The organism is Mesorhizobium sp. P3_A9 (assembly GCF_056402975.1).
Map to the genome: position 1 here is coordinate 1 of NZ_JBFUGJ010000004.1, position 56,729 is coordinate 56,729.

The window sequence follows — 56,729 nt, forward strand, 5'->3', positions numbered from 1 at the left end:
TCCTTGATCAGACGCTGGCAGCGCTCGGCCATGAAGTCGAGCAACAGCCGCACCTTTGGGTCCTGCAGCTTCTTGTGCGGATAGACGGCGGCGAATTGCACCGGCGTCGGCGGCGTGTTGGCTAGGATCACCTGCAGCCGCCTGTCGCGGATGAACGGCTCGACCTCGAAACGCGGCTTGTTGATGATGCCGCGCCCGGACAACGCCCAGCCGGTCAGCACGTCGCCGTCGTCGGTGTCGTAGGGCCCGTGCACCTCGAATTTCTGCGGACCGGTGGGGGTCTGCAATGTCCAGACATATTCGCGCGCGCCGGAATAGCGCAGCATCAGGCAGTCATGCTTCTTGCCGATCAGTTCCTGCGGCTCTATCGGTTCGCCGCGCGCTTCCAGATATTTTGGCGCAGCCACCAACACGCGCTCACATTCCATGATGCCGCGCATCCTGAGACTGGAATCCTCGATGATGCCGAGCTTGAAGGCTACGTCGATGCCTTCCTTCATGATATCGATATTGTGGTCCGAGAGCCTCAGCCGCACCTCGATATCTGGATACTTGTCGTGGAAATCGGGAATGCCCGAGGCGACCAGCCGACGGCCGAGGCCAAGCGGTGCGGTCACTTTGATAGTGCCGCGCGGCTGGCCGGATAATGCCGAGACCGCGGCTTCCGCTTCGGTGATCGCCTCCAGCACCTGCTTGGCGCCCGAGTAGAAAACCGTGCCATGCTCGGTCGGCATCAACTGCCGCGTGGTGCGGTTGAACAGCCTGACGCCCAGATGTTTTTCCAGTTCCTTGATGCGGTTGGAGGCGACCGCCGGCGAAATGCGCATGTCGCGGCCCGCCGCCGACAGATTGCCGAGTTCGACGACGCGAACGAAGACGGCGATGTTGTCGAGATAGGCCATGCGGTTCCGTGGCTTTCCTGAGCTCGCCTTCGGGCGGCTCCCTTCCTGCTGCGTGTGACCACCCTAGTATTTTCCATTTTTTTTTGAAAGTCATCGTACACCTCGCCTCTTTCCGTTTGCGTGCGACACCGTAAAGTCGCGTCATCGGCAGGGACGACTTCAATGATGGATTTCGCGATTTTCTGGGAATGGCTGAGCTTCGCCGTGCGCTGGCTGCACGTCATCACCGGCATCGCCTGGATCGGCTCGTCGTTCTATTTCGTCGCGCTCGATCTCGGCTTGCGCCAGCGGCCGGGCATGCCTGTCGGCGCCTTCGGCGAGGAATGGCAGGTGCATGGCGGCGGCTTCTACCACATCCAGAAATATCTGGTGGCGCCGGCCGAGATGCCCGAACACCTGACCTGGTTCAAATGGGAATCCTACGCCACCTGGCTGTCCGGCTTCGCCATGCTGTGCGTCGTCTACTACGCCGGCGCCGATCTGTTCCTGATCGATCCCAACGTGCTGCCGATGTCGGTGCCGGTCGGAATCCTTTTGTCGATGGCCACGATTGGCGTCGGCTGGGTGGTCTACGATCTGCTCTGCCGCTCGCCGCTTGGCAAAAGCGACACCGGCCTGATGCTGGTGCTCTATGGCGTGCTGGTGTTCATCGCCTGGGGGCTGACACATCTGTTCACCGGCCGCGCCGCCTTCCTGCATCTGGGCGCCATCACCGCCACGATCATGTCGGCCAATGTCTTCATGGTCATCATCCCCAACCAGAAGATCGTCGTCGCCGACCTGATTGCCGGCCGCAAGCCTGACCCGAAATACGGCAAGATCGCCAAGCAGCGCTCGCTTCACAACAATTATCTGACGCTGCCGGTGCTGTTCCTGATGCTGTCGAACCACTACCCCCTGGCGTTCGCCACGCAGTTCAACTGGGTCATCGCCTCGCTGGTGTTCATCATCGGCGTGCTGATCCGGCACTATTTCAACACCGTGCACAAGCGTGCAGGCAACCCGCACTGGACGTGGCTGGGCGCCCTGGTCCTGTTCATCATCATCATCTGGCTGTCGACGGTGCCGAAGGTGCTGACCGGGGAGTCCAAGGCGTCCGCCTCGGCGGACATCTATATCGCCTCCGCCCATTTCCCGGCGGTGCGCGACACCGTGCTCGGCCGCTGCTCCATGTGCCACACGGCAGAACCGGTCTATGAGGGTATCTACCACGCACCCAAGGGGGTGATGTTGGATAGCGACGCGGCAATCGCCAACCACGCCCGCGAGATCTATCTGCAGGCCGGCCGCAGCCACGCCATGCCGCCCGCCAATGTCAGCCAAATCACCGACAAGGAGCGGGCGCTGCTGGTGGCCTGGTTCGAAGGCGCGGGGAAATAGCATGACCTCGACACTTCTGCGCGGCCGCACGCTGTCCTTCGTGCGTTGGCCGCAAACCATCGACGACCATTCGGCCTGGCGCTACGAGGAGGATGGCGGCCTGCTGATCAGCGATGGCAGGATCGTTGCATCGGGCGCTTATAGCGATGTCGAAAAACAGGCCGGTGAGGGGACAAAAAAGATCGATCACCGGCCGCACCTGCTGTTGCCGGGCTTTATCGATACCCATGTGCATTTCCCGCAGATGCAGATCATCGCTTCCTACGGTGCCGAACTGCTCGACTGGCTGAACACCTACACTTTTCCTGAAGAGACGAAGTTCGCCAACGCGCAGCATGGCCGCCGTATCGCCAGGCTGTTCCTCGACGAAATGGTGCGCCACGGCACGACGACGGTGGTCGCCTACTGCTCCGTGCACAAGGCCTCCGCCGAAGCCTTTTTCGCGGAGTCGCATGATCGCAACATGCTCAACATCGCCGGCAAGGTGATGATGGACCGCAATGCGCCTGAAGGCGTGCTCGACACGCCGCAATCCGGCTATGACGACACGAAGGCGCTGATCGCGGAGTGGCACGGCAAGGGCCGCCAGCACTACGCCATCACGCCGCGCTTCGCCATCACCTCGTCGCCGGAGCAGATGGAGATGGCCGGTGCGCTCTGCCGCGAATATCCCGACCTGCACATGCAGACGCATCTCTCGGAAAACCACGCCGAGATCGCCTTCACGCAACAGCTTTACCCCTGGTCGCGCGACTACACCGATGTCTACGAACATTACGGGCTGCTGGGCAAAAAGAGCCTGTTCGGCCATTGCATCCATTTGTCGGAACGCGAGGCGGACGCGCTTTCGGAGAGTGGCTCGGTGGCGGTGTTCTGCCCGACCTCGAACCTGTTCCTCGGTTCCGGCCTGTTCGACTATCAGCGCTTTCGCCGCCGCGACAAGCCGCTGCGTATCGCCGCCGCCACCGATGTCGGCGGTGGCACCAACTATTCCATGCTGCGCACCATGGACGAAGGCTACAAGGTGATCGCGCTGAACGGCGAGAAGCTGAACCCGTTCCAGTCCTTCTGGCAGATCACGCGCGGCAATGCCGAGGCGCTCTCGGTGGCCGACAAGATCGGCACGCTGGAGGAAGGCACCGACGCCGACATCGTCGTGCTCGACGCCAGGGCAACACCGGCGATGCGGCTCAGGATGGAAACGGCGCAGACGCTGGCGCAGGAATTGTTTCTGCTGCAGACGCTTGGCGACGACCGCGCCGTGCGCGAGGTCTATGTCGCGGGGCGGGCCGCCAAGAGCGACATGATCGCAGGGTAGACCCCCCTCACCCGGATTGCCAACCGAATTGCGAAGGGCAATTCGGGGCAATCCGACCTCTCCCCGAGGGGAGAGGAGGGAGCCGGCACGAGCGCCAGTCTCTTCTCCCCAGCGGGGAGAAGGTGGCCGCGAAGCGGCCGGATGAGGGGGCGGTCTCGACGGGAGCTTGACCCGGCAGTCCTTGTCGTACAAACGACGTGTGACGATTTTCGGAGAAAGAAAATGGCCGCTGCGGACGACATCGCCCTGATCCGGAAACAGGAAGAGACGCTGGTCTTTCTCGCCTTCGATGAGGCCGTCGCCTTCAAGATCGGTTCAGCCATTCGCGACCGCGCAATCGCCGAAAACCTCCCCATCATCGTCGATATCAGGCTGTGGGACCGGCCGCTGTTCTATGCGGCCTTTCCGGGGTCGAACGCCTCCAATCCCGACTGGGCGCGGCGCAAGATCAATGTCGTCAGGCGGTTCCTCAGAAGCACCTATGGCATGGTGCTGGAACAGCAGCGCCCCGACCGCACTTTCAAGGTCGGCGAGGGGCTCGACATCTCGGACTATGTGCTCGCTGGCGGCGGTTTTCCGGTGACTGTCAAAGGCGCCGGCGTGATTGGCGTGATCGCCGTTTCCGGCCTGCCGGAACGTGAGGATCACGGCGTCGTGGTCGATGCGCTCTGCGATCATCTGGGCATCGACAAGCGTAGGCTGGCGCTGTCGTCGGAAGCTGAATGACCGTGCTCGACCCCAAGGCTTTCCTCATCTCCATCTTCAACGCCGCCGTGGCCGCCGCCGATCCGGAGCTAACCATCCGGGATCATTTGCCGGCGAAGCCGAAGGGCCGCACCATCGTCATCGGTGCCGGCAAGGGCTCGGCGCAGATGGCGGCGGCCTTCGAGAAGGTCTGGGACGGTCCGATCGAAGGGCTGGTCGTCACCCGCTATGGCTATGGTGCCAAATGCGAGCGCATCGAGATCATCGAGGCGGCGCATCCGGTGCCGGATGCCGCTGGCCTCGAGGCCTCGCGGCGCCTGCTGGCAAAAGTCCAGGGCCTCACCGAGGATGATCTGGTCGTGGCGTTGATTTCCGGTGGCGGCTCGGCGCTGCTGCCGTCGCCCGCCAGTAGCCTGACGCTGGCCGACGAGATCGCCGTCAACGAGGCGCTGCTTGCCTCCGGCGCGCCGATCGCGGCGATGAACACCATCCGCAAGCATGTCTCGACCATCAAGGGCGGCCGGCTGGCCGCAGCCGCTTGGCCGGCCAAGGTGGTGTCGCTGGTTGTGTCAGACATTCCCGGCGACAATCCGGCCCTTGTCGCCTCCGGGCCGACGGTCCCCGATACCGGCAGCCGCGAAGACGCATTGGCCTCGATATCAGCCTATGGCATGAAGCTGCCGGCCTCGGTGATGGCGCACATCAATTCGCCGGCGGCCGATGCGCCAGATCCCGACGATCAGCGCTTTTCGCGCAATGAGGTGCACCTGATCGCCTCGGCTGGGGTATCGTTGGAAGCAGCAGCGGGAGAAGCCCGGCGACAGGGGATCGAAGCCATCATCCTCTCCGATGCCATTGAAGGCGAAGCGCGTGAAGTCGGCGGCGTCCACGCCGCAATCGCGCGCGAAGTGGCGACCCGCAATCGTCCATTTTCGAAGCCGGTGTTGATCCTGTCCGGCGGCGAAACCACGGTGACCTTGCGGGCAAAAGGCAAGGGCGGCCGCAATTCGGAATTCCTGCTCGCCTTCGCCATCGGCATCAATGGCGTGCAATGTATTCACGCCCTGGCCGCCGACACGGACGGCATCGACGGTTCGGAAAACAATGCCGGCGCTTTTGCCGATGGCTCGACAGTGTCGCGCATGCGCGCGTCGGGTGTCGACGCAAAGGCCATGCTGGCGGGGAACAATGCCTGGACGGCGTTTAATGCGGTTGGCGATCTTTTCGTGCCTGGTCCGACCGGAACAAATGTCAACGACCTCAGGGCGATCCTTATCCGCTAGGCAAACAACTTACGCTGCCATCAGCCGCTTCACCTCTCTCATATCCCTTAGAAACCGTTGGCGTTCGGCTTCCTTCTCCGCGGGCTCATGGATGCGCAGGATGAAGGAGGGGTGGATGGTGATGAAAACCCTCAAACCATCCTCGCGCTCGATCACCTGGCCGCGCATTTTCGTCACTGGGATCGCCTTGCCCAGCAGCGACAGTGCCGCCGTGGCGCCGAGTGCCACCGCAAGGTCCGGCTTGATCAGCGCGAACTCCCGATCGATCCACCAGCGGCAGGCCTGGACCTCGCCGGCATTGGGCTTGGAATGGATGCGGCGCTTGCCGCGCGGCTCGAACTTGAAGTGCTTGACCGCATTGGTGACGTAGACCTTTTGTCTGTCGACCTCAGCGTCGGCCAGTATGGCGTCAAACACCTTGCCCGCCGGGCCGACGAAAGGTTTGCCGGCGAGATCCTCCTGATCACCCGGCTGTTCGCCGACGAAAATCACCTTGGCATTGTGAGGGCCTTCGCCGAATACGGTCTGGGTCGCATCGCGCCAAAGCGGGCAGCGGCGACAGCCTTTTGCGGCCTCGCGCAATTCGGAAATCGTACCGGCGTCGTCGTCTTGCGGCGACTTGGCCGGCTGCTTCGGCCAATGCCTGGCCTGCACCTTGGCGTGGTGCGGCGCCGGCGTCGTTGGTATCTTCGCAATCATGTCCTTGGCGGCCTTGTCAGCTCCTGCGATCAGTTCTGGAATGAGCGAGGCCTCGGGAAGGTTCCGCCAGTATTTCTTCGGCATTTCCTTCTGCATGGCCTTCACCTTCAGCCGTGCCGGGTTGAAGATATTCTCGAAATAGGTGCGCCACAGCGCCTCGGTGTCGTCTTGATCAGGCGCATCGCCCTTGGCGGCACCCGGCCCGATCGCCAGTCTTTCGCCATCCCAGTCGGCGGAGGCGTGCGGCGTCAGGATCGTCCAGCGCATGCCGGTGAAGCGCCTGACAAAGAAATCCGCATTGCGCTCGACAATGAAATGATCGGGCTCGAACCAGGCGACATAACGCTCCTCGTCGCCGTCGCCGATCTTCCGGAAGCGCACGAAGGCATGCATCTTGTGGCTGTCGCGCCGCACCGCTTTTTCCATCGCCTCGAGCCGCCTGGTGTCGGGATCCGATGCGATCGCCAGCAGCTTGGGTTCGCCGCGCAGTCGCCACAGCAATCGGTAGAGAAAAGCAAAGCGAGTGGGATCTGACTGGCAGAAGGCGGTTTCAGCGTGCTCGATAAAGTCGCGCGGCACCACGAGTTGCGCCCCCGCAGGCACGGCTGGCAAATCGCTCGGCGGTTGGTCGGAGCCGGCCGCGACATGCCAGCTGATGTCCTCGGGCTTGATCTCGTTCAATGCCAGCCGCCGTGCCGCGTCGCGCCAGCCTGAAAAGTCGGTCTCGCTGTCGAGCCGAACACTGTATCGGGCAAGGTTGAGCTCGGCCGATAGCATGGTCAAAACAGCGACAGCTGTTCGCAGGAGCGTACGATCGTGTTGCGCAAGCCCTGCTTGTCGGTGAGCGCTCCCGGCGACCAGCCCTCGGCGATGATGAACGGCCTGAGCTTGGCGATCGACTGGCAAATCCGCCCGACATCTTCGAGCCGCAGCCGCCGGTGGCGGCGTGTCTCCAGGATTTTCGCCACCACCTTGGTGCCGAGACCGGGGACGCGCAGCAGCGCCTCGCGGTCGGCGCGGTTAATGTCGACGGGAAACTGTCCCCTGTTGCGCAGCGCCCAGGCCAACTTCGGGTCGATGGCGAGGTCGAGCATGCCATCGCTGCTGCCGGCCAGGATTTCCGGCTGCGAGAATCCATAGAACCGCATCAGCCAGTCGGCTTGATAAAGCCGATGCTCGCGCATCAGCGGCGGCTTCCGCAGCGGCAGGGACGACGAGGAATCCGGTATCGGGCTGAAGGCGGAATAATAGACGCGCCGCAGATGGTAGCTGCCATAAAGCCGGGCGCTGGTGTGCAATATGCCGTCGTCGGAGGTCTTGTCGGCGCCGACGATCATCTGCGTCGACTGACCACCGGGCGCGAAGCGTTCGCGCTTTTTGGTCCTTAGCGTCGGCTCGGCCTTTTCTTCCATCTTCTGACGTAGCCTGGCCATGGAAAGCCGGATCGTCTCCGGCTTCTTTTCTGGCGCCAGCTTCTTCACGCCCTCGTCAGTTGGCAGCTCGACGTTGATCGACAGCCGGTCGGCGTAGAGACCGGCCTGCTCGACCAATTCCGCCGAGCTTTCCGGAATGGTTTTGAGATGGATATAGCCGGAGAACTTTTCCTCCAGCCGCAGCCGTCGCGCCACCTCGACCATTTCGCCCATGGTCTCATCAGGCGAGCGGATAACCCCCGAGGACAGGAACAGGCCTTCGATGTAATTGCGCCGATAGAAATCCATGGTCAGCTTCACCACCTCGTCGATGCTGAAGCGGGCACGCCGCACATTCGAGGACGAGCGGTTGATGCAATAGCTGCAATCGTAGATGCAGAAATTGGTGAGCAGGATTTTCAACAGCGAAATGCAGCGGCCGTCCGGCGCATAGGAATGGCATATGCCCATGCCTTCGGTGGAGCCGATGCCGCCGGATTTCAGCGAATCCTTTTTCGCCGAGCCTGACGAGGCGCAGGAAGCGTCATACTTGGCGGCGTCGGACAGGATTGCCAGCTTTTCACGGACGGTGAGAGCGCTCATAAGTTCATGATATGTTCTGAACGGCTGCCGCGCTACCTCATTTGACATAGGCGACGAAAAAAGTGATCGCCGCCTATGTCAGGTCGTCAAACCTCGTGCAGGTAGAGATGATAATCCAGTTCGCTGACCGTGCGTGCCACGCGCAGATATTCGGACTGTTTGATCGCCACGAAGGTGCGGTGCAGGTCCTCGCCAAGCGCGCCTTTCAGGAAGCTGGAGGCCTTGGCCGCTTCGATGGCAGCGCGCCAATCCGCCGGCATCGTTGTGCGGGTGACCGCTCCCTCATAGCCATTGCCCGTGGTCTCAGGACCGGGGTCGAGCCCTTCGTCGAGGCCTTTGATGATGCCCGCCAGCACCGTCGCCGCGATCAGATAGGGATTGGCGTCGACGCCCGACGGCCGATGCTCGATGCGCCGGTTCTTGGCATCGCCCGCCGGCACGCGCAACGCCACAGAACGGTTGTTGACGCCCCAGGTCGGCGCCACCGGCGCATAGGATTGCGAGACGAAGCGCCGCCAGGAATTGGCGTGCGGCGCAAACACCAGCATCGATTCCGCCATCGTCTGGATCAGGCCGCCAAGCCCTTGCAATAGGGGCAGCGACCAGCTCTCGCCACCGGCTTCGGCAAAGACGTTGCGGCCGGCCTTGTCCTGCAGCGAGACGTGGAAATGCATGCCCGAGCCAGCATATTTCTCGATCGGCTTGGCCATGAAGCAGGCGGTCACGCCATGGCGGCGCGCCTGTGCCCGCACCAGCCGCTTCAACATGACGAGGTCGTCTGCCGCCCGCATCACATCCTTGCGGTAGTTCAGCGTCAATTCGTACTGGCCCGGCGCATATTCGGAAATCACCGTCTCGGCCGGAATGCCTTGCGCCTTGGCCGCGGCGTAGATGTCGGAGAACAGCGGTTCCATGCCGTGCAGATGGTCGACGGAATAGACTTCCGTCTTGCCCGAAACCCGGCCATCGAGTACGGCGCGCGCCGGCTGCACCTTGCCATCGGCATCACGTTCATTGGCAAGCAGAAAAAATTCCAGCTCGAAGGCACCGGCCGGGTAAAGCCCCTTGGCCGCCAATATGTCGACCTGCCGGGCCAGCGCCAGCCGCGGATCCGACGACATGGGCTGGCCATCGAGATGATACATCGCCATCAGCACCTGGCCGCGTGCCGGGTTGGTGCCGTAGAGCGGCACCAGCGTGCCGGGGATCGGCCATGCCCTGAGATCGCCGTCGCCGGTGGTCCAGATCAGCCCGGTCTCGTGCACATCCTCGCCGGTGATGTCGAGGCCGAGGATCGAGATCGGCATATGCCGGCCGCCCTCGAAAATGCTTTTCAGCTCATGCCGGCGCACGATCTTGCCGCGGCCGACGCCATTGGCATCGGTCAGCACGATATCGAAGGCTTCGATCTCGGGATGGGCGTCGAGAAAGGCTTGCGCTTCGGTGGGCGAGGACCCCGAAGGTGAGGTCACGATGGCATTGTCCATGGCCGCTTGTCTCATGCCGCAAGCTTTGCCGCAACCGCAGCGAAGGCGCTGATCAGGCGGTTGACCTGGGCACCTGACGTCGCCGGCGAGATCAGCATCATATTGTGGAAGGGCGCGATCAGCACGCCGCGATTGACCAGCGCGACATGGATGGCGGCCTCCAGTTCCGGCGCATGCGCCGTCTCCGCCTCGGCGCCGTTGCGCAACGGGCCGGGTGCACAGATGAACTCGACGCGGGCGCCGACACGGGCGACATGCCAGGGCAGATTATAGCGCTCGATCACGCCGGTCAGTCCGGCATCCAGACGCTGCGCCAGATGGTCCATTCGGTCATAGTTCTCCGGCGTCATCACCTCTTCCAGCGTGGCGCGCATCGTCGCGAACTGCAGCGGGTTGGCCGACAGCGTCGTGCCCATGCCGGAATAGCCGGGCTCCTTGGTCCTGTTGTAGTCGGCGTAGCGCGAGGCGAGCTCATCGCTCATGCCCCAGACACTTGCCGGCACGCCACCGGCAATCGGCTTGCCCAGCACGAAGAGGTCCGGGTCGAGCCCGTATTTCCGGGTGTAACCGCCTGGCCCGGTCGAGATCGTGTGTGTCTCGTCGATCAGGAGCAGCGTGCCGGCTGCGCGGGTCAGCCGGCGCAGCGCGTCATGGAAGCCCGGATCGGCCAGCACCATGCAGGAATTGGTCAGCACCGGCTCGGCGATGACGCAGGCCACATCCCTGTCCTTGAGCGCTGCTTCCAGTGCGGCAACATCGTTGAACTCGATCACCTTGGCCGTGCGGGTCAGGTCGCGGAATTCGCCCGCCAGTCCCGGCCGGTTGACTGGCTTGCCGTCGATCAGCCGCACCATCGTCTCGTCGACCGAGCCGTGGTAGCAGCCGTTGAAGACGAGAATTTTTTCCCGCCCTGTGACGGCGCGGGCGATGCGCAACGCAAAGCGATTGGCGTCGGTCGCCGTCGTCGCGATCTGCCAGAACGGCAGGCCGAAGCGTTGTTGCAGCAACGGCCCGATGGCAAGCGCGTCTTCCGAGGGCAGCATATAGGTCAGGCCGCGTCCGGCCTGGCGGCGGATGGCGCGCGCCACCGGCGGCGGCGAATGGCCGAACATCGAGCCGGTGTCGCCGAGGCAGAAATCGTCGAGCCGGTTGCCGTCGATGTCGGTGATCGCAGCACCCCTGGCGCTGTCGACCAGGATTGGAAACGGCGTCGGCCAGTCGTTCATCCAGTGCATCGGCACGCCACCGAAGAAGCCGGGCAGACCGTTGCCGACCTTGGCTTGCGATTTAGGCCGTGCTGCGCGGAAGGCCGCCCCTTCGGTCTCGCGCAATTGCGCGATGCGGTCACGGCTGATGCCGCCGATGGTCTTTGAACTGTGGCTGCTGTGCATGGAAACCCCTCTCGTAGGTACCTCTTAGCCAATCCATGTCCGCAACCGCAATTGGCCGCGCGTCGGCCCTGCATTGGCTCAGCCCTTGGCAGCAGCGCTTGACCGGGCTGGCGAAGTCAGCGCCAATATGAGCGGGAATTTGAGGTGGGGGAACAAAAATGCGCATGATCATCTCTGCGGCAATGCTGCTGTCGACGGCCAGCACGGCCTTCGCCTCAGGCGGCATCTGGTGCAACGTCGACGATACGGCGGTGACATTCGACGTCGGCGCCGGCGTCACCAGAGGCATGGGCGGCCCGACCTTCAACTTTCGCGGCGATCTCGAAATCAAGGCGAGGCCGGTTGGCGATGGATTGCGCAAGACGGTGTTCGAGGATTCCAACCTGACCCAATACTGGCTGGACGACAAGGATCTGCGGCTGAACATCTACCGCGAATACGAGGCGGCAAGCACCTTCAATTCGGTCGAACTGACGATCCTGACCAAGGCCAGCGATGAAGGCGTCTATGATGGGCAGTACACGCTTGCCGTCTATGACAATGCCGCCGACACGGAAAAGGACGGTAAGCCGGCGGAGTTGACGGGCAAGGTGTCGTGCGGGGCTGAGTAGTCCGCTATTTCCAGGCTACGCCGTGATGTCGATGACGCCGCAGTCCCCGGCGGCGCTGCCGAAGGCGACGCGACGTTCTTCCTTGTCCCACATCATCGAGGTGATGGCGCCCTTGCCCGGCCTGCGCAACAGCACTTCCTTGGCGTCGGAAAAGCGCACAGCCATCACCATGCCGTCATCATAGCCGACGGCGACGACATCCTGGCTTGGGTGGCAGGCGACCGCCGTCACCATGGCGTTGCCGCGTGTGCCGAGTTCCAGCGGCGCCTTGCCCATCGGGCCGTCCTTGCCCGAGAACGGCCAGAGGATCGCCGCCGGCGCGCCGGAACTCGCCAGCCACTTGCCCTTCACGCTCCATGACAGGCTTTTGACCTTGCCGGGATAGCCGGTCATGCGCATGTGCTTGCCGTCCGCCAGTTTCCAGCCATGCAGCGCGTTTTCCTGCATGGTGGTGACGAGGAAGGCGCCCTCCGGCGAGAAGGTGATGCCGGTATGGGCGCCGGCCCATTCGAGCTCCACCGGCTTGCCATCGGCGGCCGGGAAATGCAGCGTCGCGCCATTGTAGCGGGCGACGCCAAAGCGCATGCCCTTGGGCGAAAACGCCAGCCCCTCGACCGAGCGCGGATGGACAAATTCCCTTGTCTTGCCATCGGCGAAACGCACGAAGGCGGTCTTGCCGGTCGCATAGGCGATGGCGCCTTGCGGCCCGGCGGCGACGCTGGTGATCCATTTCTTGCCGGCGCTTGCCAGTTCGGCGACTTCGCCGCCGGTTTTCACGGCAAACACCTTGCCGTCCTCGCCGCCGGTGATCAGGCGGTCGTTGGCTGCATCATGGAAAGCCGCGAGCAGCCCGTCATTGGCCTGCACCGTCTTGTGGCCATTGTCGAGCCGGTGGATGGCACCGTCGGCCAGCGCGAAATGCGGCACGTTGCCGAGGAAGACGGCGGCGACGCAATGGCCTTCGAGATCAAGCGGGGCGACGGTTGGCATGGGCTAGTTCAATTTCCTGCTTTTGGCGAACAGAGGTGAGTAGGTTTCCAGATAGGCTTCATGCATGACGACATAGAACTTCGTCCAAAAGTCCGAGATGTCGATGAAGTTGACGATGCGCTGATCGTCATCACCATCGAGGGAACCCCAGGAAACCACGATGTTCTCGCCGGACCTGGCCAGTGCGGGAGCAATGTCACCAAGACGAAAGAAGCGTCCTCTTTCTCTCGAAAAAAGTTGGATAACGTAAGGATAGTATTCTATCTCGGTCGCGAAATTGGCGCACAAGTCCGACCTACGCACTCGCTTTGTCATTGATTTGCCGGGCATCCGGCATGCAGTTCAGCCCAAGAGGGGATGGAGCTATCGGCCTTCGAGCCGACAGCCCCTTTTCCACACTACCTTGCTTGGCGTCAAGCCGCCTGGCAGGCGTCAAAACTCTTCTTCAGCCGCTCGGCATCGAGTTCGCGGCCGATGAACACCAGCCGGCTCTCATGTTTCTCGCCGTCCTTCCAGGCGCGCTGATGGTCGCCTTCGATGATCATGTGCACGCCCTGGATGACATAGCGCTCATCATCGCCCTTCAAGGCAATAATGCCTTTCAGCCGCAGGATGTTGGGGCCTTCCATCTGGGTGATCTTCTCGATCCACGGGAAGAACTTCTTCGGATCCATCTCGCCACCGCGCAGCGACACCGACTGCACCGTCACATCATGGATGTCGGAAGGATGCGCGTGATGGTGATGATCATGCCCGTCATGATCATGGTGGTCGTGGCCATCATGGTCGTGATGATCGTGGTCATGATGATCATGATCGTCATGCGCCTCGAGGAAATGCGGGTCGTTTTCCAGCGCCCGCGACAGGTCGAAGGCGCCGCGGTCGAGCACTTCCGACAGGGCAACACCGGCGCGCGTCGTGCGGTGGATCCTGGCCGCTGGGTTGATGGCGCGGATCGTCGCCTCGACCTTGGCCAGCTCTTCGGGGGTGACCAGATCGGTCTTGTTGAGCACGACGACGTCGGCAAAAGCGATCTGGTCCTCGGCTTCCTTGGAATCCTTGAGCCTGAGCGGCAGGTGCTTGGCGTCGACCAGCGCCACCACCGCATCGAGCCTGGTCTTTGAGCGCACGTCGTCATCCATGAAGAAGGTCTGCGCCACCGGCACCGGATCGGCGAGACCGGTGGTCTCGACCACGATGGCATCGAAACGGCCGGGCCGGCGCATCAGGCCCTCGACGACGCGGATCAGGTCGCCGCGCACCGTGCAGCAGACGCAGCCATTGTTCATCTCGTAGATTTCCTCGTCGGATTCCACGATCAGGTCGTTGTCGATGCCGATTTCGCCGAATTCATTGACGATGACCGCGTAACGCTTGCCGTGGTTTTCCGACAGGATGCGGTTGAGCAGCGTCGTCTTGCCGGCGCCGAGATAGCCGGTGAGAACGGTTACGGGGATCTGCGTCTGTGCGTCGCTCATGGCTTGCCTCGAAATGTCTGGGCCTTGAAAAACTCGGCCGCGAAAAGGGATTGTCGGCTCCATATAGGATGTGTGCCGGGCTTTTGCACGGGGCAAACCAATGGTCCAAAGCGGCCGGCTGGGTTTGTTCCGTGGTCATGGCGGCGGAAAGGATCGTCGGCCCGGCGATGGGACGACAGAACAGGGCACCTTGCCAGACGCTGCCCGTCGGCGCATTGCATCCGCATGGCGGTTCCTGTGAATCCGGCGCCGTCGAAACTCGTTTGTCATCTAACTGAAATAAACATCTGGCATTAGCCACGGCGGACACCGCAATGCTTGCCGGCAAAGCTGTTTGGAGCGCCGGAATCTTTTCGATCGTCGATTGCCAACCGGCCGGCTGCGTCTATGCTGTACGCACCGGTACGGCCGAAGAGGGATGACCATGGCCAAGGCGGACAAGACTGCAACAATGAGCCGGCTGCATTCGGCGGCAAGGCTGGCAAGAACCGCGCTGGCGGCCCGGCTTCTGGCGCACGGCTTCTATGCCGGCCAGGACCAGATCATGCTGGCGCTCGACCGCGAGGACGGCCAGACGCCGGGCAATCTTGCCGGCCGCCTCGGCGTGCGCCCGCCGACCATCACCAAGACCATCAACCGGCTGCAGGCGCAGGGTTTTCTGGAAAAGCGCGCCTCCGAGTCCGATGCCCGCCAGGCGCACATCTTCCTCACCGAGACCGGCCGCGAAACCATCCGCGCCATCGAGAAATCGGTGAAGAAGACCGAAAAGCAGGCGCTGAAGGGCCTCGACAAGAAGGACCAGAAGGCGCTGTTCAAGCTGCTCGCCCGCATCGAAGCCAACCTCTCCAATGAGGAACTGGTGTTGATGGACGACGACGCCGAGTCGGACGACTGATCGTAACGATCAGGCCGCTGCCGGGGCCGAGTCCCTAATCAGCGACGACCAGCGTCCCGGCGTCATGCCGAACGCCTTCTTGAATTGCCTGTTGAAGTGGCTCTGGTCGGTGAAGCCGGCCTCGACCGCGATCTGCGCCAGCGGTTCGCCGGCGGTGATCATCCGCCGCGCACGCTGAAGCCGGCGCATCACCAGGAAACGATGCGGGCTGGTCGAGAACGCAGCGCGGAAATGCCGTGACAGCGCGTAGCGGTCGAGCCCGGTGATGGCTTCCAGCTCGCCGGAGCGCACGGCGCGCATTGCGTTCTCCGTGAGATAGTCACGCGCCAGCGCGGCCGCCCGCCACGCCGTTCTGGCCATAGGCTTCGCCGGCTGGCCGGCATGCCGCGCCAGGCTTTGCATCAGTTGCGCCAGGAAGTCGTCGACGAACAGCTCGTCGAGTTCCTGCTCCAATGGTCCCAGCGCTGAAAGCAGCGTTGTGCAGAAAGTGTCATCCCTCACCACGGCATCCCTGACGAAGGGCAGCGATGCGCCGCCCAGGCAGTCCAGCATCAGCGACGGCTCGAGATAGAGCATCCTGTAGCGCAACCCGTCCTCGGTGCCGGCGCCGCCATCATGCAATTCGTCGGGATGCAGCACGATGATCTGGCCGGGCAGGCTTAGCCGCGTCGCGCCGCGGTAGCGAAAGGTCTGCACGCCTTGCAGCGTCACCCCGATCGCGTAGGTGTCATGGCGATGCAGATCGAAGGCGCTGCCGTGGAACCGCGCCTCGATCCGCTCCATCCCCACAGGGTCGGGAGCCGAGATGATGCAGTTTTCCGCTGCATCGGCGCACAAACGTCCAAGACCCTCGAAGGCCTGGCTGCCTACATCGTGCGACATCGTCTCCTTCAGCCCCGACATCGGGGCACAACCTCGAATGGTCCATTTTCTCATGTTCGATACGAAATTTGCAATCGTTCTGCGGGAAGACTTGCCCGTCTGGCAGAAACTCAACGTCACCGCTTTCCTGACCAGCGGCATCGTCGCGCAGTTTCCCGACATCATTGGCGAGCCCTATCGTGACCGCTCCGGCAATCTTTACAATCCGCTGTCGATCCAGCCGGTCATCGTGCTCTCGGCCGACCAGGCGACGCTCGCCACGATCCACCGGCGCGCGCTGGAGCGCGGCGTGACAACCTCGCTCTATGTCGAGGAGATGTTCTCGACCGGCTTCGACGCCGCCAACCGCGCCGTCTTCGCCGAGTTCGCGCCTGAAGACGCCAAGGTGGTCGGCATCGCGCTCCGTGCCGAGAAGAAGCTCGTCGACAAAATCACCAAGGGCGCCCGCATGCATGCATAGGGATCAATCGGCAGGCTGCCGCCGGTCGAGGCGGGCGGCGTACAGCGCCGCCAACAAGGCGAGTACCGCCGGTATCAGCATCATGACGAACAGCGCAGGGATCGAAACTGCCAGGAACAGGCCGGCGATGGACGCGATGAGTGCCCCGCCGCCGATCCGCATTGCGGCGGTCAGTCCCGCGGCGGTGCCAACCAGATCCGATCGTACCGACAAGGCGCCGCTGTTGGCGGCAGGCATGGTCAATCCATTACCGATGCCGATGAACAGGCAAGGTCCAAAGAAGGCCAGGACGTGAGTGATGCCAAAGCTTGACAGGACCAGACCGGCCAGCAGGCCGGCGCAGGTCAGGAGGCGCGCAAAAACAAGCATGGCAGCCAGCGAGGTCTTCGAGGCGTAACGCCCGGCCAGATAGCTGCCGAGAATGAAGCCGGTAGGGACCAATCCCATGTAAAGCCCGAGCTTGGCGCTTGACCCGCCGAGCGCGTTACCGACGGCCAATGGGGCTCCGCCCAGAAAGACATAAAGCACGCCCATCGAGGAGGCCATGCACAGTGTGTAGGCCCAAAACCGCGCCGAACTCAGGAGCAGCCTGTAGGAGGCAAGGTAATTCCTGTGCGATCTCGACAATGGAGTTCTTCTGATCTCGCGCGCGGATAGGGCGTAGGCGGCCATACCGAGGATCGCGAAGACAACGAAGCTTGACCGCCATCCGAACAGTTCGTCCAGTGACCCGCCAAACAGAGGACCGACCATGGGCGCGAGTGCCCAGCCCATGGCGAGATAACCAAATTTGCTGGCGGTTTCGCGTTCATCCGATGTCTCCTTGATGATGACCAGAGCGACGGAATAGCAGGGGCCGATGCACGCCTGCATCGCGCGAAACAGAAGGAAAATGCCGATATTGGGAGCCAGAGCGCAGCCAATGGACGCGATGACGAAGATCGAGAGAGATATCAAGACGACCGGCCGGCGCCCAAATCGGTCCGATATTGCGCCTCCGATGGCCTCGATGACGGCGGTGATGATCGCAAAGCCGGCGACCGACAGATTGACCAATGCGAAATCAGCCCGGAACGTTGCGGCAATGTTCGGCAGCGACGGCAAGATCATGTTCACCGGCAATACGGCAAGAGCCGAAAGCAGGATAAGGGTAATCAGTCGGGGTGGAGCAGCGGGTTCGGAGACTGTCGCTCTCCCGGATATGTCTGTGCCCGGGCTTCGGATGGGGTTATCGCTTGCCATGATCTCGCTCGCCTTGTCGGTGGGATTGAAGTCTGACGAGGCGGCCCAAATTCCGGGCATAAAAAAAGGCCCCGTCAGGAGCCTGCTTACTGCGCATGGGTGCTTCCGCCGGATGGTTACACCATCCTGCCCATGCGCTCCCTTACGACGATCAAAGCCATTGCGATGTTCATGACATCAGAGCTAGGCGGAAAGCCGGATGTCGTCAAGGCAGCAAGCTTTCGACGTTGATCGGCAACAGAGACCATGCATGTAGCCTGTCCTCACGCTTGGCCCGAGCGAGGGCAGCGGTTTGGGCCGCGAGACGAGGGCGGCTAAGCCTGCCGACGCGTCTTGTTGTGCCAGGCGCTTTTGGCTTGCCGGCAAGCGACAATTCCCGCAAAGGTGGGCTTCAGCCCAGCTTTCCCCCGGCCTGCAAGTGAATGCTTCCCAAAAATATCCAGAAAGCGCGACGCCGCCGGTGGCGATCCTGTGCATGCTGACCACCTATGTCTTCTTCACCTTCCTCGACACCTCAAGCAAATATCTCGTCCTAGCCGGCGTTTCCGCGCTGATCGTCGCCTGGGTGCGCTTTGCCGTGCATGTCGTGCTGGTCGGCACGCTGCTGCGCGGTTGGCGCCAACCGATGCGATTTCGCCCGGTTAACCTGCCGGCACATGTGCTGCGCGGTGTGTTCCTGTTTGGCTCGACCATGTGCAACATCATGGCGCTGCGCTCCCTGCAGCTGGCCGAGACGACATCGATCTATTTCTTCGGGCCGATGGTGATCACCGCACTTGCCGGCCCGCTGCTCGGCGAATGGGCCGGCTGGCGGCGCTGGCTGGCCATCCTGGCTGCTTTCGCCGGGGTTCTGATCATCACAAGGCCAGGCGTCGGCGTTTTCGGCATCGGCCATCTCTTCGCGCTCGGCTCGATGCTGTCGAACAGCTTCTACGTCATCATGACGCGCCGCATGTCGGCGACCGAGACCTCGGAAAGCTTGATCCTGTTCTCGGCGCTGGCGCCGGCGGTGCTGCTTTTGCCGATGCTGCCGTTTTCCTTCTCGTTGCCGCATGATGGTTGGCACTGGTTCGTGCTGCTTATGCTTGGCGTCTTCGGCGGTGTCGGGCATTGGCTGCTGGTGCAGGCCTATCGGCTGGCGACGACCACGGCATTGGCACCCTATCCCTATTCGCAGATGGTGTGGATGATCATTTCCGGCTGGATCGTCTTCAACCAGTTCCCCGACCGCTGGACGCTGGTCGGTGCCGCCATCATCGTTGCCAGCGGCCTCTATATCGTCCACCGCGAGCACCGGCTTCGGCTGCGGAGCCGCGCGGCATCCGATGTCGAGGCCGAGGCGCTGGCAAAAAAACTTTGATTTGCCCCCGATCGGTGGCATAACGCCGCCTTTAAACAGTTTAGGTCGGAATTCAGGTCGTTCGGGGAGCGCAAGGCGCTGGCACAAAAAATCAAGCTTTCGACGATCGCCGATGCACTCGGCGTGTCCACGGCCACCGTGTCACTGGCGCTGCGCGACAGCCCGCTGGTTGCCGGCTCGACGCGCGACCGCATCAAGGAACATGCGCGCGCCATCGGCTATATTTACAACCGCCGCGCCGCCAGCCTGCGTACCTCGCGTTCGGGCATTGTCGGTGTCGTCGTGCACGACATCATGAACCCGTTCTTCGCCGAGATCCTGCGCTCGATCGAAAGCGAACTCGACCGCAGCCGGCAGACCTTCATCCTGTCCAATCACTACGACCAGCTCGAGAAACAGCGCACCTTCATCGATACGCTGCTGCAGCTCGGCGCCGACGGTGTCATCATGTCGCCGGCCATCGGCACGCCGGCTTCCGACATCCTGATGGCCGAGGAGAACGGCCTGCCAGCGGTGCTGATCGCGCGCACCGTCGAGGGCGCCGACGTGCCGGTGTTTCGCGGCGACGACTCCTACGGAACAGGCCTCGCCACCAACCATCTCATCTCGCTTGGTCACAAGCGCATCGCCATGATCGGCGGCACCGACCAGACCTCGACCGGCCGCGACCGCTACCAGGGCTATGTCAACGCCATGGAAGCGGCCGGGCTCGAAGTCAGGCCGTCCTGGCGCATTGCCGGCCCGCGCACCAAGCAGGCGGGCTTCGAGGCCGCCGGGCAGTTCCTGGCGCTGAAGGACAAGCCGACCGCCGCCTGCTGCTGGAACGATCTTGTGGCTATCGGCCTGATGAATGGCATTGCCCGTGCCGGCCTGGTACCGGGCATCGACATCTCCGTCACCGGCTATGACGATCTCGAGGAGGCGGCGATCGCCACGCCGGCGCTGACCACCGTCTGGAACGGCCAGCGCGAGGTCGGCCGCCGCGCCGCCAGCGCGCTGCTCGACAAGCTCAACGGGCAGACGGTGCGGCCCTCGCAGGAACTGATCAAGCCGGAACTGCATGTCCGCCAGTCGACCGGCAAGCCGGTGGAGCGTGCATGACCAAGGCCGAACAACTGCAAGCCGTTGCCATTCTGGTGCCGGCGGACTTCAGCGACCATGCCGTCAGGCGTATCGACCGTACCTTCAACCAGGTCAGGATCGAACGCGCCGATCCGGCGCTGGTCACCGACGAGATGCGCCGCGCGGTGCGCGGCATTGCCTCTTTTGCCGGCATCAGCGCCGCGATGATGGATGCCTTGCCCAATCTCGAACTCATCGCCTCCTTCGGCGTCGGCTATGACTCGGTCGATGTCGGCCATGCCGCGGCGAAGAACATCATGGTCACCAACACGCCCGACGTGCTGACCGAGGAGGTCGCCGACACCGCGATCGGGCTGCTGATCAACACGATCCGTGACCTGCCGCGCGCGGAAAACTGGCTGCGCGATGGCAGCTGGGTGCGCATGGGCAACTATCCGCTGAGCCGGCTGACCTTGCGTGCGCGCCGTGTCGGCATTTTCGGCATGGGTCGCATCGGGCAGGCCATTGCCCGGCGGCTTGAGGCGTTTGGCCTGCCGGTCGCCTACCACAACCGGCGCCGTGTCGAAGGCCTTTCCTACCAGTACCACCCGACGCTGAAGGGCCTTGCTGAAGCGGTCGACACGCTGATTTCGGTAGCGCCGGGCGGGGCTTCGACGCAGAAGGCGGTCAATGCCGAGATTCTGTCGGCACTCGGCGCCAACGGCGTTTTCGTCAACATCGGCCGCGGCAGCACGGTCGATGAGGCCGCTCTTGCGGCAGCCCTTGCCGACGGCACCATCGCCGCCGCCGGGCTCGATGTCTTCGCCGACGAACCGAATGTGCCCAAGGCGCTGCTCGATGCGCCCAACACCTCGCTGTTGCCGCATGTCGGCTCGGCATCGGAGCACACGCGCCGCGCCATGGCCGATCTCTGCGTCGACAATCTGGTGTCATGGTTCACCGAGCGCCGACCGCTGACACCGGTGCCGGAGACAGCGCATGTGAAGGTCAGGACTTAGCAAGATTGGCCGAATAGGCCGCGAAACGTGGCCGATCTGCAACCATAGGTCGGAAATCGGGCGCTTCTGACACCTCTGTATCCTGATACGCGCTTGCTACGCGGCTGAAGCAAGGTAGTTTGCCGACAGTCAACGAGCGGGGCGCTACGTGAAGTTGGCTGAAGCAAGGTAGTTTGCCGACAGTCAACGAGCGGGGCGCTACGTGAAGTTTCTTCTTCTAGCATCGACAATGCTGGTCGTCGTTTCAGGCAGCGCTTTCGCTGCCGATTCGCTCGTCTCGGCTCCCGTTGCCTATGACTGGACAGGCGCCTATGTCGGCGCCCAGATCGGGTATGGCTGGGGAGATGTCGACAGCCATGATTCAGAGATAGGAAGCGGCGCTTCCGATTGGTCCGATTCGTGGAAATCCAACGGCGTGCTCGGTGGTATTCACCTCGGCTACAATCAGGCCTTCGATTCGTATGTTCTCGGCGTTGAAGGCGATATCGAGGGGTCGGGAGCGAGCGGTTCAGTGGATTCGGCGTTTGCTGGCACCATCAAGACCAAAATCGACGTTCAGGGTTCGCTGAGGGCTCGCCTTGGCTACGCAACCGGACCGGCCTTGCTCTACGCTACGGGTGGCCTGGCCGTAGCCCATTTCCACACCAATTACGATGACGGGGTAACAACCGACAATACATCCAACACCAAGGCGGGTTGGACCGTGGGCGCCGGCGTCGAATATGCCCTCTCGCCAAAATGGACGACCCGCGTTGAGTATCGCTACAGTGATTTCGGCACCTTCACCGATAATCCGGCGACCGACAGCGGCTACAATTATCCGACCGATGTAAAGACCCAGGCTGTCCGCGTCGGCTTCAGCTACAAGTTTTGATGTGAAGTAGTCGCGGCGGCTCATCGGGCACCGGAGCCATGTTGCTCCGTTCCCTGATTGCGGAATGCACGCCCTGTTCGTGGTGCCGATGGCAGTTTGCCATACTTATTAACGCCAGCTTAACCCTTTGAAATCATTCTTCATCCTGTCCGCGTGCATGGATGAAGAATGATGAGAGTGCTTTCCGCGTTAATCGCTGCCGCAGCCCTGGTTGGTGGCGTTCAGCTGTTTCATGACGGCAATGGCGAAAGCGTTGCCAAAGAGGCCACGCCGTCCAACGCTTACAGGCTGGTCGCCAATGGCGATGAGGCGGCCTGCGCGGTGAGCCGCGGGGCCGAAATTTCGGATGGCTTGTCCCGGCTTAACGTTGCTCCGGCATGCCGTCGTCTGCTGCCCGGCATAGAACGGGCAAAGTTTTGGCGCGAACAAAATGACGGCACGGTTGCCTTCAGCGCCAACGGCACCGATCCGATTGTCACCTTCAGCGTTGCCGACGGAGATGGCTACGAGTCCTACGCCCCGGCCACGCCCTTGCTGTCACTGGCGAGCGATCGGAAGGCTGGCGACTGACTATTCCGCGGCGGCCCGCGCACCGGCCTTCGCGACGGCATGAAGGCGCACCGCATCGCCGAAGGCGCGGAAAATCTTGGCCGAGTTGCTGTCCGATTTGACCCAGTATTCCGGGTGCCACTGGACGCCGACTGCGAAGGCGCGGGCGCCTTTGACCGAAACCGCTTCGACCGTGCCGTCCGTGGCGACAGCTTCGATCTCAAGCTTCGATCCCAGCCGGTCGATCGCCTGGCGATGCAAGGAATTGACCTTGATATCGCCGGCGCCGAACACGCCGGCCAGGCAGCTGCCTTGCTTGATCGAAATCGTCTGGTGGATGGCGAAGCGTTCGTCCTGTTTGTCGCTCACCGGCGCGCGGTGGTCGAGCGAACCTTCGCGCTCCTGGATCTCGGTGCCCAGCGTGCCGCCGAGCGCGACGTTCAATTCCTGGATGCCACGGCAAATGGCGAGCAGCGGCACGCCGCGCTCGATCGCCCGGCGGATCAGCGGCAGCGTGGTGGCATCACGCGCCGGGTCGTAGGGACCGTTGGCTTCGCTGGCATCGCCACCATAAAGCGAGGGGTGCACGTTGGATTTCGAGCCGGTGACCATGACGCCGTCGACAGAAGACAAAAGTTCGTCGAAGTCGAGCCTGTCGCCGAACGATGGCACCAGCAGTGGGAACACGCCGGCGCCGGTAATCGCTGCTTCCAGATATTGCTGCGGGGCGGCATGCCAGGTGTAGTTGTCGAACTGACGGACGTCGGTCGATATGGCGACGAGCGGTTGGTGCATTTTGGCTCTGTTTTCCATCGGGCAAGGGATGTCCTGCCTTCAAAATAGGCGATCTCCGGGCATTTTTCCATGCCAAGTTTCAGCGTGTCGCATGGGCCACGAAACCGCCTGTTAGACTATAGTTGCAGGGTCGCATGGCTTGGTTACCAAATCAGGCCGCCGTGCTGGACTAGACCTCTTGCCCGTGTATTGTTTCGGCCAACCGATGCGGGAGCCGAGGATTCCTGAAAATCGGTCTGTTGATCCAAAAGGGAGGAACTGCATGGATCGTCGTTCATTCATTCGCAAGGCCGGCGTAACCGGCGTCGGTGCCGCCGCCGCGGCGGCCACGCTTGCGGCACCAGCAATAGCCCAGTCAAATCCCAAGCTGACATGGCGGCTGGCGTCGTCCTTCCCGAAATCGCTCGACACCATCTATGGCGGCGCCGAGGTGTTCTCCAAGATGCTGTCGGAAGCCACCGACGGCAATTTCCAGATTCAGGTCTTTGCCGCCGGCGAGCTTGTCCCCGGCCTGCAGGCCGCCGACGCCACCACGGCCGGCACGGTCGAGGCCTGCCATACGGTGGCATATTATTACTGGGGCAAGGACCCGACATGGGCGCTCGGCGCGGCGGTTCCCTTTTCGCTCAACGCACGCGGCATGAATGCCTGGCACTACCATGGCGGCGGCATTGATCTGTTCAACGAGTTCCTCGCCACGCAAGGCTTGTTCGGCCTGCCGGGCGGCAACACCGGCGTGCAGATGGGCGGCTGGTTCCGCAAGGAGATCAACACGGTCGCCGACCTCTCGGGCCTCAAGATGCGCATCGGCGGCTTTGCCGGCAAGGTGGTGCAGAAGCTCGGCGTCGTGCCGCAGCAGATCGCCGGCGGCGACATCTATCCGGCGCTGGAAAAAGGCACGATCGACGCCGCCGAATGGGTCGGCCCCTATGACGACGAGAAGCTCGGCTTCTATAAGGTCGCGCCCTATTACTACTATCCAGGCTGGTGGGAGGGCGGTCCGACCGTCCATTTGATGTTCAACAAGGCGAAATACGACGAGCTTTCGCCGGCTTACAAATCGCTGTTGCGCACTGCCGCGCAAGCCACCGACGCCGACATGCTGCAGAAATACGATTATGTGAACCCCGCGGCGGTAAAGCGGCTGGTGGCCGGTGGCGCCAAACTGCGTCCGTTCAGCCAGGAGATCATGGCCGCCTGCTTCGAAAAGGCCAACGAGGTCTATGCCGAAATGGAGGCCTCTAATGCGCCGTTCAAGAAGATCTGGGAATCCATCAAGGGCTTCCGCAAGGAGCACTATCTCTGGGCACAGGTGGCCGAGTACAATTACGACACCTTCATGATGGTCCAGCAGCGCAACGGCAAGCTGTAAACCGTCCCGTCGCATTCATTGAGGAGACCCCGGGCGTACTCGTCCGGGGTCTCTCGTTTTCAGGTCGGCGAGGAGCCGACCTCGACCAGAATTCCGCCAGGCGCAATGCAATAGAAGGTCGTTGAGTTGAAGCCGCCGCGTGTCAGCTCCTCGACCTTGCCCGGCGCGACGCCTGCCTCAGTCAGTTCGGCCTGCTTGGCGTGCACAAGCTCTGGTTTGTCGAAGAAGAAGCCGACGTGAAAGCCGTCCGGGTAAGCGGCGGGTTCTCCCTTGCCTGGCATCATCAGGTTGAGGGCAAATCCATCGGCTCCGCGCAGGATCGCGAAGGCTTGCCTGCCGCGCATGGCGACGAGTTCGAAGCCGAAATGGCTGGTGAAGAAGCCGGCAAGAGCCGCGACTTCTGATGTGATGAGGTTGAGGTGGTTCAGTTTCATGGTCTTGGTCCTGTCACGGTTGAAACGCGGACAGGCTTAGCTGCAGACCGAGAACCGGCGGGACTGGCATCAGGAAATCCGGACATGACCCAACCGGCCCGCGGGCTTTCGCCTCGCTTGCCGGCCGCGGGTTCTCCCGCACGTTCATGCGGCGAACAGGCCTCCGCCAAGCATGATCCCCAGAAGTGGCGCCCGGTTTTCACGGGCAAACGGCTTCCGTTTGTCCAGAGATCATGCTCGAAAAGATAGGAATGGAAGAGACCGGACTACCGAACCGGCCATGTCTTTTTCGGCGCCGGCTGAATAGCCGATAGGCGGCGTGACGGCAAGCGGTCCCCAGCGCGGCTGGCTTTGACTCAAGCCCGGCCTGGCATCACCAGCACCTTGACCTCGCCGGGCGCCGGCGGATTGGCGATCACATCAGCCGCATCTTCGAGCGGCACCTGCCTGGAGATCAGCCGGTCGATCTCGATCGTGCCCGACGCGATAAGCTCGGCGGCGCGGCGATGCGTGTAGGGATTGAGGAAAGAGCCAACCACCTTCAATTCCCTGAACAGCAGGTCGAAGGGCTCGAATTCCGCCTTCACGCCTTGTGGCGTCACGCCGACGATGACGACCGTGCCGCCGGCCCTTGCCAGCCGCATCGACTGCTCGACGGTCTCGCGCACGCCGGCGCATTCGAACACCACGTCGGCGCCGCCCGGCATCAAGCCAGCTGGTCCGGCGACGGCATCGATGACATCGCCGGCGGTGGGGTCGACCGTCGCTGTCGCGCCAAGCTCCTCCGCAAGCGCGCGCCGCGAAGCCTGTCTGGTCGACAGGATGATGGTCGTGGCGCCGGCCAGCCGCGCCAGCTGTACGGTAAGCAGGCCGATCACGCCGCCGCCCAGCACGACCACCGAACTGCCAGGTCTGATCTCGGCCAGATCCACGCCATGCAGGCAGCAGCCAAGCGGCTCGCAGAATGCGCCATGCGTCGGCGGCAGATCGGCGGGCAGGATGAAAGCCTGTTTCTGCGGCAGTACGACATAGTCGGCAAAGCCGCCGTCGCGATGGATGCCGATTGCATTGAGATTGCGGCAGAGATTGACCCGGCCGGCATGGCAATGCGGGCAGCGCCCGCAGGCGATGTTGGGATCGCCGGTGACACGCTCGCCGACGGCAAAGCCGGAGACGGCGTTGCCGATCGCCTCGATGATGCCCGAAAACTCATGCCCGGGCGTCACTGGTGGCCTGCACGGGAACTCGCCATGGAAAAGGTGGCGGTCGGTGCCGCAGACGCCGCAGGCCTCGACACGGACCAGAATATCGTCCGGGCCGGGGACAGGTTTGTCGACCTCGCGCAGCGCAATGCTGCCCACCGCCTCCAGCCGCACTGCTTTCATGGCGTGGTCCCCATCAGTTGAAGCTCGGCGGCTGCGAGAGGTCTGGCGTCGGTGTCGCCGGCTTGGCTGGCGGCGCATCGCCGAAACTCGGCGGTTGCGACAGGTCCGGCGTGCCGGGCGCGGCCGGTGCGCCATTGGCAGGAGCCGTGCCACCAGCCGGTGGCGTGCCGAGCGGCGACAGGCCAGGCACTTCCGGCACCTTGTAGTCGATCGTGCCCGGATCGATCGCGGTGCCCTTGTAGCGCATCACCATTTGCGGGAAGGCGATGGTCAGTCCGATCATCACCACCTGGATCAGGACGAAGGGCACCGCGCCCCAATAGATCTGCCCGGTCGTCACCGGCGCGATCTGCTTGCCGGTCAGGCGGTCGAGATAGGGCACGCGGGCGGCCACCGAACGCAGGTAGAACAGGGCGAAGCCGAAGGGCGGGTGCATGAAGCTGGTCTGCATGTTGACGCCGAGCAGCACGCCGAACCAGATCAAATCGATGCCGAGCTTGTCGGCTGCCGGCGCCAGCAGCGGCACGATGATGAAGGCCAGTTCGAAGAAATCGAGGAAGAAGGCCAGGAAGAAGACGAGGATGTTGACGCCGATCAGGAAGCCGACTTCGCCGCCAGGCAGCGAGGTCAGCAAATGCTCGACCCAGATCTGGCCGTTGACGCCGTAGAAGGTGAGCGAGAACACGCGCGCGCCGATCAGGATGAACAGCACGAAGGACGACAGCCGCGTCGTCGAGGCCAGCGCCTGTTTGATCACGTCCAGCGACAGCCGGCCCTTTGCCGCGGCCATTGCCAGTGCGCCGACCGCGCCCATGGCGCCGCCTTCCGTTGGCGTGGCGATGCCGAGGAAGATGGTGCCCAGCACCAGGAAGATCAGCGCCAGCGGCGGGATCAGCACGATGACGACCTGCTGCGCCAGCCGTGACATCATGTTGATGTTCAGCCTTCTGTCGGCAATGGCGACGACGTAGATCAGGATCACGCCGACGCAGGCGCCAAGAATGTCGGCATTGTCGCCATGCGCCGGTGCCAGGTAGCGGTACGCGCCATAGGAGATGGCCATCGACACCGCCAGCGCCACCAGCAGCGAAATCACGCCATGGCCGAGCGTGCGCGCTTCGAGCGGCAGCGCCGGCACCATTTTCGGCCGGAAGATCGAGACGATGAGAATGTAAAGCGCATAGAGACCGGTCAGGACCAGGCCCGGGATCAACGCGCCGGCATACATGTCGCCGACCGAGCGGCCGAGCTGGTCGGCGAGCACGATCAGCACCAGCGAGGGTGGGATGATCTGGGCAAGCGTACCGGAGGCGGCGATGACGCCGGATGCCAGCCGGCGGTCATAGCCGTAGCGCAGCATGATCGGCAGTGAGATCAGCCCCATGGCGATCACGGACGCCGCCACCACACCTGTGGTCGCGGCCAACAATGCGCCGACGAAGATAACCGCATAGGCGAGGCCGCCACGGATAGGCCCGAACAGCTGGCCGATCGTGTCGAGCAGGTCCTCGGCCATGCCCGATCGTTCGAGCACGATGCCCATGAAGGTGAAGAATGGGATGGCCAGCAGCGTGTCGTTTGACATCACCCGGCTGCCGTAGAAATTGTCCGGAAGCGCGTAGAGCAGCGGCCAGGCGAGGTTGATCGCGCCGCCCGAATAGGGCGTCAAAAGCACGCCGATAAAGAAGAACATCAATCCGTTCGCGGCCAGCGAGAAGGCGACGGGATAGCCGATCAGCATGAACAGGATCAGCGAGGCGAACATGATCGGCGCCATGTTCTGGGCGATGAATTCCATCACGAGCGCACCTCGTCGGCGAGCGCCTTGGCTTCGAGCTCGGCCTGTTCGTGCACGGAGATGAAGGGGTTGGGGTCGTCCATGTCGCCGCGCATGATGGCGATCTTCTTGATGATTTCGGAAATGCCCTGCAGCGCCAGCAGGAAAAAGCCAACCAGCAGGATGGCCTTGGCCGGCCAGACGATCAGCCCGCCGGAATTGTTGGACATCTCGCCGCTGCGAATCGACAGCGACACATAGGGGACGAAATAGATGACCATCAGCGTCACGAACGGCATCAGGAAGAGGATATGGCCGAGAAGGTCGATCCAGTGCTGCACGCGGCGTGAAAACATACCGTAGACGATGTCGATGCGGATATGCTCGTTCTGCTTCAGCGTATAGGCGGCGGCCAGCATGAAGGCGGCGCCGAACAGATACCATTGCAGCTCCAGCCACGCATTCGACGAGATGTCGAAGATCTTGCGGATGACGGCGTTGCCGGCGCTCACCAGGATCGCCAGCAGGATCAGCCAGGACACCGATTTGCCAATGAATTCGTTGAGGCGGTCGATACCCCGCGATAGAGCGAGCGGCCCTTCCATGCAGTCCTCCCTTGTATAGCAAGCGTGCCGGCACCCCCCGTCGTCACGCCGCGTGGCCCAACGGTATGCCGCGCGTGGCTGGACGGGTCAACATCGATGGAGGCAGCAAAACGGGATCGGATGAAGAGTCGGGCCGGACAAGGGCGGTCTGCCCTCGCGTCATGCAACCAAAGTCTGATGACTCAGACGATCTTGCTGGTGTCGCGGCCGGCGCCGATCAAGATCAGCATGGCCACCAGCAACAGATACATCCAGGCGTCGCGCCATTCGACCGGGAAATAGCCGGCCCACAGTGATTCGGCCATGCCGAAGGCGGCGGCACCCAGGGCTGCCCGTGGCGGCGAGAGATAGCCGCCGACCGCCGTCACGAACAGGATCTTCAGACCGTAGACGAGGCCGGAACCAAAGCTGACATTGCCATAGTAAAGGCTTGCCATGACGCCGGCCAGGGCGGCGCAGAAGCCACCGAGCAGCACGGCATGCCGGAACACGCGGCGCACATCGACGCCGCACAGGGCCGCGGCGCGTGGGTCGTCGGAGACAGCGCGCCAGGATCGGCCGAAGTTCGAGCGGGCAAACCCCCGGGTGGCGAGTGCGACTGCCGCCAGCACCACCACGCAGTCGAGCACCTGGATCAGTGTCAGCGTCGCTTTGAAGCCGGCGCCTTCAGCGAAGACGATGGGCTGGGCAAGCATTGGCGGCAGCCACAGATCATGGGTATCGGCCGCGATGCGGCTTGATTCCGACAGGACGATCAGGATGCCCAGCGTCGTCACCACGATGGCATTAGGCGTGCGGTCGGCCAACGGTTCGAAGACGCTGCGCGACAGGACATGGCTGATCAGCGCGGCATAGAGCAATGCCGCGACGACGCCGAACAGCACCGACGCCAACAGCGTCAGCCACAGCACTTGGTAGCCGAAGGCGACGCTCAGGATCATGACCTGGCCGCAGAAGGCGAACAGCGCGCCATAGGCGAGGTTGGTGCGGTGCAGGATGCCGTTGGTCAGCACGTAGCCGAAGGCGAGCAGCGCATAAAGCGCGCCCGAATGCAGCCCGTTCAGCACCTGCTGGAAAAAGTAGAGCATGCAAAACCCCAGGAGCAGGTCGATCAAAACAGCGCGGCGGCTTTGGGACAACGACATGCGCAAGACAAGGCTGCGGTGACCGCGCCGATTGTGAAGGTTTGCATTCCAGAATCTAACTTGTCAAATGCGATTTATCGGTTAGATTTCTGACATGACGGTATCCTGGACCCCACACCGCTTCACCGGCGGTATGCTTGCGCTCGACACGGCCAACACCGTCGTGCTGCGCGGCGATCCGGAGAAAACATTCGACCGCTTCGACGATCCGGCCGAGATTGCCCGCTTCGCCGATGCGGCCACCGGCTTTCGCGCCGCCGAGCTTGGCGACAGGCGGCTTACGGTATCCTCGCCCACGGCAATCGCGCCCGTCGTGCTGTCGATCCGCGAGACGACCGACTGGCTGTTTCGCGGCGCGGTGTCGAAAGGCGCGGTCGCCACCGCTGACCTGCCCGAGTTCCTGCGCGCCTGTGCCGAGGGCCTGGCCGGCAGCCGGACCGAGATCCGCGCGCCGGGAAGGCCGTTCGGCGATCCCTCGGCGCCGATCGCCTTCGAGGCGGCGCTGGCGGTATCAGCCCTTTCACTGTTGCGCGACGACACCGTCGCGAGGCTCAGGATCTGTCCCAACTGCACCTGGCTGTTCGTCGACAGGAGCCGCAATTCCAGCCGCCTTTGGTGCGACATGGCGGTGTGCGGCAACCGTCAGAAGGCAAGTCGTCACTATCGCCGCCGCCGCCTGGCGGCCAATGAGGTCAAAGATGCTTAAAAGGTTTTCCCGTTCGATCGTTGTCGGCGCCGCATTGATTGCTGCTGCTGCGCTCGGCGCCTGCCGCGACACCGGCAAGGAAAGCGAAGGCAAGCTGTTCGAAATCTCCGGCAAGATATTCATCTTCAACTACCGTCTCGCCAGGGCAACCTATGTCGTGACATTGCGGCCCCTGCAGCCGATGGGGGAGGGCCAGGTCGCGGTCGCCAGCTTCCAGGATCCCGCCGGCGGCGCGCCGCTGGTGGTCGAGCAGAAGGTCTGGCCGAAGCTCGACAAGGTGACCCTGGAAAGCCCGGCGCTGACCTGCGTCGTCAAGAACAAGCCTTATGCCATCGCCATCAGCATCAAGGGCTCCGACGGTTCGGTCCTGCAGAAGATCGACACCACATTGATGTCGACGGAGGATCAGTCGGTGCTGCCCGACCGGCCGCTGGTCATCGACCAGCTCTACACGGCCAATCCCGACCTGGTCGGCCATCCCGACGGCAAGCTGCCGGGTGAGCCGAAGCCGGATTGCTCGAAAGCCATCTAGGCGCAGCGGCAACGGCTGAAATTTTCGTGCGTCGGGCAACGTCCGCAGGTCGGTTTCGTACCGGTTCGGGATGGCGGCGGACTGTTCGTTTCGCGTTGCCTGGCACCTGCGATTTTGTTTGACCTGCCTTGCAAGGGGAGAAAGGATGCGTCATCCGACTCCGACGTTGGCTGCCTGCCCCCGCGCGGCCTCCGCAGAGGAAATGCCTGATGACGCTGCATGATGTCGCGCTCGACGACAAGTTCGACCTCGGAAAGGAGCGCATCTTCCTGTCCGGCGCGCAGGCGGTCATCCGCATGCTCCTGATGCAGCGCGAGCGCGACCGCCGTGCTGGTCTGAACACGGCCGGCTTCGTCTCCGGCTATCGCGGCTCGCCGCTCGGCGGCCTCGACATGCAGCTGTGGAAGGCGAAGAAGCAGCTTGCCGGGGCCGACATCGTCTTCCAGCCGGGCCTCAACGAGGAGCTTGCCGCCACCGCCTGCTGGGGATCGCAGCAGACGGAATTGCTGGGCGAGGGTACCCATGACGGTGTCTTTTCGGTCTGGTACGGCAAGGGACCGGGCGTCGATCGTTCAGGCGACGTGTTCCGCCACGCCAATCTCGCCGGCTCGTCGAAGCATGGCGGCGTCCTTGCGCTCATGGGCGACGACCATATGGCCGAATCCTCGACCAATGCGCATGCCACCGAATTCCTGTTCGTCGACACCATGGTGCCGATCCTCAACCCGGCCGGTGTCCAGGAGATCATCGACTACGGCCTGTACGGCTTTGCCATGTCGCGTTTCGCCGGCACCTGGGCGGCGATCAAATGCGTCAAGGACAACATCGAATCGACGGCCTCGGTCGATGCCGCGCTCGAACGGCTCAACATTGTCGTGCCGGAATTCGACATGCCGCCGGGCGGCCTCAACATCCGCCACGAGATCGACATGCTCGGCCAGGAGGAGCGGCTGCACGAGTACAAGCGTGCCGCAGCCTCTGCCTTCATCCATGCCAACGGGCTGAACCACATCGTCTATTCCGGCGGTCGCAACCCGAAGCTCGGCATCATTACGCTGGGCAAGAGCTACCTCGATGTACGCCAGGCGCTGGAGGATATCGGTATCGACGAGGCGGCAGCCAACCGCATCGGCGTGCGGCTGTTCAAGGTCGGTTGCCCGTGGCCGCTCGACCTGCATCACATCGCCGACTTTGCCCGCGGCCTCGACACCATCGTCGTCGTCGAGGAGAAGCGCTCGCTGATCGAGGTGCAGCTGCGCGAAAGCCTCTACGGCACCGCCATGCAGCCGGTCATCGTCGGCAAGAAGGACGAGCGCGGCGACTGGCTATTCCCGGCCAAGGGCGCGCTCGACCCCAACGAGATCGCCATTGCCCTTGGCGAAAGGATCGTCAAAACCATCGGCCCGTCGGAGGATATCTCGGCGCGGGTGGGCAAGCTGCGCCAGTTTCAGGCGATGCTGGCGGATGCCACCGACATCGGTTCGCGCACGCCCTTCTTCTGTTCGGGTTGCCCGCACAATTCCTCGACCAAGGTGCCGGATGGCTCGATCGCCGCCGCTGGCATCGGCTGCCATTTCATGGCGCTTTGGATGGACCGCAACACGCTGGGCTTCACCGCCATGGGCGGCGAAGGCGCGCAATGGGTCGGCCAGGCGCCGTTCTCGAAGCGCGGTCACATCTTCCAGAATCTCGGTGACGGCACCTACAACCATTCCGGCACGCTGGCGATCCGCTTCGCCCTGTCGAGCGATGCCAACATCACCTACAAGATCCTTTACAACGACGCCGTGGCGATGACCGGCGGCCAGCCGCATGAGGGCGGCCTGACGGTGGACATGATCGCCAGGCAGGTGCGGGCCGAGGGCGTCGACCGCATCGCCATCGTCACCGACGAACCGGACAAATATGCTGGGAAGGCCGAATTCCCGTCCGGCGCCACCATCCACCACCGCGATGACCTCGATCTCGTCCAGCGCGAGCTGCGCGACGTCAAGGGCGTCTCGATCCTGCTCTACGACCAGACCTGTGCCGCCGAAAAGCGCCGGCGCCGCAAGCGCGGCACTTTTCCTGATCCCGACAAGCGCGTCTTCATCAACGAACTGGTCTGCGAAGGCTGCGGCGATTGCGGCGTGCAGTCGAACTGCGTCTCCATCCAGCCGGTCGAGACCGAATTCGGCCGCAAGCGCAAGATCGATCAGTCGAGCTGCAACAAGGATTTCTCCTGCGTCAACGGCTTCTGCCCGTCCTTCGTCACCGTGCACGGCGCCAAGATCCGCAAGGCTGAAGGCCTGGCCGGCAAGACCGATCCGCTCGATGGCGTGCCGACGCCTGCCGAATTCCCGCTCGGCGAGCAGGGCTGGGCGGCGATCATCGACGGCGTCGGCGGCACCGGCGTCGTCACCGTCGGTGCCGTGCTTGGCATGGCGGCCCATCTCGAGGACAAGGGCTGCGGCATGATCGACATGGCCGGCCTCGCCCAGAAGGGCGGCTCGGTGTTCACCCATGTCCGCATTGCCCGCACGCCGGACGATATCCACGCCATCCGCGTTTCGGCGGGGAAGGCCGATCTCGTGCTTGGCTGCGACCTCGTCGTGTCGGGTGCCAAGAAGGTGCTGACGGCAGTGCGCGAGGGCCACACCATCTTCCTCGCCAACACCGCCGAGATCATGCCTGGGGAGTTTGCCCGGTCGGCGGATTTCTCCTTGCCGATCGAACGCCTGAAGAAGGCGATCCGCACCGCCGCCGGCGACGACAAGGCGCATTTCTTCGACGCCACCCGCACCGCTACATCACTGTTCGGCAATTCGCTCGGCGCCAATATGTTCATGCTCGGCTTTGCCTTCCAGCATGGCGGGTTGCCGCTGTCGGCAGAAGCCGTTGAAAAGGCTATCGAATTGAACGGCGAAGCGGTGGCGATGAACATCGCCGCCTTCCGTTGGGGCCGCCGTGCGGCGCACGAACCGGATTTCGTGCGCGGCCTCGTCGCCCAGCCGGGCAAGGCGGGACAAACCGCCCCGGTCGCGCAGACGCTGGACGAGATCATTGCCCGCCGTGTCGCCTTCCTGACCGCCTATCAGAACGCCGCCTACGGCAAGCGCTATGCCGACAGGCTGGCGCTGCTGCGCACTGCCGAAGCCAAGGCCGTGCCCGGCTCGACCGCCGTGACCGAGGCGGCGGCCAGGAACCTGTTCAAGCTGATGGCGATCAAGGACGAATACGAGGTGGCGCGGCTCTATACCGACGGCTCCTTCGTCGCCGAGCTGGGCAAGCAGTTCCAAAGCTACGAGAAACTCGAATTTCATCTCGCGCCGCCGATCATGGGACGTCGCGGAAATGACGGAAGCCCTCGGAAATCGAGCTTCGGGCCCTGGATGATGAAGGGTTTTCGCCTGCTGGCGGCACTGAAGGGCCTGCGCGGCACCGTTTTCGACCTGTTCGGCTATGCCGCCGAACGACGCATGGAACGGCAGCTTTTGGCACAATATGAGGCGGATCTCGAGCTCGTCGCCAAGTCGCTGGCGCCTGATAGAGCTGATGCGGCGGTCGCTCTCGTCTCGGTCCCCGCGCTCATCCGTGGTTATGGCCATGTCCGGCAGGCCAGTGCTGAAAAGGCCGCGGGCGAGCGCTCCCGGTTGCTCCAGCGCCTCGCAAACGCACCGGTAGGGCCCGCACTTCAGGCCGCCGAGTGAAGGCCTTGTTTACCTGAAGCTCGATTTCCCGGCCGATCCTGCCTTTGCGCGCCTTCGGCAACCGAGCCGAAACCACTGTTCTAAGCCTTTCTTAAGGCGGATGTGGGATGACGAGGCCTAGCGTTGGGCCGACGACATGGGCAGAACAAAGACCGAAAACATCCCGGCGGATGTTTACATCCAGTTTGTGCGGTCGTTGTTCGACAACGCCCACATGCTGGTGATTGGCGGCGTCTGCTACTGGATCCTCGGATTCATGATCTACTTCCGCACGCACAATCCATTGTTCCTGGCTTTCTCTTTTACTCTGCTGTCCATCAGCCTTTTCCGCTACTTCGGCATTCGTGACTTCCGAAAGGCGGGCGGTGTAATAGCCAATGTTCAAGAGGCGCAACGGTGGGAGCGCAACTACATCCTCAAGGGCAGCCTGCAAGGCCTCGGGTTGGGCGCGCTGTGCTTCATATCGATCTATGTCTATCCCGATCCCTTTGCCGAACTGGCCGCGACGTCGCTGGCCATCGCAACCTTGGTGACGGTTGTCGGCCGGAACTACGGGTCTCCGATCATGGTGCGGATTTTTTCCGTGACCTTCATTGGTCCGGCGGCACTTGCACTCTTGCTGCGCATGGATGTCCCTTCGGTGGTCCTGGGCTTGATGATCATCCCGTTGACGTTCATCACGATCAACAGCGCCGACCACGTCCGCAACGTGCTTTTCTCGGCGGTCATCGGCCACAAGGAAGCGAGGAAGCTGGCGCACAGGTTCGATCGCGCCCTCAACACCATGTCGCACGGCCTTGTCATGCTCGGCCCCAACGGCCGCGTGGCGGTCGCCAATGCCGAAGCCGCCCATCTGATGTCGCTCAAGTCCGGGGATGCCCTGCTCGGGCGGTCTATTCACGGTCTTTTGATGCGCGGTGTCGCCGGTGGCATGCTGGCACCGAAGGATTGCCGCTACATCGAGGCCCAGCTGACGCGTGCCCTGCGCGAGGGTCGCGACCGCAAGGTTCTGGTGTCACTCGCCAATGGCCAGCACTACGAATTCTCGGCCCGCGAAGGCAGCCAGGAACTGGGCGTCATCACCTTCGAAGACGTGACGGCGCGTGTCGAGGCGGAAGACAAGATCCGCTTCATGGCGCGCTACGACAATCTCACCGGCCTGCCCAATCGCGCCTATTTCCATGAACTCATCGGCGAGGCGATGGCGTCCGGAGACCGCGACCGTCTCTGCGGTCTGGCCGTGCTCGACCTCGATGATTTCAAGAGTGTCAACGACACGCTCGGGCATCCGATCGGCGACGGGTTGATCTACGCGGTTGCCGAGCGGCTCGCCGCCGTTGCCGGGCAAGGCATCACCGTCAGCCGTTTCGGCGGCGACGAATTCATGGTCTTCTTCGACCGCATCGAGGATGAGAGCCATCTGACCACGCAGATCGACGGGATCTTTGCGGCACTGCAGGGCGAGGTGGACGTCGCCGGCCACGGGCTGCGCATCCAGGCCAGCGGCGGCGCGGTATTGGCACGGGTGGGGGACAGCGATGTCGACGCCATGATCGTCAAGGCGGATCTGGCGCTTTACAAGGCCAAGGAGCTTGGCAAGAACGGCTGGCGGCTGTTCGAGGCGGCAATGGACGCTGCGTTCCGCAACCGCCAGCTGATGAAGGCGGATCTGCGCAGCGCGGTGGAAAGCAAGAGCCTGCGGGTCGTTTATCAGCCGATCGTGTCGATGAGCACCATGCGCATCGCCAGCTGCGAGGCGCTGTGCCGTTGGGATCATCCCGACCTCGGACCGATTTCGCCCGGCATCTTCATTCCGCTCGCCGAGGAAATGGGCATCATTTCCGAGATCAGCAGCTTCGTGTTGCAGGCAGCCTGCACCGAATGCGCCAAATGGCCGGATCAGACCAGTGTCTCGGTCAACCTCTCAGCCAAGGATTTCCGCAACCGCGACGTCATCCAGAAGGTTCGCGATGCACTGGCCAGTTCCGGTCTCGCCGCCGCTCGGCTGGAGATCGAGGTCACTGAAACCGCGTTGCTCGACGATAAGTCGCTGACGCGGCAGTACATCGAGGAGTTGAAGCAGATTGGCGTTCGCATCGCGCTGGACGATTTCGGCACCGGTTATTCGAGCCTGAGCTACCTGCACAAGCTGCCGCTCGACAAGATCAAGATCGACCGCTCGTTCCTGATAGATGTCACCCAGAACCCGCGTTCGTTGGAACTGCTCAAGGGCATCGTCAACCTGTCGCGGCCACTGGGACTGTCAGTGACCGTCGAAGGCGTCGAGACCTTTGAGCAGCTCAAGATCCTGGCCTTGCAGGTCAAACCCGATCTCGTGCAAGGCTTCCTGTTCGGTGCCGCGCTCAGTGCATCGGGTATCGAAACGATGTCGAATGTCACCTGGCCCTTCGCCGCTGACCTGCGTCCCTCCGGCAAGCGGACAGCCCAATTGGTGCCGTGATTTCAAGCACTGCCAGGCGCGGGCTCCAAGATGACCCTCAGCCCACGTTGGCCCAGCTCACGCGCCTTTTTGTCGATTGAGGTGCCATGTGCCGGAGGCCATTACCCCCATCCTTCTCCGACGCTTTGTTCATTAGGGTATTCTAAGATAATCGTTCAGCCGTTAAGGTTAACATAAGGTAAATCAACAACATCTAAATTTCAGCTTGTGTCTCATTTTGACTCGAATAGCCTATGGATAGGCGGAATTTCGAGGACAGATAATGGAAGCTGCAAGGCCTGCAAGGGATGCGTCTGGCGTGGTCAGGGCAGCCGGGGATTCGGTGCTGAACCGATCGATGATGCAATTGCTGGAGCATGTCGATTATCGCCTTATCACCGGAGGCGAGGATTTGGAGGCGATTTACCGGCTTCGCTACAAATCCTATCTGCGCTCAGGCATGTGCGGCCCAATCGCCAGCGGGATGTTCGAGGATCGCTGGGACAATCTGCCCAATTCCTACCGGTTCGGTGTCTATTTCTACGGCGAATTGGTCAGCACGATCCGCTTCCACTACATTTCCAGAGAGCACCCGAATTCGCCCTCCGTCGATGCCTATCCGGAAATATTGCTCGAGCGACTTGCCCGCGGAGAAACCTTTATCGACGGAACCCGGTTTGCAACCGATCCCGACAGCGCGCCGGCACCCGGAGTGCTGCCGTTCCTGACACTCAGGCTTGCCATGGTGGCCTCGCTCTATTTTGGCCAGAACTCGGTGCTAACGCCGGTCAAGGTCGAGCATTCCAATTTTTATTCACGTTATTTCAATGCCGTACAGCGGACCGAGGCCAAGGAATTTCCGGGCGTTCTTACCCGGATCGCCCTGTTCGAAATCCCTGCCGGCGAAAATATGCACCAGACACTCGAACGGTTCCCATTCTTCAGGTCGACGCCGACGGAACAGCGGCTGATGTTCGCCAATCCGGCCATCAACCGACTGACACCCTTGTCCATCGTGCCGACAGCGAAATATTATCGCGCCGCTGCCTGAGGCTCGATTTTTGCAAAGCACCCGGAGCCTTACGGCCAGATCCGCGTTCTGGTGATTGCGGCGCGTCGCCGCTTCATACCAACTGATCTGCCAAAAGGACCCCGACATGCACATTTCCCAGCTCGCGCTGACGCCGCTTATCTCGCTGATCGCCGGCGTGCTGATCCTCGTCATGCCACGACTGCTGAACTACATCGTCGCGCTCTATCTGATCGTCGTTGGTCTGCTCGGGCTTTTCCCGCATCTCGCCGGCTGAAGCCGGCGCATTAACTGTCAGCCGGCGAAGAAGCGCAGCGCCGCGGCGACGATCGCCTCCGGCGCGTCTTCCTGCATCAGATGGCCGGAGCCCGGAACGAGCGTCAGGCCGCAATTCGGCAGCATGGCCGCGAGCTTTTGGCCGCTTTGCGGCGGTATCCAGCGATCTTCCTCCCCCCACAGCAGCGCGACTGGGCAGCGGAATTCGCCGTAGAGCGGTTCGACCTCGTCGGTGAAACGTTGATCCATCTGGGCGATCTGCCGATAGAAAGCCGGCTGGCCAACGGGTCCAGTCCATGGCGTGATATAGGGTTCCAGATCGCTGTCCGACAAAGATCGGGCCGCGGCGCCCGAGACATACGCTTTCAGGATTGCGACCTGTATGTAGTCCGGCATGCCGGCGAAGGCGGCCTCATGCTGACGGACATGCTGGACAAAGGGCGAACCCCACGGCCGCACCGCCACAGGGTCGATCAGCAGCAGCCTGTCATAGTCGCAGCCGTCGATGAGATGCGCGCGCAACGCCGTGGCGCCGCCGAAATCATGGGCAATGATCTTGGGTCGGTCGAGTTTCCAGAAGGCCAGCATCGCCGTCAGCGCCTTGTTCTGGATGCCCAGCGAAACGTCCTGGCCTTCCCGTTTGCCGGATCGCCCATACCCGGGAAGATCGTAGAAATACAGCATATGGTCGCGCGCCAGTTCCGGTGCGACGCGATGCCAGACATGCGAGGAGAACGGCGTACCGTGCACGAGCACGATCGGCGGGCCTGAGCCGGCGGTTCCCCATGCGATGGTCGTGCCGTTCCAGTCAAATGTCTGTGTGGGTATGATCATGGCGCTTCACCAACCGGCTGTTCGTCCGGCGACGATAATCCCCCGCGATGTCGTCCAGAACCGCCAAATTCTCACAGCAGCTTCAACGGAACTCACGCAGGACCCCCTGTGATCGCACCGCCAACAGGCTGGAGGTCGACCGGCAGTTTCAATTTTCCCTTGAGGCAGTTGTCGGCCCCAATGCGGCAATAGCGCCATTGCTCTCGGCCCGGCTTTTCGGTATGTGCCTGAAAGATGTCTTCGAAGGGGTATTCCTATGGCTGATCACTCGCCGACCGGTCCTGTCGAACTGGGCGCGAAGATGGACTATGCGGAGCATGACCGCACCTATTCGGGCTTTCTCGCGCTGGCCAAATACGGGTCGCTTTTCTGCGGCGCGCTGCTCATCGCGATGGCGTTTGGCTTCTTTGCGGCTGGTTTCTTCTCGGCGCTTATCCTGTTCGTCCTGATACTGGCCGTCGGCGCCTTCATTCTGCGATAGACCTTCCAAAACCCTGTTGCCATTGACGTCGCCGGATATTCCGGCCGACACTTTGCGCAAACAGGTTCCAGCCGAAAGGATCATGCGGTGGGACAGACGGTTTTCATCCCTCGTGAGCTTGATGCGAACGAGCCGCGCGTCGCGGCCTCGCCCGATACGGTCAAGCGGCTGGCGGGGCTGGGCCTCGACGTGATTGTCGAAACCGGCGCCGGCACAAGGTCGCGCATTCCCGACGAAGAGTTTGCCAAGGCAGGTGCTGCCATCGGCAAGGCTTCCGATGTCGCCAAGGCCGATGTCGTGCTGAAGGTCCGCCGGCCGACGGACGCCGAGCTGAAGAGCTACAAATCCGGCGCGGCGGTGATCGCCATCATGGATCCCTACGGCAATGATGCCGCAGTAGCGGCTCTGGCCAAGGCCGGGGTCACCGCGTTCTCGATGGAATTCATGCCGCGCATCACCCGCGCTCAATCGATGGACGTGCTGTCCAGCCAGGCAAACCTTGCCGGCTATCAGGCGGTGATCGACGGCGCTTCGGAATATGATCGCGCGCTGCCGATGATGATGACGGCGGCGGGCACGGTGCCGGCGGCGAAGGTTTTCATCATGGGTGTCGGCGTCGCCGGCCTGCAGGCGATCGCCACGGCACGCCGGCTCGGCGCGGTCGTCACAGCCACCGACGTGCGCCCCGCCGCCAAGGAACAGGTCGCCTCGCTCGGCGCAAAGTTCCTGGCCGTCGAGGACGACGAGTTCAAGGCCGCCGAAACCGCCGGCGGCTACGCCAAGGAAATGTCGAAGGAATACCAGGCAAAGCAGGCCGCACTGACCGCCGAGCACATCGCCAAGCAGGACATCGTCATCACCACGGCGCTGATTCCCGGCCGGCCAGCGCCGAAGCTGGTGTCGGCGGCGATGGTCGCCTCTATGAAGCCGGGTTCGGTGCTCATCGATCTGGCAGTAGAGCGTGGCGGCAATGTCGAGGGCGCTGAAGCCGGCAAGGTCGTCACCACGGCCAACAATGTGAAGATCGTCGGCCACCTCAACGTGCCTGGCCGTGTCGCCGCATCCGCCTCGCTGCTCTATGCCAGGAACCTGTTCGCTTTCCTCGAGACGCTGGTCGACAAGACCACCAAGACGCTTGCCATCAACCGCGAGGACGATCTGGTCAAGGCGACGATGCTGACCGATGGCGGCAAGGTCGTTCATCCCGCTTTCGCCAAGGCCGACCAGCAGCCGCATGTCGAACCGGCTGCGATCCCGGCCACGACGATGGTTGCCGATGCCTCTACTGCACCCAAGAAAGCTGCGACCAAGAAAACAGCCGCATCCAAGTCGCCCGCGTCCAAGTCGAAAGGCACAGCGTGATGGATCAGACCCTGCAGAAAGCCCTCGACCAACTCGACCAGGCAAGTGCTGCCGTCAGGCTTGCGGTGCAGAACCTGGCCAACGCCCCAGGCGGCGCCGATGCTGCGGGTGGTGCCGCGCACGCACTCTCCGGCGGCGCCATCGATCCCTTTATCTTCCAATTCGCCATCTTCGTGCTGGCGATCTTCGTCGGCTACTACGTCGTCTGGTCGGTGACCCCGGCTCTGCACACGCCGCTGATGGCGGTCACCAACGCCATCTCCTCGGTCATCGTCGTCGGTGCGCTGCTCGCTGTCGGCATCGCCGCTTCCGGTGTCGCCGCAGGCTTCGGCTTCGTCGCGCTGATGCTGGTTTCCGTCAACATCTTCGGCGGCTTCCTGGTCACCCAGCGCATGCTGGCCATGTACAAGAAGAAGGACAAGTAGAGCGCCATGAACGCCAACTTCGCGTCCTTCCTCTATCTGGTTTCCGGCGTCCTGTTCATCATGGCGCTGCGCGGCCTGTCGCATCCGACGACCAGCCGCCAGGGCAATATGTACGGCATGATCGGCATGGGCATCGCCATCGCCACCACGCTGGCGCTGGCGATCCCGTCGGTCCCGTCGGCCGGCCGCTACGGCCTGATCGTGCTTGGCCTCGCCATTGGCGGTAGCGTCGGCGCCGTCACCGCGCGCCGCATCGCCATGACCTCGATGCCGCAGCTGGTCGCCGCCTTCCACAGCCTCGTCGGCCTTGCCGCCGTCATGGTGGCGGCAGCGGCCATCTACGCGCCGGAAAGCTTCGGCATTGGCACGGCGGGCGACATCCATGCCCAGGCGCTGATCGAGATGAGCCTTGGCGTTGCCATCGGCGCCATCACCTTCACCGGCTCGGTCATCGCCTTCTTGAAGCTCGACGGCCGCATGTCGGGCAAGCCGATCATGATCGGCGGCCGCCACTTCATCAACGCAGCCCTTGGTATAGCCCTCATCGTGCTGATCGTTCTGCTGGTCACCACCGAGGCCAAGCTGGTGTTCTGGCTGATCGTCGCCGCCTCGCTGGCGCTCGGCATCCTGCTGATCATCCCGATCGGCGGCGCCGACATGCCGGTCGTCGTCTCCATGCTCAACTCCTACTCCGGTTGGGCAGCGGCTGCCCTCGGCTTCACGCTTGGCAATCTGGCTCTGATCATCACCGGCGCGCTGGTCGGCTCGTCCGGCGCGATCCTGTCCTACATCATGTGCAAGGGCATGAACCGAAGCTTCATCTCGGTCATCCTCGGCGGCTTCGGTGGAGAGACCGCTGCTGCGGCCGATGACGGCATCGAGCGCACGGTCAAGCAGGGTTCGGCCGATGACGCCGCCTATCTGATGATGAACGCGCAGAAGGTCATCATCGTGCCCGGCTACGGCATGGCGGTTGCGCAGGCGCAGCACGCGCTGCGTGAAATGGCCGACAAGCTCAAGGCCAATGGCGTCGATGTGAAGTACGCGATCCATCCTGTCGCCGGCCGCATGCCTGGCCACATGAACGTGCTGCTGGCCGAAGCCAACGTGCCCTATGACGAAGTGTTCGAGCTCGAGGACATCAACTCCGAATTCGCGCAGGCCGACGTCGCCTATGTCATCGGCGCCAACGATGTCACCAACCCTTCGGCCCGTGACGACAAGTCCTCGCCGATCTACGGCATGCCGATCCTCGACGTCGACAAGGCCCGTACCTGCCTGTTCGTCAAGCGCTCGCTCGGCTCCGGCTATGCCGGCATCGACAACACGCTGTTCTACAAGGACGGCACCATGATGCTGCTCGGCGACGCCAAGAAGATGACCGAGGAAATCGTCAAGGCCATGGATCACTGATCCGGCCGAAGGGCGGAAGTATCACCATCCAAATGAAAGAGCCCGGCTTCGAAGCCGGGCTCTTTCATTTCTGGGGCGATGCCGGTTCAGCGGGTGCTCAGGAAAACCGCTTCCTCTTCGTCGCGCTGCCTGCCGCCGAGAGCGGCCGCGGCACTGGCGATGAAGGCGCCGATGACCAGCGACAAGGCTCCGAGCAGGGCAAAGGTCGCGCTGCCCTTCCGGGCGGTATCGGCAGCCTGCTTGGCCTTGACCTTGGCGTCCTCGACCTTGGCGACCAGGGCATCGACACGCGCCTTGGCGTCGGCCTCGGAAAGGCCGGTACGGGCGGCAACCAGTTGCGACAGATAGGTCTTGTCGTCGGCCGAAATCTCGCCCGACGCCGCACTGGCGATCAGGATACGCGAAGCCTGACCAACCGCGGCGGCATTGCCGTCCGGACCAGCCGCCGCGAGCTTGCTCGGATCGGCAGGGCGGAACAGTGAATCCACCAGATAGGAGGTCGCATTATCGGCCGATACGCCTCCGGCATTTGACGAGGCTCCGGCCGACGCACCCATGGCGGCACCCGACGCTACGGTGGAGACAGCCTGCACGCCTGTACCAAGTGCTGCGGAAAGCGCTGAACCCAGGACGCCGACGACAATCAGCGTTGCCAACGCCCAGGCAAGGAAGCCATGAGCGGTGTCGCGGAAATACACTTCGTCAGTGTGGATCCCGACCCATTTGGTGCGCAGGCGTCCGGCAAGGTAACCGCCGACGCCGGAGGACAGCCATTGCACGATGACCAGCCAGATGGCGGTCGACACCGCGAAGGTGGTGATCGACGCGCCGGACCCTGACCATGGCGAAACCATGCTGAGCCCAAGCCCTGAGCCGAGCAGCATGAGGATGAAGGTCAGCGTCGAGGCCGCGAAGGCGCCGGCGATGATCGGCCCCCAACTGACGGCTGTGGCGGATGATTCTTCTGAAGCGGACAGGTCGATAGCCGATACGGTGGGCTGCATCAAAGCCCCCTACCGTACGAAAAGCATGATGAGGATGATGATCGGTATCGGAATACCGAGCAACCAGAGCAAAATGCCACGTCCCATGAAAAGCCTCCTGTGAGAAATTGTGATCGATGTGGTCACAATGTCCCGAGGGGGCTTCTGTTCCTGCAGGCTACAAAATGATTTTGTTTGCCGGCGATGGAACAATTCGGAGCGCCGCTTCGCGTCACTGCCTCGAGCGATGATGTTGTTGTGATTTGACCCATGGGTCGAGTCGGGCAAAAGCGGAAAGCCGGGGCTGTCTCTGCCTTGTGGTTCACAAATCGGGCTGGACCCGACCCGTCAGCCCGACAGATTTTCTTCGAGGCCCCTGGCTGAGTAGGAAGACAAATGACTCCAAGGAAATTCCAGGAGAAGCAAAAAGCAAAAGCCCAGCGGATTTCGGCCCCAACCGGCGGCTCGCGCTCAGCAATTTTCGCCAGCCTGGTCTTGCTCTCTGGTCTGTTCACCGGAGCCTTGACCCCGGCGGCTACAGCCGGTCCGGCGATTGGCGCGACATCGGTCAGTCCAGTTGCTGAAGACCTCGCGCATTCCCCCGTGGGCTTCGAAGCCGTTCGCGTTCCAAATGGTAGCGAACCGCCGCTGGCCGCCGGTATCTGGTACCCGACCTCGGCCGAGCCGCGCGATGTGCCGCTGGAAAGCTTCACCCAGCGCGTCGCGCCTTCCGGCCCGGTAAAAGGCAGTGCGCTGCCGCTTGTCGTGATCTCGCATGGCGGCGGCGGATCCTACGCCGGGCATTATGATACGGCGATCGCACTGGCGAGTGCTGGGTTCATCGTCGCCGCGGTCAGCCATGCCGGCGATACCTACGACGACCAGAGCAAGGTGCTGATGCCGTGGCGCCGGCCTGCCCAGCTAAGCCGGCTGATCGATTTCATGCTGAAGGACTGGCAAGGACATGCCGACATCGATCCGCAGCGCATCGGCGCCTTCGGATTCTCGAATGGCGGCTTCACCGTGCTCGTCGAAGCGGGCGGAATACCCGACCTCGGCAAGATCGACTCATACTGCGCGGCAAATCCCCAGCACGATCTTTGCACCGCGCTTGCGAAAGCCGGGGTCCATTCCGTTGCAGAAGCCGTCCAACCACCGTCCGGGGCGTGGAAGCCTGATCGGCGAATCCGCGCCGTCGCAGCCGCCGCGCCGGCGTTCGGCTTCACCTTTGACCGCGCCGGCCTTGCTTCGGTTCAGATCCCGGTGCTGCTATGGCGCGCGGCCAACGACCAGCATCAGCCCGACCCCTGGTATGAAGAACAAATCCGTTCAGCGCTGCCTCGACCACCGGAGTACCGTGTCGAACCCGTGGCGGGTCACTATGCGTTCTTGCCGCCATGCAGCGCGCAAATGCGCCGTGCTGCCCCCGAGATTTGCATCGATGCACCCGGCTTCGATCGGGCCGCGTTCCATCAGCGTCTGAACGCCGCCCTGGCAAGCTTTTTCAGCGCAGCACTACAGCCTTAGAGCGTGTCGCTTCGAAACGGAATCAGGCGCTGCGCTTTAAGCTCTTGTAGGCATCTCGTTCGCCCAAAACCGTTGCGCAGTTTTGGGCGACATGCCTCAGATATCCAGATTGGCGACCGACAATGCGTTGTCCTGGATGAATTCGCGCCGTGGCTCGACCTCGTCGCCCATCAGCCGCGAGAACAGGCTGTCGGCATCGGTCGCATCGTTGACCTTGACCTGCAGCAGCGAACGCACATTCGGGTCGAGCGTGGTTTCCCACAGCTGTTCGGCATTCATCTCGCCGAGACCCTTGTAGCGCTGCATGGTCAGCCCCTTGCGGCCGGTCGCAAAGACGGCGTTGAGCAGCGCCAGCGGCCCCGAGACGGTTTCGGCCACATCCTTGCGGCGCAGCACCGGCGGTTCGCCATAGACCTCTGTCAGGCGCGGCGCATAGCGGTCGAGCTGGCGCGCATCGGCCGAATTGATCAGCCCCATGTCGAGATGGGCGTATTCCTTGACGCTGCGCACGGTGCGCTCGAAGACATAGCCTCCGCTGCCGTCATTCGAGGTCGACATGTGGCCGGTCCAGCCGCGCTCGGTGTCCTCGGCGATGATGTCGAGGCGTCGCGCAATCCGCTCCGCCATGGCGTTGGCGCCGCCAAGATCGTTGAAGACGTCGGGGTTGAGCCCGCCGGCGATCGCCGCTTGCTCGACCACGCCTCTGTTGTAGCGCGTGTGCAGGCCGTTGATGAGCTGGCGCACAGCCAGCGCGTCTTCGACGGCACCGCGCAGATCCTGTCCGATCCGCACCTCGCCCGAACCGAGCGAAAGCGACGCCTCTTCCAGCCCCGAGCCGATCAGGAACTCCTCGAACGCGCTCTCGTCCTTGATGTATTGCGAGCTCTTACCGCGCGTCACTTTGTAGAGCGGCGGCTGGGCGATGTAGAGATGGCCGCGCTCGATCAGCTCCGGCATTTGCCGGAAGAAGAAGGTGAGCAGCAAGGTGCGGATATGGGCGCCGTCGACGTCGGCGTCGGTCATCAGGATGATCTTGTGGTAGCGCAGCTTGTCGGCGTTGAATTCGTCCTTGCCGATCGAGGTGCCCAGTGCGGTGATCAGCGTGCCGATCATCTCGGAGCCGAGCATGCGGTCGAAGCGGGCACGTTCGACATTGAGGATCTTGCCGCGCAGCGGCAGGATCGCCTGGTTCTGGCGCGAACGGCCGCCCTTGGCCGAGCCGCCGGCCGAGTCACCCTCGACGATGAAGATTTCGGATTTCGCAGGGTCGCGTTCTTGGCAGTCGGCCAGCTTCCCGGGCAGCGAAGTGACGCCGAGCGAGCTCTTGCGGGTGATGTCGCGCGCCTTGCGCGCCGCTTCGCGCGCGGCGGCCGCCTGGATGACCTTGTCGATGACCACCTTGCCTTCGGACGGGTGTTCCTCGAGCCAGGTGCCGAGCGCCTCGTTGACGAGACCTTCGACCACGGGGCGCACCTCGGACGAGACCAGCTTGTCCTTGGTCTGCGAGGAGAATTTCGGGTCGGGAACCTTGACCGACAGCACCGCCGTCAGCCCCTCGCGGCAATCGTCGCCGATCAGCGCCACCTTTTCCTTCTTGGTCAGGCCCGAGGATTCACCATAACCGGTGATCTGGCGCGTCAGCGCGCCACGGAAACCGGCGAGGTGGGTGCCGCCATCGCGCTGCGGGATGTTGTTGGTGAAGGCCAGCACGTTCTCGTGGTAGCTGTCGTTCCACCACATCGCCACTTCGACGGTGATGCCGTCTCGCTCGGCCTTGATGGCGATCGGCTTGTCGATCAGCGGCTTCTTGACCCGGTCGAGATATTTGACGAACTCTTCCAGGCCGCCATCATAGTGCAACTCATGCCGCACGATGTCGGCGTGGCGGGCGTCGGTCAGAATGATGCGGACGCCGGAATTGAGGAAGGCGAGCTCGCGCAGCCGGTGCTCCAGCGTGCCGAAGTCGAATTCGACCATGGTGAAGGTCTCGGACGACGGAAAGAAGGTGATCTGGCTGCCGCTGCGGCCCTCATAGGTGCCTGGCTGCTTGTTCTGCTCATAGCTGCCCGTCGCCTTCAGCGGTGCGTCGGCATTGCCGTGCGTGAAGCTCATCTCGAAGATCTGGCCGTTGCGGCGGATCTTCAGCTTCAGCCACGCCGAAAGGGCGTTGACCACCGAGACGCCGACGCCATGCAGGCCGCCCGACACCTTGTAGGAGTTCTGGTCGAATTTGCCGCCGGCATGCAACTGCGTCATGATCACTTCGGCCGCGGAAATGCCTTCGCCAGTGTGGATATCGGTCGGAATGCCGCGGCCATTGTCGATCACCGTCACCGAACCATCGGGGTTGAGCGTCACGGTGACGAGGTCGGCGTGGCCGGCCAGGGCCTCATCGATGGCGTTGTCGACCACCTCATAGACCATGTGATGCAGGCCTGAACCGTCGTCGGTGTCGCCGATATACATGCCGGGGCGTTTGCGGACGGCGTCCAACCCCTTCAAAACCTTGATGGAATCGGCGCCGTATTCGGCTTCGGCGCCGTTGGTGTTCTCGGTCTGGTCGCTCATGAAAACCTATTGTCTAGATGCCGCTTGTACAGCGCGAAAAATCGGCCCCGAATCGCGCGTCTGATATCGTGTAGATATAGGCGCTAAAGGCGGTTTTTCCAAGGTTTGCGGGCATTTCCGGCCCAAATCCCGAGCCGGCAGCCGGCTATTTTCTTCGAGCGTTGAGTTTGGCGAGAAGGCCGCGCAAATATTTGATCATGGATTTGTCTCTGGGCGCCAGCCGACCCGTGCGGTCGAGCTCCAGTGTCAGGTTCAGCGCCTTCGTTAGCACCGCCCTCGGATCCTTGGCCACATACGCATAGTTGATGTAGGCCTGCACCAGATCAAATTGCCAGATCGCATTGTTCGGATCGGACTGGGCCAGCTTCTGGCGGATGGCGAGGCTGGCTTCGAAAGCCTTCTTGGAGCCCTCGAAATGGCGCTGCTTGGTCTCCAGCATGCCGATTTCCGACAGAGTGATCGACAGGTCGCGCTGCCAGTCCGAATTGCCTGGATCGAGCTTCGCCAGCCGGTCGGCAATGGCAAGACTGTCCTGGTAATTTTGCAGTGCGTCGCCGACATTGCCCTGGGCATCAAGCACACCGGCAACCTTTTCCAGACAGACCGACAGGTCGCGCTGCCATTCGGTGTTGCCGGGGTCATCAGCGGCAAGTTCACGCGTCACGGCCAGTGCTTGCTGATAGGAAGCCAGCGCTGCCGGCCAGTTTTCCTGGTCGTTGAGCGCGTTGCCGATCTTGGCGTAACTGATCGACAGGTCGCGCTTCAAGTCGGTATCGCCGGGGTCGCGACGCACCAGGTCTTCGGCGATCGTCTGGCTCTTGGCATAGGCCACGAGCGCACCGGCGGGGTCGCCGCGCAGGCGCAGTACGTCACCGAGCCTGTCATGGCTGACAGCGACAGCGCGCTGACGCTCCGGGTCACCGGGTTTGTCCTCGGCCAGCACCAGCCGAATTCTCAAGCTCTCTTCAAAGGCCGTCTGGGCGCCGTCCAACTGGCCGGCGGTACGGGCAAGGTCGCCGATTTCATCATAGGTTATGGTCAGGTCTCGCAGCACATAGGCGCTGTTCGGCTCGGCATCGGCCAATTTCTGCTTGATCGACAGGCTTTGCTGATAGGCCTGGGCCGCCGCAGCCACATCGCCTTGCGTCGCCAGCACGTTGCCGATCTTGTCATGGGCCATGGCAAGGTCGCCCAGCCAATCTTTCTTGTCCGGCACGCCTGCGGTCAGGTCCTGCAGCATGTCCCTGGCCGCCTCATAGTTCTCCAGCGAGGTCGGCAGGTCGCCTTGCGCCATCTCAGTGTTGGCGAGCTTGATATGGCTGATAGCGAGATCGCGCTTGACGCTGGTGTCGGTTTCCTGACGCGACCGCTGCTCGAGATTGGCCACCAGCGCGGTAAAGGCGCGGCTGGCCGCCTCGACCTTGCCGACCGTCGTATAGAGAATACCGAGTTCCTCCAGCGTGCGGCTCTGGCGGTCGGCCTGTTCCAGGTTCAGCGAGGTCTGCCCGGCCTCGCCATACAGCGCCAGCACCGATTCATAGCCCTTGATGGCCGCCGCATAGTTGAGGTCGGCGCGCGCCGCGCCCGCCGACAGGAACAGTGTTGCGGCCTGCGACAGCGTGCGGTCGACGAAATTCACCTTCAGCGCCTTGCGCGATACCTCGTCGATATCGGCCGCTTCCGCCAGCTTCGCCTGCGCCGCGCCGAAGGCGCCCAGGGCCAGCTGCTCCTCGGCCTGCCGGCGCAGTTCCGTCACACGCGGATCGTCGGCAGCCAGCGTCTTCATCTCGGCGCGCACCTTGACGAAGGCGTCCGCCGCCTCGCGCAGCCGGGCATTCAGGCTATCCGCCGACAGATGGCTGGTGTCGGAACTGATCAGCGCGCCATAGAGCGGCGCCAGCGGCATGTCGGCGTCGCTGGCGATCTGCTCGACCTCGCCGCGCATTTCCGGTGTCACATCGGCCATCGCCAGCAGCAGCCGTTCGCGCTCCGGCAATTGCTCCTTGGCGGCGGCGGCAAAGAACAGTTTCGGCAGGCCGCTCTCGACATAGGGCAGCTGCTTGCCGCGCGACAGGTCGTAAACCTCCTGCTGCACCAGCGTCAGCACCGAGCGGATTTCCAGCCCGTCTGTGCCGAGATATTTGGTCAGCGCCGTTGTGAAAGGCGAGTTCTGGCCGGTGCCGTCAGCGGCCGTCTCGCCGGGTGCGGCCGAAAAGGCGAACAGGATGTTTTCCGCCCGCCCGATGCGGCCAAGGCCTGGCTTGACCTTGTCGGCGACATCCTTGGCCAGCGAAGTCGCGCCGCGTCCGTCGCCGCTGCCTCCCGAGAAGGGGTCACTGCGGCAGGCGTCGAGCACGATCAGTCCGACCTTGGCGGTGGCGGCCACCGCAGCGCGCACCTCTTCCAGCGGCAGGCTGGTCTTGTCCAGCGCATCGAGCGAGGAGGCGTCCGCATCGACCGGCAGCAGCCGGTTGTCGCCTGATATCTCAACGCCATGGCCGGAGAAATAGACCAGCGCCACATCGGCGCCCTTGGCGTCTTCGCGAAAATCGTCGAGCGCGCGCCGCATGCGTCTGAGATCGCGGTTGGTCTCAAGCACAACCTCGAAGCCGAGCTTCTTCAGTGCCGCTTCCATCGCCTCGCCGTCGTGGATGGGATTGGCCAGTGGCCGCATCAGCCGGTAGTCGTCTTCGGCCATGACCAATGCCACGCGCCGCTCAGCCGCCGCCGCGGCGGTGGTCGCAATCATCAGCAGCAAGGCAAACAGCAAGCGCAAGTCGAACCGCCCCCGGCTCAGTTCATTTGCCGACAATTCCACCTCTTTATGGCGCGAGCAAGCCGGGGACCCGGCTACAACCGGCTCCTTCAGGCAGCGCGCATCGGTTTCAACGCTTCGCTCCAGCGCAACAGCTCGTCCAGCATGGTCCTGGCGCCACCGGTCACCTGTTCGCTGGCGCTGAAGGCGCCGTTCTCATCGAGCAGTTTCTGGTACATCGGCAGCGCGACGCCTTCAGAGATCGGCATGACACCCACCGCGGTCAGCAGCGGCTTCAGCGCCTGCGCCGCGCGCAGGCCGCCGGAGACGCCGCCATAGCTGAAAATTGCGGCCGGCTTGTACTTCCATTCGCGCGAGAGATAGTCGATCGCGTTGACGATCGCGGGTGCGGCGAAATAATTATACTCCGGCGCGACGAAGACGAAGGCGTCGGCCGCGTCGATTGCCTTCGACCAGGCCTTGGTGTGGTCCTTTTGATAGTTGCCAAGCCTCGGATGATGCGGCTCGTCCAGCACCGGCAGTTTGAACGCTGCGATGTCGGTCAGCACCGGCTCGAATTTCCCGTGCTCGCGCGCGAATGTCTCCAGCCACTCGGCAAAAACCGGGCCGGCGCGGCCGGGCCGGGTGCTGCCGATGATGATGTTCAACTGGTGCTTCAAGTCTGGCTCCTTCGTCAGGCGGTATCTGTTGGTGACTGTGACTACGGCAGAGTGTCCCGGCGGACAAGGCGGGACGCCTGACGGAGCGGTCACGATCGGATGAACAGACTGTCTGTCTTCGCGGGTTCTGCTGTCGTGGTTTGGTCTGCCGTTCGGTCACATGGACGTCCGAGGTGCCAGCCACTACATTGATGCAACAGCGGAGCACTTCATGGACATTCAGCCCGCCCCCTTTGTTCCCCCCGCACCGAAGCCGCGCACGACGCCGCCTTCGACGCTGGAGATGATCCGCATCGTCTACCGCAATCCGCTCGAACTGTGGGGGGAGCATACCTACAACGAGCCGTGGATTTCTGCGAATGGGGTTGGTGGCCATCTGATCGTCGCCAACGATCCCGGCCTCATCCGCCATGTGCTGGTCGACAACGCCAAGAACTACAAGATGGCGACGGTACGCCAGAAGATCCTGCGGCCGATCCTGCGCGATGGTCTGCTGACCGCCGAGGGCGAGGTCTGGAAGCGGTCGCGCAAGGCGATGGCGCCGGTGTTCACGCCGCGCCACATCTTCGGCTTCGCCCAGCCGATGCTGAAACGCACCAAGGAGTTCGTCGCCCGCTACGAAGCGGGCGGCATATCCGACATCGCCCATGACATGACGCTGCTCACCTACGACATCCTCGCCGAGACGCTGTTCTCCGGTGAGATCGCGGGCGAACCGGGTAGTTTCGCCAATGAGATCGACCGCCTGTTCGAGACCATGGGCCGTGTCGACCCGCTCGACCTGTTGCGCGCGCCCGACTGGCTGCCGCGGCTCACCCGCATCCGCGGCCGCAAGACCATGGCCTATTTCCGCAAGATCGTCACCGATACGGTCAAGATGCGCGAAGAGCGGGTCAGGCTTGACCCCGATGGCGTGCCGCAGGATTTCCTGACGCTGCTGCTCAAGGCAGAAGGTCCCGACGGGCTGACGCGCGCCGAGGTCGAAGACAACATCATCACCTTCATCGGCGCCGGCCATGAGACCACCGCGCGGGCGCTGGGCTGGACGCTCTATTGCCTGGCCGAATCGCCATGGGAGCGCAACCGGGTCGAGCAGGAGATCGACCAGGTGCTGGCGCGCGAGCCGGATCCGACGAAGTGGCTGGACGCGATGCCATTGACCCGCGCCGCTTTCGACGAGGCGCTCCGGCTCTATCCGCCGGCACCGTCGATCAACCGCGAGCCGATCGAGGCGGAGATGTGGAAGGACCTTTATATCCCCAAGCACGCCGCCGTGCTGGTCATGCCGTGGGTCGTCCACCGCCACAGGAAATTATGGGACCGGCCGGATGCCTATCTGCCGGAACGGTTCCATCCGGGGAACCGTGAGAAGATCGACCGCTTCCAGTATCTGCCGTTCGGCGCGGGGCCGCGCGTCTGCATCGGCGCCAGTTTCGCCATGCAGGAGGCGATCATTGCGCTCGCCATCCTGCTGTCGCGCTTCCGCTTCGATACGACCGCTGAAACGAAACCCTGGCCGGTGCAGAAACTGACGACACAGCCGCAAGGCGGGTTGCCGATGCAGGTCACACCTCGCTAGGCGCGCTGATATTCAGGTGATGCCGGTCTGCGAACGATGGCTTCCTGCGCTTCCGGTGCTCACGTACTTGAGTACGCTCCGCTCCGGTTCTCGTAACCCACCATTCTCGACACGGCCTGACCTGAATCTCAACACGTCTAGGGTTTACGCCGCGGGCTTGCGCTGCTGGAACTGGCCGGCGGCGCGGAAGCGCCAGAGGTAGCTGGGCAGGATCGTCGCGATCGATTGCGGCTGGATGCCAAGCCCGGCGAGTGTCCGGTTGGCCTTGGTGGCGGCCTCCGAAACGATGTTGTGCTCGCGCAGCTGCATCACCTGGTCCTTGGTCAGCAGCGGATTGGGCAACAGGCCGAGGATCGAAGCCTGGATGTTGGCCACCCACCACGGCACCGGTACAAGCAGGCGCTTGCGCTCGATGACAGTGAGCAGTTCCTCCATGCACTCCTTGAAGGTGAGCACGTTGGGGCCGCCAAGCTCGTAGGTCTGGCCGCCACCGATCTTGCCGTCGACCGAGCGCGCCACCGCCTCGGCGACATCGCCGACATAGACCGGCTGGAACTTGGTCTGGCCGCCGCCGATCAGCGGCAGCACCGGTGAATAGCGCGCCATGTTGGCGAAGCGGTTGAAGAACTCGTCCTCGGGTCCGAAATTGATCGACGGCCGGAAGATCACCGCGTCGGCGATCGTCTCCAGCACGGCCTTCTCGCCAAGCGCCTTGGTGCGTGCGTAATTCGATTCGGAGTCCGCATCGGCACCGAGCGCCGAAATATGGGTGAGGCCGGCACCGACCGAGCGCGCGGCCTCGGCAACGGCGCGGGCGCCGAATTCGTGCACTGTGTTGAATTTCTGCCGACCGGTCTCATGCAGGATGGCAACAAGGTTGACGACGTGGTCGGCGCCTTGCACGGCACGGTCGACCGACCAGCGCATGCGCACATTGGCCTGCACCGGTTGGATTTGGCCGACATTGCCGAGCGGCTGCAGATGGCCGGCAAGATCGGGCCGCCGGCAGGCGACCCGGATGCGATAACCGCGCTTGGCCAGCGCGCGCACGACATGGCGGCCGACAAAGCCTGATCCGCCAAAGACGACGACGAGCTTTGGGGTCTGCAGGATTTCGGTCATGGCTGGCTCCGGCGCACGTTCCAGATGGCTTGGCTGAAGCCGTTTCATAGTCGGTTTTGCGCCAAAGGCAAAGGGTGACGCGTCGTCGCTGCCACCCCCCTCGAAAGCTTGTTAGAATGCCTTGCCGATGCGGGCGTCAACCGAGTGCCGGTTGCCGCCGCGAATGACGAAGAACAGCAGAATCGCCGCCCACAAAAGCGACTTTTCGGCCCCTGAAAAACCCTGGCCCATGGTCACCCAGTGGAACCAGACGGTGACCAGCAGCACGAATAGGCCGGCAAAAGCGGCCGGGCGCGTCAAAAACCCGAGGGCGATCAAAATGCCGCCGAAAAACTCGGTGCAGGCCAGAAGCAGCGACCAGAAGGCGCCGGGATAGAAGCCGAGGCCTTCGACCATCTCGGCGGCGCCGAAAGGATTGGTGATCTTCTGCGAGCCATGGATGGTGAGGAACGCGCCGGCGACGATGCGCAGCAGGGTTTCGCCGGCGTCATGCAGCGACGAATACAGGCGGCCGAGTGCGGGAATGATCAGTCTGCCGCGGGAAGCGTCGGTGGTTACGGACATCGTAGCTCCTGTGTTGTGAACATCCCCGCAAACGCCCGATGGCTTCCATCAAGTCAAGTTAACAAAAGTTAACTTTCACAATCATGTTTATACAATGCGCAAAACGAACGCAGAAAACCCCGCCGAAGCGGGGTTTTCCGGGTGAGGTTCATGTCGAAACCAGGGTCCAACGAGGCGGCCTGACCTGAGACGGTATCAGCGTGGCGTGAAGCAAGTACGCCCGCCCCAGCCCTGGACGCATCCGACAGAAGACACCGACCGGGCAAACCCGACCCGGACAGCTATTCGTCGTCGTGACGCGCGGTAAGGTTCACCGAGTCGCGGAAAAAATCTCTTCAGGCGGAATAGCGCTCGGCGAATTCGGAAATGCGCTGCACCACCGCCTTGGGCGCGGTGATACCGCGTGCCTGTGCCTTCTCGGCGGCTTCGGCTCGGGCACGGCCCGGCACATGCACGCCGTAGCGGCGGCGCAGACGGTCGAGCTGGTCCTTCATCCGCTGTTCGAAATCCGGATCGAGCAGCTTGGGCTCGACAGCAAGCACGAACAGGCCGGTCCCGGGGCTGTCCGGGCCGCCGCTGAACCACGGCGCATCGAGCGACCAGTTGGCGCCCGACAGGCCGGCCGCCAGCACTTCGACCATCAGTGCGATGTTGGCGCCGCGCTGGCCGCCGAAGGCAAGCATGGCACCCTTCATGGCGGCCCCGGGATCGGTGGTCGGGTTGCCGCTGGCGTCCAGCGCCCAGCCTTCGGGGATTTTCTTGCCGTCCTCGGCCGCTTTGCGGATGTTGACGAAGGCGGTGGCGCTCGACGACTGGTCGATGACCAGCGGCGCGCCGTCGGCGGCGGGGGCGGCAAACGACATCGGGTTGGTGCAATAGACCGGCTTGACCGAGCCCGAGCCGGCCAGCACGGCCGGACCGTTGGTGGCGGCGAACGATACCAGCCCCTGTGCCGCCAGCCTTCCGGTGAAATAGCCGAGCGCACCGCACGTATAGGCGTTCTTCTGCGAGAAGATGGCGACGCCGAACAGCTTTGCCGCCTTGGCGAGGTCGTCGATCGTCCGGTCGAAGCCGATATGCGCCAGCCCGCCGCGTGCGTCGGAGAGATAGACGGCCAGCGCCGGCCTTGTGATCACCGGATCGGCATTGCCGTCGATGCGGCCGGCCTCGAGGGCCTCGAGATAATCGATGAAATGCGACAGCCCGACGGTCGAAAGCCCTTCCGCCTCGGCTGCTATGATCGAGGCGGTCAGCGATTGCGCCGCTTCCTCATTGGCGCCGGCGCCGAGTGCCGCCATCCGGCACAATCCTCTTGCCTGGTCGAGACTGAGTTGCATCATGGCCGTCCTGCGATTTCTGTCATTGGTTGGTTGGGTCTAACAGCACATGAGGCGGCGTTTGTGTTGAAAATCGTCCGCAACTGCAAGAAAAACGGCGGACACGTCCGCCGTTGCAAGTCCGCGCTATGAGCCTGGCGACTCCAGGCCAATTCCAGGAAAAGCTTCAGCCGATCTTGTTTGGGATTCGCGCTTCGATCCTGCTGAAGGCGAAGACCAGGATGCCGGTGATCGTCATGTAGATCAACGCCAGCAGCAGCAAGGGTTCGTAGGTGAGGTAGGTGTCCTGCCGCACCTTGGACGAGACGGCG

Annotated in this window: 50 protein-coding genes (1 of these 50 running past the window's edge); 25 read left to right on the forward strand and 25 right to left on the reverse strand. The window is 63.0% G+C overall.

Going from position 1 to position 56,729, the window contains the following annotated elements; genetic code table 11:
* On the reverse strand, window positions 1–902 hold a 902-nt coding region (locus tag AC1DX0_RS01585), incomplete at its 3' end, for a LysR family transcriptional regulator (RefSeq protein ID WP_477354094.1).
* Between the two features lie 162 nt (window positions 903–1,064).
* On the opposite strand from AC1DX0_RS01585, the gene AC1DX0_RS01590 reads away from it, so the two are divergent.
* The 4 genes from AC1DX0_RS01590 (at window position 1,065) to AC1DX0_RS01605 (ending at window position 5,588) form a co-directional block, all read left to right on the forward strand.
* Window positions 1,065–2,282 carry a urate hydroxylase PuuD gene (locus tag AC1DX0_RS01590; RefSeq protein WP_477218567.1) on the forward strand — a complete coding sequence of 406 codons (1,218 nt, stop codon included), beginning with the start codon at window positions 1,065–1,067 and terminating at the stop codon, window positions 2,280–2,282.
* Window position 2,283: 1 nt separating this feature from the next.
* Window positions 2,284–3,600 carry a guanine deaminase gene (guaD, locus tag AC1DX0_RS01595; RefSeq protein WP_477218566.1) on the forward strand — a complete coding sequence of 439 codons (1,317 nt, stop codon included), beginning with the start codon at window positions 2,284–2,286 and terminating at the stop codon, window positions 3,598–3,600.
* A gap of 222 nt (window positions 3,601–3,822) precedes the next feature.
* Window positions 3,823–4,326, forward strand: coding sequence for a heme-degrading domain-containing protein (locus AC1DX0_RS01600; protein ID WP_477218565.1), 504 nt, complete (start codon window positions 3,823–3,825; stop codon window positions 4,324–4,326).
* Complete coding sequence (locus AC1DX0_RS01605; protein ID WP_477218564.1) at window positions 4,323–5,588, forward strand: glycerate kinase type-2 family protein; 1,266 nt, start codon at window positions 4,323–4,325, stop codon at window positions 5,586–5,588. Before AC1DX0_RS01600 ends, AC1DX0_RS01605 begins: the two co-directional genes overlap by 4 nt.
* A 9-nt stretch (window positions 5,589–5,597) precedes the next feature.
* Here the strand turns inward: AC1DX0_RS01605 and AC1DX0_RS01610 are convergent, their stop codons facing one another.
* The 4 genes from AC1DX0_RS01610 to AC1DX0_RS01625 all read right to left on the reverse strand — a co-directional run bounded on the left by AC1DX0_RS01610 (window position 5,598) and on the right by AC1DX0_RS01625 (window position 11,180).
* A complete protein-coding gene (locus tag AC1DX0_RS01610; protein WP_477219095.1) occupies window positions 5,598–7,064 on the reverse strand; it encodes a UdgX family uracil-DNA binding protein in 1,467 nt (488 codons plus the stop codon).
* A 2-nt stretch (window positions 7,065–7,066) separates the two neighbouring features.
* Window positions 7,067–8,302 (reverse strand): putative DNA modification/repair radical SAM protein, encoded by a 1,236-nt coding sequence (locus AC1DX0_RS01615; RefSeq protein WP_477218563.1) that lies wholly within the window; start codon window positions 8,300–8,302, stop codon window positions 7,067–7,069.
* Between the two features lie 86 nt (window positions 8,303–8,388).
* Window positions 8,389–9,789, reverse strand: coding sequence for a glutamine synthetase family protein (locus tag AC1DX0_RS01620; RefSeq protein ID WP_477218562.1), 1,401 nt, complete (start codon window positions 9,787–9,789; stop codon window positions 8,389–8,391).
* Between the two features lie 11 nt (window positions 9,790–9,800).
* Entirely contained in the window at window positions 9,801–11,180 is a 1,380-nt protein-coding gene (locus AC1DX0_RS01625) for an aspartate aminotransferase family protein (RefSeq protein ID WP_477218561.1), read from the reverse strand.
* A 158-nt stretch (window positions 11,181–11,338) separates the two neighbouring features.
* Here AC1DX0_RS01625 and AC1DX0_RS01630 point away from each other — a divergent pair, with 158 nt between their 5' ends.
* Window positions 11,339–11,791 (forward strand): hypothetical protein, encoded by a 453-nt coding sequence (locus tag AC1DX0_RS01630; protein ID WP_477218560.1) that lies wholly within the window; start codon window positions 11,339–11,341, stop codon window positions 11,789–11,791.
* A 15-nt stretch (window positions 11,792–11,806) separates the two neighbouring features.
* Here the strand turns inward: AC1DX0_RS01630 and AC1DX0_RS01635 are convergent, their stop codons facing one another.
* From AC1DX0_RS01635 to AC1DX0_RS01645, 3 genes are all read right to left on the reverse strand, one after another.
* Window positions 11,807–12,781: a WD40 repeat domain-containing protein gene (locus AC1DX0_RS01635; protein WP_477218559.1), complete on the reverse strand. Its 975-nt coding sequence runs from the start codon at window positions 12,779–12,781 to the stop codon at window positions 11,807–11,809.
* Between the two features lie 3 nt (window positions 12,782–12,784).
* On the reverse strand, window positions 12,785–12,940 hold the full coding sequence (locus AC1DX0_RS01640) for a hypothetical protein (RefSeq protein WP_477218558.1): 156 nt from the start codon (window positions 12,938–12,940) through the stop codon (window positions 12,785–12,787).
* Between the two features lie 254 nt (window positions 12,941–13,194).
* Window positions 13,195–14,259, reverse strand: coding sequence for a CobW family GTP-binding protein (locus AC1DX0_RS01645; protein WP_477218557.1), 1,065 nt, complete (start codon window positions 14,257–14,259; stop codon window positions 13,195–13,197).
* A gap of 424 nt (window positions 14,260–14,683) precedes the next feature.
* Between AC1DX0_RS01645 and AC1DX0_RS01650 the strand changes: the two genes are divergently transcribed.
* A complete protein-coding gene (locus AC1DX0_RS01650; RefSeq protein WP_027040586.1) occupies window positions 14,684–15,154 on the forward strand; it encodes a MarR family transcriptional regulator in 471 nt (156 codons plus the stop codon).
* A 9-nt stretch (window positions 15,155–15,163) separates the two neighbouring features.
* Here AC1DX0_RS01650 and AC1DX0_RS01655 read toward each other — a convergent pair whose 3' ends face one another.
* Window positions 15,164–16,036 carry an AraC family transcriptional regulator gene (locus tag AC1DX0_RS01655; RefSeq protein ID WP_477218556.1) on the reverse strand — a complete coding sequence of 291 codons (873 nt, stop codon included), beginning with the start codon at window positions 16,034–16,036 and terminating at the stop codon, window positions 15,164–15,166.
* A gap of 52 nt (window positions 16,037–16,088) precedes the next feature.
* Between AC1DX0_RS01655 and AC1DX0_RS01660 the strand changes: the two genes are divergently transcribed.
* The gene (locus tag AC1DX0_RS01660) at window positions 16,089–16,496 is read left to right on the forward strand and encodes a DUF2000 family protein (protein ID WP_477219094.1); all 408 of its coding nucleotides are present in this window, start codon (window positions 16,089–16,091) and stop codon (window positions 16,494–16,496) included.
* A gap of 3 nt (window positions 16,497–16,499) precedes the next feature.
* Here AC1DX0_RS01660 and AC1DX0_RS01665 read toward each other — a convergent pair whose 3' ends face one another.
* Window positions 16,500–17,738: an MFS transporter gene (locus AC1DX0_RS01665; protein ID WP_477218555.1), complete on the reverse strand. Its 1,239-nt coding sequence runs from the start codon at window positions 17,736–17,738 to the stop codon at window positions 16,500–16,502.
* Between the two features lie 475 nt (window positions 17,739–18,213).
* Between AC1DX0_RS01665 and AC1DX0_RS01670 the strand changes: the two genes are divergently transcribed.
* The 5 genes from AC1DX0_RS01670 (at window position 18,214) to AC1DX0_RS01690 (ending at window position 22,623) form a co-directional block, all read left to right on the forward strand.
* A complete protein-coding gene (locus tag AC1DX0_RS01670) occupies window positions 18,214–19,098 on the forward strand; it encodes a DMT family transporter (RefSeq protein WP_477218554.1) in 885 nt (294 codons plus the stop codon).
* Between the two features lie 78 nt (window positions 19,099–19,176).
* Window positions 19,177–20,199 (forward strand): LacI family DNA-binding transcriptional regulator, encoded by a 1,023-nt coding sequence (locus tag AC1DX0_RS01675; protein WP_081850252.1) that lies wholly within the window; start codon window positions 19,177–19,179, stop codon window positions 20,197–20,199.
* Entirely contained in the window at window positions 20,196–21,179 is a 984-nt protein-coding gene (locus AC1DX0_RS01680) for a 2-hydroxyacid dehydrogenase (RefSeq protein ID WP_477218553.1), read from the forward strand. Before AC1DX0_RS01675 ends, AC1DX0_RS01680 begins: the two co-directional genes overlap by 4 nt.
* Window positions 21,180–21,408: 229 nt before the next feature.
* Complete coding sequence (locus tag AC1DX0_RS01685) at window positions 21,409–22,053, forward strand: outer membrane protein (protein WP_477218552.1); 645 nt, start codon at window positions 21,409–21,411, stop codon at window positions 22,051–22,053.
* 171 nt (window positions 22,054–22,224) lie between these two features.
* On the forward strand, window positions 22,225–22,623 hold the full coding sequence (locus tag AC1DX0_RS01690) for a hypothetical protein (protein ID WP_477219093.1): 399 nt from the start codon (window positions 22,225–22,227) through the stop codon (window positions 22,621–22,623).
* Here AC1DX0_RS01690 and AC1DX0_RS01695 read toward each other — a convergent pair whose 3' ends face one another.
* Window positions 22,624–23,397, reverse strand: coding sequence for a gamma-glutamyl-gamma-aminobutyrate hydrolase family protein (locus tag AC1DX0_RS01695; RefSeq protein WP_477218551.1), 774 nt, complete (start codon window positions 23,395–23,397; stop codon window positions 22,624–22,626). It abuts the gene before it with no gap.
* Between the two features lie 262 nt (window positions 23,398–23,659).
* Here AC1DX0_RS01695 and AC1DX0_RS01700 point away from each other — a divergent pair, with 262 nt between their 5' ends.
* Window positions 23,660–24,769, forward strand: coding sequence for a TRAP transporter substrate-binding protein (locus AC1DX0_RS01700; protein ID WP_477354097.1), 1,110 nt, complete (start codon window positions 23,660–23,662; stop codon window positions 24,767–24,769).
* A gap of 59 nt (window positions 24,770–24,828) precedes the next feature.
* Here the strand turns inward: AC1DX0_RS01700 and AC1DX0_RS01705 are convergent, their stop codons facing one another.
* The 5 genes from AC1DX0_RS01705 to AC1DX0_RS01725 all read right to left on the reverse strand — a co-directional run bounded on the left by AC1DX0_RS01705 (window position 24,829) and on the right by AC1DX0_RS01725 (window position 30,058).
* Window positions 24,829–25,203: a VOC family protein gene (locus AC1DX0_RS01705; protein ID WP_477218549.1), complete on the reverse strand. Its 375-nt coding sequence runs from the start codon at window positions 25,201–25,203 to the stop codon at window positions 24,829–24,831.
* Between the two features lie 356 nt (window positions 25,204–25,559).
* Window positions 25,560–26,588, reverse strand: a complete 1,029-nt coding sequence (locus AC1DX0_RS01710) for a zinc-dependent alcohol dehydrogenase family protein (protein WP_477218548.1) — start codon at window positions 26,586–26,588, stop codon at window positions 25,560–25,562.
* A gap of 13 nt (window positions 26,589–26,601) precedes the next feature.
* Window positions 26,602–28,386: a TRAP transporter large permease gene (locus tag AC1DX0_RS01715; RefSeq protein ID WP_477218547.1), complete on the reverse strand. Its 1,785-nt coding sequence runs from the start codon at window positions 28,384–28,386 to the stop codon at window positions 26,602–26,604.
* Window positions 28,386–28,970, reverse strand: coding sequence for a TRAP transporter small permease subunit (locus AC1DX0_RS01720; protein ID WP_477218546.1), 585 nt, complete (start codon window positions 28,968–28,970; stop codon window positions 28,386–28,388). Before AC1DX0_RS01720 ends, AC1DX0_RS01715 begins: the two co-directional genes overlap by 1 nt.
* 182 nt (window positions 28,971–29,152) lie before the next feature.
* Complete coding sequence (locus tag AC1DX0_RS01725; protein ID WP_477218545.1) at window positions 29,153–30,058, reverse strand: branched-chain amino acid ABC transporter permease; 906 nt, start codon at window positions 30,056–30,058, stop codon at window positions 29,153–29,155.
* Between the two features lie 151 nt (window positions 30,059–30,209).
* On the opposite strand from AC1DX0_RS01725, the gene AC1DX0_RS01730 reads away from it, so the two are divergent.
* The 6 genes from AC1DX0_RS01730 to AC1DX0_RS01755 all read left to right on the forward strand — a co-directional run bounded on the left by AC1DX0_RS01730 (window position 30,210) and on the right by AC1DX0_RS01755 (window position 38,789).
* Window positions 30,210–30,821, forward strand: coding sequence for a CGNR zinc finger domain-containing protein (locus AC1DX0_RS01730; RefSeq protein WP_477218544.1), 612 nt, complete (start codon window positions 30,210–30,212; stop codon window positions 30,819–30,821).
* Window positions 30,814–31,353, forward strand: a complete 540-nt coding sequence (locus AC1DX0_RS01735; protein ID WP_477218543.1) for a hypothetical protein — start codon at window positions 30,814–30,816, stop codon at window positions 31,351–31,353. Before AC1DX0_RS01730 ends, AC1DX0_RS01735 begins: the two co-directional genes overlap by 8 nt.
* A gap of 209 nt (window positions 31,354–31,562) precedes the next feature.
* Complete coding sequence (locus AC1DX0_RS01740; RefSeq protein WP_477218542.1) at window positions 31,563–35,042, forward strand: indolepyruvate ferredoxin oxidoreductase family protein; 3,480 nt, start codon at window positions 31,563–31,565, stop codon at window positions 35,040–35,042.
* 136 nt (window positions 35,043–35,178) lie between these two features.
* Window positions 35,179–37,503, forward strand: coding sequence for a putative bifunctional diguanylate cyclase/phosphodiesterase (locus AC1DX0_RS01745; protein ID WP_477218541.1), 2,325 nt, complete (start codon window positions 35,179–35,181; stop codon window positions 37,501–37,503).
* A 262-nt stretch (window positions 37,504–37,765) separates the two neighbouring features.
* Window positions 37,766–38,533: an N-acyl amino acid synthase FeeM domain-containing protein gene (locus AC1DX0_RS01750; RefSeq protein WP_477218540.1), complete on the forward strand. Its 768-nt coding sequence runs from the start codon at window positions 37,766–37,768 to the stop codon at window positions 38,531–38,533.
* A 106-nt stretch (window positions 38,534–38,639) separates the two neighbouring features.
* The gene (locus AC1DX0_RS01755; RefSeq protein ID WP_080680904.1) at window positions 38,640–38,789 is read left to right on the forward strand and encodes a DUF3096 domain-containing protein; all 150 of its coding nucleotides are present in this window, start codon (window positions 38,640–38,642) and stop codon (window positions 38,787–38,789) included.
* 17 nt (window positions 38,790–38,806) lie between these two features.
* On the opposite strand, the gene AC1DX0_RS01760 is transcribed toward AC1DX0_RS01755, so the two are convergent.
* Window positions 38,807–39,622, reverse strand: a complete 816-nt coding sequence (locus AC1DX0_RS01760; RefSeq protein WP_477218539.1) for an alpha/beta fold hydrolase — start codon at window positions 39,620–39,622, stop codon at window positions 38,807–38,809.
* 256 nt (window positions 39,623–39,878) lie between these two features.
* Here AC1DX0_RS01760 and AC1DX0_RS01765 point away from each other — a divergent pair, with 256 nt between their 5' ends.
* The 4 genes from AC1DX0_RS01765 (at window position 39,879) to AC1DX0_RS01780 (ending at window position 43,303) form a co-directional block, all read left to right on the forward strand.
* Window positions 39,879–40,103 (forward strand): aa3-type cytochrome c oxidase subunit IV, encoded by a 225-nt coding sequence (locus AC1DX0_RS01765; protein WP_477218538.1) that lies wholly within the window; start codon window positions 39,879–39,881, stop codon window positions 40,101–40,103.
* 87 nt (window positions 40,104–40,190) lie between these two features.
* Entirely contained in the window at window positions 40,191–41,465 is a 1,275-nt protein-coding gene (locus tag AC1DX0_RS01770; RefSeq protein WP_477218537.1) for a Re/Si-specific NAD(P)(+) transhydrogenase subunit alpha, read from the forward strand.
* Window positions 41,465–41,890, forward strand: a complete 426-nt coding sequence (locus AC1DX0_RS01775; protein ID WP_477218536.1) for a proton-translocating transhydrogenase family protein — start codon at window positions 41,465–41,467, stop codon at window positions 41,888–41,890. The genes AC1DX0_RS01770 and AC1DX0_RS01775 overlap by 1 nt, the downstream gene beginning before the upstream one ends.
* A gap of 6 nt (window positions 41,891–41,896) precedes the next feature.
* Window positions 41,897–43,303, forward strand: coding sequence for an NAD(P)(+) transhydrogenase (Re/Si-specific) subunit beta (locus tag AC1DX0_RS01780; RefSeq protein WP_477218535.1), 1,407 nt, complete (start codon window positions 41,897–41,899; stop codon window positions 43,301–43,303).
* A gap of 86 nt (window positions 43,304–43,389) precedes the next feature.
* On the opposite strand, the gene AC1DX0_RS01785 is transcribed toward AC1DX0_RS01780, so the two are convergent.
* The gene (locus AC1DX0_RS01785) at window positions 43,390–44,307 is read right to left on the reverse strand and encodes a hypothetical protein (protein WP_477218534.1); all 918 of its coding nucleotides are present in this window, start codon (window positions 44,305–44,307) and stop codon (window positions 43,390–43,392) included.
* 582 nt (window positions 44,308–44,889) lie between these two features.
* Here AC1DX0_RS01785 and AC1DX0_RS01790 point away from each other — a divergent pair.
* Window positions 44,890–45,813, forward strand: a complete 924-nt coding sequence (locus AC1DX0_RS01790) for an alpha/beta hydrolase family protein (RefSeq protein ID WP_477218533.1) — start codon at window positions 44,890–44,892, stop codon at window positions 45,811–45,813.
* A gap of 96 nt (window positions 45,814–45,909) precedes the next feature.
* Here AC1DX0_RS01790 and gyrB read toward each other — a convergent pair whose 3' ends face one another.
* From gyrB to AC1DX0_RS01805, 3 genes are all read right to left on the reverse strand, one after another.
* On the reverse strand, window positions 45,910–48,381 hold the full coding sequence (gyrB, locus tag AC1DX0_RS01795; RefSeq protein ID WP_477218532.1) for a DNA topoisomerase (ATP-hydrolyzing) subunit B: 2,472 nt from the start codon (window positions 48,379–48,381) through the stop codon (window positions 45,910–45,912).
* 145 nt (window positions 48,382–48,526) lie between these two features.
* A complete protein-coding gene (locus AC1DX0_RS01800; protein WP_477218531.1) occupies window positions 48,527–51,157 on the reverse strand; it encodes a caspase family protein in 2,631 nt (876 codons plus the stop codon).
* Window positions 51,158–51,246: 89 nt separating this feature from the next.
* Window positions 51,247–51,816, reverse strand: coding sequence for an NADPH-dependent FMN reductase (locus AC1DX0_RS01805; protein WP_477218530.1), 570 nt, complete (start codon window positions 51,814–51,816; stop codon window positions 51,247–51,249).
* A gap of 211 nt (window positions 51,817–52,027) precedes the next feature.
* Here AC1DX0_RS01805 and AC1DX0_RS01810 point away from each other — a divergent pair, with 211 nt between their 5' ends.
* Window positions 52,028–53,395 (forward strand): cytochrome P450, encoded by a 1,368-nt coding sequence (locus AC1DX0_RS01810; RefSeq protein ID WP_477218529.1) that lies wholly within the window; start codon window positions 52,028–52,030, stop codon window positions 53,393–53,395.
* 144 nt (window positions 53,396–53,539) lie between these two features.
* Here AC1DX0_RS01810 and AC1DX0_RS01815 read toward each other — a convergent pair whose 3' ends face one another.
* The 4 genes from AC1DX0_RS01815 to AC1DX0_RS01830 all read right to left on the reverse strand — a co-directional run.
* Window positions 53,540–54,517, reverse strand: coding sequence for a complex I NDUFA9 subunit family protein (locus AC1DX0_RS01815; protein ID WP_477218528.1), 978 nt, complete (start codon window positions 54,515–54,517; stop codon window positions 53,540–53,542).
* A gap of 111 nt (window positions 54,518–54,628) precedes the next feature.
* Entirely contained in the window at window positions 54,629–55,081 is a 453-nt protein-coding gene (locus AC1DX0_RS01820; RefSeq protein WP_477218527.1) for a DoxX family protein, read from the reverse strand.
* A 335-nt stretch (window positions 55,082–55,416) separates the two neighbouring features.
* Window positions 55,417–56,418, reverse strand: coding sequence for an Ldh family oxidoreductase (locus tag AC1DX0_RS01825; protein WP_477219092.1), 1,002 nt, complete (start codon window positions 56,416–56,418; stop codon window positions 55,417–55,419).
* Between the two features lie 166 nt (window positions 56,419–56,584).
* Window positions 56,585–56,729, reverse strand: the end of a protein-coding gene (locus AC1DX0_RS01830) for an ABC transporter permease (protein WP_477218526.1). The gene runs 665 nt beyond the window's last position; the window shows 145 of its 810 coding nt (coding positions 666–810); its start codon lies beyond the right edge, outside the window; the stop codon is at window positions 56,585–56,587.

Excerpts from the sequence above, each read along its gene's own strand:
- AC1DX0_RS01590 (WP_477218567.1), top strand. The coding sequence starts at position 1,065 with ATGATGGATTTCGCGATTTTCTGGGAATGGCTGAGCTTCGCCGTGCGC.
- guaD (WP_477218566.1), top strand. The coding sequence starts at position 2,284 with ATGACCTCGACACTTCTGCGCGGCCGCACGCTGTCCTTCGTGCGTTGG.
- AC1DX0_RS01600 (WP_477218565.1), top strand. The coding sequence starts at position 3,823 with ATGGCCGCTGCGGACGACATCGCCCTGATCCGGAAACAGGAAGAGACG.
- AC1DX0_RS01605 (WP_477218564.1), top strand. The coding sequence starts at position 4,323 with ATGACCGTGCTCGACCCCAAGGCTTTCCTCATCTCCATCTTCAACGCC.
- AC1DX0_RS01610 (WP_477219095.1), bottom strand. The coding sequence starts at position 7,064 with ATGCTATCGGCCGAGCTCAACCTTGCCCGATACAGTGTTCGGCTCGAC.
- AC1DX0_RS01615 (WP_477218563.1), bottom strand. The coding sequence starts at position 8,302 with ATGAGCGCTCTCACCGTCCGTGAAAAGCTGGCAATCCTGTCCGACGCC.
- AC1DX0_RS01620 (WP_477218562.1), bottom strand. The coding sequence starts at position 9,789 with ATGGACAATGCCATCGTGACCTCACCTTCGGGGTCCTCGCCCACCGAA.
- AC1DX0_RS01625 (WP_477218561.1), bottom strand. The coding sequence starts at position 11,180 with ATGCACAGCAGCCACAGTTCAAAGACCATCGGCGGCATCAGCCGTGAC.
- AC1DX0_RS01630 (WP_477218560.1), top strand. The coding sequence starts at position 11,339 with ATGCGCATGATCATCTCTGCGGCAATGCTGCTGTCGACGGCCAGCACG.
- AC1DX0_RS01635 (WP_477218559.1), bottom strand. The coding sequence starts at position 12,781 with ATGCCAACCGTCGCCCCGCTTGATCTCGAAGGCCATTGCGTCGCCGCC.
- AC1DX0_RS01645 (WP_477218557.1), bottom strand. The coding sequence starts at position 14,259 with ATGAGCGACGCACAGACGCAGATCCCCGTAACCGTTCTCACCGGCTAT.
- AC1DX0_RS01650 (WP_027040586.1), top strand. The coding sequence starts at position 14,684 with ATGGCCAAGGCGGACAAGACTGCAACAATGAGCCGGCTGCATTCGGCG.
- AC1DX0_RS01655 (WP_477218556.1), bottom strand. The coding sequence starts at position 16,036 with ATGTCGCACGATGTAGGCAGCCAGGCCTTCGAGGGTCTTGGACGTTTG.
- AC1DX0_RS01660 (WP_477219094.1), top strand. The coding sequence starts at position 16,089 with ATGTTCGATACGAAATTTGCAATCGTTCTGCGGGAAGACTTGCCCGTC.
- AC1DX0_RS01665 (WP_477218555.1), bottom strand. The coding sequence starts at position 17,738 with ATGGCAAGCGATAACCCCATCCGAAGCCCGGGCACAGACATATCCGGG.
- AC1DX0_RS01670 (WP_477218554.1), top strand. The coding sequence starts at position 18,214 with ATGCTGACCACCTATGTCTTCTTCACCTTCCTCGACACCTCAAGCAAA.
- AC1DX0_RS01680 (WP_477218553.1), top strand. The coding sequence starts at position 20,196 with ATGACCAAGGCCGAACAACTGCAAGCCGTTGCCATTCTGGTGCCGGCG.
- AC1DX0_RS01685 (WP_477218552.1), top strand. The coding sequence starts at position 21,409 with ATGCTGGTCGTCGTTTCAGGCAGCGCTTTCGCTGCCGATTCGCTCGTC.
- AC1DX0_RS01690 (WP_477219093.1), top strand. The coding sequence starts at position 22,225 with ATGAGAGTGCTTTCCGCGTTAATCGCTGCCGCAGCCCTGGTTGGTGGC.
- AC1DX0_RS01695 (WP_477218551.1), bottom strand. The coding sequence starts at position 23,397 with ATGCACCAACCGCTCGTCGCCATATCGACCGACGTCCGTCAGTTCGAC.
- AC1DX0_RS01700 (WP_477354097.1), top strand. The coding sequence starts at position 23,660 with ATGGATCGTCGTTCATTCATTCGCAAGGCCGGCGTAACCGGCGTCGGT.
- AC1DX0_RS01705 (WP_477218549.1), bottom strand. The coding sequence starts at position 25,203 with ATGAAACTGAACCACCTCAACCTCATCACATCAGAAGTCGCGGCTCTT.
- AC1DX0_RS01710 (WP_477218548.1), bottom strand. The coding sequence starts at position 26,588 with ATGAAAGCAGTGCGGCTGGAGGCGGTGGGCAGCATTGCGCTGCGCGAG.
- AC1DX0_RS01715 (WP_477218547.1), bottom strand. The coding sequence starts at position 28,386 with ATGGAATTCATCGCCCAGAACATGGCGCCGATCATGTTCGCCTCGCTG.
- AC1DX0_RS01720 (WP_477218546.1), bottom strand. The coding sequence starts at position 28,970 with ATGGAAGGGCCGCTCGCTCTATCGCGGGGTATCGACCGCCTCAACGAA.
- AC1DX0_RS01725 (WP_477218545.1), bottom strand. The coding sequence starts at position 30,058 with ATGCTCTACTTTTTCCAGCAGGTGCTGAACGGGCTGCATTCGGGCGCG.
- AC1DX0_RS01730 (WP_477218544.1), top strand. The coding sequence starts at position 30,210 with ATGACGGTATCCTGGACCCCACACCGCTTCACCGGCGGTATGCTTGCG.
- AC1DX0_RS01735 (WP_477218543.1), top strand. The coding sequence starts at position 30,814 with ATGCTTAAAAGGTTTTCCCGTTCGATCGTTGTCGGCGCCGCATTGATT.
- AC1DX0_RS01740 (WP_477218542.1), top strand. The coding sequence starts at position 31,563 with ATGACGCTGCATGATGTCGCGCTCGACGACAAGTTCGACCTCGGAAAG.
- AC1DX0_RS01745 (WP_477218541.1), top strand. The coding sequence starts at position 35,179 with ATGGGCAGAACAAAGACCGAAAACATCCCGGCGGATGTTTACATCCAG.
- AC1DX0_RS01750 (WP_477218540.1), top strand. The coding sequence starts at position 37,766 with ATGGAAGCTGCAAGGCCTGCAAGGGATGCGTCTGGCGTGGTCAGGGCA.
- AC1DX0_RS01755 (WP_080680904.1), top strand. The coding sequence starts at position 38,640 with ATGCACATTTCCCAGCTCGCGCTGACGCCGCTTATCTCGCTGATCGCC.
- AC1DX0_RS01760 (WP_477218539.1), bottom strand. The coding sequence starts at position 39,622 with ATGATCATACCCACACAGACATTTGACTGGAACGGCACGACCATCGCA.
- AC1DX0_RS01765 (WP_477218538.1), top strand. The coding sequence starts at position 39,879 with ATGGCTGATCACTCGCCGACCGGTCCTGTCGAACTGGGCGCGAAGATG.
- AC1DX0_RS01775 (WP_477218536.1), top strand. The coding sequence starts at position 41,465 with ATGGATCAGACCCTGCAGAAAGCCCTCGACCAACTCGACCAGGCAAGT.
- AC1DX0_RS01780 (WP_477218535.1), top strand. The coding sequence starts at position 41,897 with ATGAACGCCAACTTCGCGTCCTTCCTCTATCTGGTTTCCGGCGTCCTG.
- AC1DX0_RS01785 (WP_477218534.1), bottom strand. The coding sequence starts at position 44,307 with ATGCAGCCCACCGTATCGGCTATCGACCTGTCCGCTTCAGAAGAATCA.
- gyrB (WP_477218532.1), bottom strand. The coding sequence starts at position 48,381 with ATGAGCGACCAGACCGAGAACACCAACGGCGCCGAAGCCGAATACGGC.
- AC1DX0_RS01810 (WP_477218529.1), top strand. The coding sequence starts at position 52,028 with ATGGACATTCAGCCCGCCCCCTTTGTTCCCCCCGCACCGAAGCCGCGC.
- AC1DX0_RS01815 (WP_477218528.1), bottom strand. The coding sequence starts at position 54,517 with ATGACCGAAATCCTGCAGACCCCAAAGCTCGTCGTCGTCTTTGGCGGA.
- AC1DX0_RS01820 (WP_477218527.1), bottom strand. The coding sequence starts at position 55,081 with ATGTCCGTAACCACCGACGCTTCCCGCGGCAGACTGATCATTCCCGCA.
- AC1DX0_RS01825 (WP_477219092.1), bottom strand. The coding sequence starts at position 56,418 with ATGCAACTCAGTCTCGACCAGGCAAGAGGATTGTGCCGGATGGCGGCA.